The 56,239-nt window shown below is 64.1% G+C and carries 54 protein-coding genes and 1 pseudogene (2 of these 55 cut by a window edge); 31 read left to right on the top strand and 24 right to left on the bottom strand.

Annotated elements, in window-relative coordinates; genetic code table 11:
• The 7 genes from ACYPXD_RS14725 to ACYPXD_RS14755 all read left to right on the top strand — a co-directional run.
• On the top strand, positions 1–109 hold the 3' end of the coding sequence (locus tag ACYPXD_RS14725) for a GntR family transcriptional regulator (RefSeq protein WP_459712447.1). Its footprint begins 611 nt before the window's first position; the window shows 109 of its 720 coding nt (coding positions 612–720); its start codon lies beyond the left edge, outside the window; it ends in the stop codon at positions 107–109.
• 316 nt (positions 110–425) lie between these two features.
• Positions 426–1,919 (top strand): NCS1 family nucleobase:cation symporter-1, encoded by a 1,494-nt coding sequence (locus ACYPXD_RS14730; RefSeq protein WP_459712451.1) that lies wholly within the window; start codon positions 426–428, stop codon positions 1,917–1,919.
• A gap of 75 nt (positions 1,920–1,994) precedes the next feature.
• Complete coding sequence (locus tag ACYPXD_RS14735) at positions 1,995–2,852, top strand: aspartate/glutamate racemase family protein (RefSeq protein ID WP_459712454.1); 858 nt, start codon at positions 1,995–1,997, stop codon at positions 2,850–2,852.
• A 169-nt stretch (positions 2,853–3,021) separates the two neighbouring features.
• Complete coding sequence (puuE, locus tag ACYPXD_RS14740) at positions 3,022–3,972, top strand: allantoinase PuuE (protein ID WP_459712456.1); 951 nt, start codon at positions 3,022–3,024, stop codon at positions 3,970–3,972.
• Entirely contained in the window at positions 3,969–4,490 is a 522-nt protein-coding gene (gene uraD / locus ACYPXD_RS14745; protein ID WP_459713326.1) for a 2-oxo-4-hydroxy-4-carboxy-5-ureidoimidazoline decarboxylase, read from the top strand. Before puuE ends, uraD begins: the two co-directional genes overlap by 4 nt.
• A 65-nt stretch (positions 4,491–4,555) precedes the next feature.
• Positions 4,556–5,566, top strand: coding sequence for an allantoicase (alc, locus tag ACYPXD_RS14750; protein ID WP_459712458.1), 1,011 nt, complete (start codon positions 4,556–4,558; stop codon positions 5,564–5,566).
• Positions 5,567–5,628: 62 nt separating this feature from the next.
• Complete coding sequence (locus tag ACYPXD_RS14755) at positions 5,629–6,141, top strand: ureidoglycolate lyase (RefSeq protein ID WP_459712461.1); 513 nt, start codon at positions 5,629–5,631, stop codon at positions 6,139–6,141.
• Positions 6,142–6,192: 51 nt separating this feature from the next.
• Here ACYPXD_RS14755 and ACYPXD_RS14760 read toward each other — a convergent pair whose 3' ends face one another.
• The 4 genes from ACYPXD_RS14760 to uraH all read right to left on the bottom strand — a co-directional run bounded on the left by ACYPXD_RS14760 (position 6,193) and on the right by uraH (position 8,449).
• On the bottom strand, positions 6,193–6,438 hold the full coding sequence (locus tag ACYPXD_RS14760) for a hypothetical protein (RefSeq protein WP_459712463.1): 246 nt from the start codon (positions 6,436–6,438) through the stop codon (positions 6,193–6,195).
• Positions 6,411–6,575 (bottom strand): HipA N-terminal domain-containing protein, encoded by a 165-nt coding sequence (locus tag ACYPXD_RS14765; protein ID WP_459712465.1) that lies wholly within the window; start codon positions 6,573–6,575, stop codon positions 6,411–6,413. Before ACYPXD_RS14765 ends, ACYPXD_RS14760 begins: the two co-directional genes overlap by 28 nt.
• 236 nt (positions 6,576–6,811) lie before the next feature.
• Positions 6,812–8,005, bottom strand: coding sequence for a urate hydroxylase PuuD (locus tag ACYPXD_RS14770; RefSeq protein ID WP_459712468.1), 1,194 nt, complete (start codon positions 8,003–8,005; stop codon positions 6,812–6,814).
• 90 nt (positions 8,006–8,095) lie between these two features.
• Positions 8,096–8,449, bottom strand: a complete 354-nt coding sequence (gene uraH / locus ACYPXD_RS14775; protein WP_459712471.1) for a hydroxyisourate hydrolase — start codon at positions 8,447–8,449, stop codon at positions 8,096–8,098.
• 378 nt (positions 8,450–8,827) lie between these two features.
• Between uraH and ACYPXD_RS14780 the strand changes: the two are divergent.
• Positions 8,828–10,213: pseudogene (locus ACYPXD_RS14780) on the top strand (8-oxoguanine deaminase).
• A gap of 56 nt (positions 10,214–10,269) precedes the next feature.
• Here ACYPXD_RS14780 and ACYPXD_RS14785 read toward each other — a convergent pair.
• Together ACYPXD_RS14785 and ACYPXD_RS14790 are read right to left on the bottom strand one after the other, a co-directional pair.
• The gene (locus tag ACYPXD_RS14785; protein WP_459712473.1) at positions 10,270–11,199 is read right to left on the bottom strand and encodes a LysR substrate-binding domain-containing protein; all 930 of its coding nucleotides are present in this window, start codon (positions 11,197–11,199) and stop codon (positions 10,270–10,272) included.
• 364 nt (positions 11,200–11,563) lie between these two features.
• Positions 11,564–11,773, bottom strand: coding sequence for a dodecin (locus ACYPXD_RS14790; protein WP_459712475.1), 210 nt, complete (start codon positions 11,771–11,773; stop codon positions 11,564–11,566).
• Between the two features lie 265 nt (positions 11,774–12,038).
• Here ACYPXD_RS14790 and ACYPXD_RS14795 point away from each other — a divergent pair, with 265 nt between their 5' ends.
• The 4 genes from ACYPXD_RS14795 to ACYPXD_RS14810 all read left to right on the top strand — a co-directional run bounded on the left by ACYPXD_RS14795 (position 12,039) and on the right by ACYPXD_RS14810 (position 17,438).
• Entirely contained in the window at positions 12,039–12,950 is a 912-nt protein-coding gene (locus ACYPXD_RS14795) for an NAD(P)-dependent oxidoreductase (protein WP_459712478.1), read from the top strand.
• Positions 12,951–13,159: 209 nt separating this feature from the next.
• Positions 13,160–14,752, top strand: a complete 1,593-nt coding sequence (locus ACYPXD_RS14800; protein WP_459712480.1) for an ABC-F family ATPase — start codon at positions 13,160–13,162, stop codon at positions 14,750–14,752.
• 391 nt (positions 14,753–15,143) lie between these two features.
• A complete protein-coding gene (locus ACYPXD_RS14805) occupies positions 15,144–16,580 on the top strand; it encodes an aldehyde dehydrogenase family protein (protein ID WP_459713328.1) in 1,437 nt (478 codons plus the stop codon).
• A gap of 147 nt (positions 16,581–16,727) precedes the next feature.
• Complete coding sequence (locus ACYPXD_RS14810; RefSeq protein ID WP_459712482.1) at positions 16,728–17,438, top strand: OmpW/AlkL family protein; 711 nt, start codon at positions 16,728–16,730, stop codon at positions 17,436–17,438.
• Positions 17,439–17,462: 24 nt separating this feature from the next.
• Here ACYPXD_RS14810 and ACYPXD_RS14815 read toward each other — a convergent pair whose 3' ends face one another.
• Positions 17,463–17,666, bottom strand: coding sequence for a DUF1289 domain-containing protein (locus ACYPXD_RS14815; RefSeq protein ID WP_459712485.1), 204 nt, complete (start codon positions 17,664–17,666; stop codon positions 17,463–17,465).
• Between the two features lie 136 nt (positions 17,667–17,802).
• Entirely contained in the window at positions 17,803–19,104 is a 1,302-nt protein-coding gene (locus ACYPXD_RS14820; RefSeq protein WP_459712486.1) for an Nramp family divalent metal transporter, read from the bottom strand.
• A gap of 395 nt (positions 19,105–19,499) precedes the next feature.
• Here ACYPXD_RS14820 and ACYPXD_RS14825 point away from each other — a divergent pair, with 395 nt between their 5' ends.
• From ACYPXD_RS14825 to ACYPXD_RS14850, 6 genes are all read left to right on the top strand, one after another.
• Entirely contained in the window at positions 19,500–20,603 is a 1,104-nt protein-coding gene (locus tag ACYPXD_RS14825) for a polyamine ABC transporter substrate-binding protein (RefSeq protein ID WP_459712488.1), read from the top strand.
• A gap of 105 nt (positions 20,604–20,708) precedes the next feature.
• On the top strand, positions 20,709–21,872 hold the full coding sequence (locus tag ACYPXD_RS14830) for an ABC transporter ATP-binding protein (protein WP_459712491.1): 1,164 nt from the start codon (positions 20,709–20,711) through the stop codon (positions 21,870–21,872).
• Positions 21,869–22,795: an ABC transporter permease subunit gene (locus ACYPXD_RS14835; protein ID WP_459712494.1), complete on the top strand. Its 927-nt coding sequence runs from the start codon at positions 21,869–21,871 to the stop codon at positions 22,793–22,795. The genes ACYPXD_RS14830 and ACYPXD_RS14835 overlap by 4 nt, the downstream gene beginning before the upstream one ends.
• Complete coding sequence (locus tag ACYPXD_RS14840; RefSeq protein ID WP_459712496.1) at positions 22,795–23,613, top strand: ABC transporter permease subunit; 819 nt, start codon at positions 22,795–22,797, stop codon at positions 23,611–23,613. Before ACYPXD_RS14835 ends, ACYPXD_RS14840 begins: the two co-directional genes overlap by 1 nt.
• A gap of 19 nt (positions 23,614–23,632) precedes the next feature.
• Positions 23,633–23,869, top strand: coding sequence for a hypothetical protein (locus tag ACYPXD_RS14845; protein WP_459712498.1), 237 nt, complete (start codon positions 23,633–23,635; stop codon positions 23,867–23,869).
• Positions 23,870–24,215: 346 nt separating this feature from the next.
• A complete protein-coding gene (locus tag ACYPXD_RS14850) occupies positions 24,216–24,992 on the top strand; it encodes a class I SAM-dependent methyltransferase (protein WP_459712500.1) in 777 nt (258 codons plus the stop codon).
• A 138-nt stretch (positions 24,993–25,130) separates the two neighbouring features.
• Here the strand turns inward: ACYPXD_RS14850 and ACYPXD_RS14855 are convergent, their stop codons facing one another.
• The 3 genes from ACYPXD_RS14855 to ACYPXD_RS14865 all read right to left on the bottom strand — a co-directional run bounded on the left by ACYPXD_RS14855 (position 25,131) and on the right by ACYPXD_RS14865 (position 28,317).
• Entirely contained in the window at positions 25,131–26,348 is a 1,218-nt protein-coding gene (locus ACYPXD_RS14855; RefSeq protein ID WP_459712502.1) for a tetratricopeptide repeat protein, read from the bottom strand.
• A 162-nt stretch (positions 26,349–26,510) separates the two neighbouring features.
• Entirely contained in the window at positions 26,511–27,191 is a 681-nt protein-coding gene (locus ACYPXD_RS14860; RefSeq protein ID WP_459712505.1) for a PspA/IM30 family protein, read from the bottom strand.
• 472 nt (positions 27,192–27,663) lie between these two features.
• Positions 27,664–28,317, bottom strand: coding sequence for a plasmid mobilization protein (locus ACYPXD_RS14865; RefSeq protein WP_459712507.1), 654 nt, complete (start codon positions 28,315–28,317; stop codon positions 27,664–27,666).
• Positions 28,318–28,903: 586 nt separating this feature from the next.
• On the opposite strand from ACYPXD_RS14865, the gene ACYPXD_RS14870 reads away from it, so the two are divergent.
• The 3 genes from ACYPXD_RS14870 to ACYPXD_RS14880 all read left to right on the top strand — a co-directional run bounded on the left by ACYPXD_RS14870 (position 28,904) and on the right by ACYPXD_RS14880 (position 33,048).
• A complete protein-coding gene (locus ACYPXD_RS14870; RefSeq protein WP_459712509.1) occupies positions 28,904–31,420 on the top strand; it encodes a penicillin-binding protein 1A in 2,517 nt (838 codons plus the stop codon).
• 397 nt (positions 31,421–31,817) lie between these two features.
• On the top strand, positions 31,818–32,375 hold the full coding sequence (locus ACYPXD_RS14875; protein ID WP_459712511.1) for a hypothetical protein: 558 nt from the start codon (positions 31,818–31,820) through the stop codon (positions 32,373–32,375).
• A 196-nt stretch (positions 32,376–32,571) separates the two neighbouring features.
• Complete coding sequence (locus ACYPXD_RS14880; RefSeq protein ID WP_459712513.1) at positions 32,572–33,048, top strand: hypothetical protein; 477 nt, start codon at positions 32,572–32,574, stop codon at positions 33,046–33,048.
• Positions 33,049–33,104: 56 nt separating this feature from the next.
• Here the strand turns inward: ACYPXD_RS14880 and ACYPXD_RS14885 are convergent, their stop codons facing one another.
• From ACYPXD_RS14885 to ACYPXD_RS14895, 3 genes are read right to left on the bottom strand one after another with little or no spacing between them, the layout of a single operon-like run.
• Complete coding sequence (locus ACYPXD_RS14885; protein ID WP_459712515.1) at positions 33,105–34,667, bottom strand: efflux transporter outer membrane subunit; 1,563 nt, start codon at positions 34,665–34,667, stop codon at positions 33,105–33,107.
• A 2-nt stretch (positions 34,668–34,669) separates the two neighbouring features.
• Entirely contained in the window at positions 34,670–37,795 is a 3,126-nt protein-coding gene (locus ACYPXD_RS14890; RefSeq protein ID WP_459712518.1) for an efflux RND transporter permease subunit, read from the bottom strand.
• On the bottom strand, positions 37,792–38,898 hold the full coding sequence (locus ACYPXD_RS14895; RefSeq protein ID WP_459713330.1) for an efflux RND transporter periplasmic adaptor subunit: 1,107 nt from the start codon (positions 38,896–38,898) through the stop codon (positions 37,792–37,794). Before ACYPXD_RS14895 ends, ACYPXD_RS14890 begins: the two co-directional genes overlap by 4 nt.
• 286 nt (positions 38,899–39,184) lie before the next feature.
• Here ACYPXD_RS14895 and ACYPXD_RS14900 point away from each other — a divergent pair, with 286 nt between their 5' ends.
• Positions 39,185–39,814, top strand: a complete 630-nt coding sequence (locus ACYPXD_RS14900; protein ID WP_459712520.1) for a TetR/AcrR family transcriptional regulator — start codon at positions 39,185–39,187, stop codon at positions 39,812–39,814.
• A 329-nt stretch (positions 39,815–40,143) separates the two neighbouring features.
• Entirely contained in the window at positions 40,144–40,677 is a 534-nt protein-coding gene (locus tag ACYPXD_RS14905; protein ID WP_459712522.1) for a hypothetical protein, read from the top strand.
• Between the two features lie 107 nt (positions 40,678–40,784).
• Here the strand turns inward: ACYPXD_RS14905 and ACYPXD_RS14910 are convergent, their stop codons facing one another.
• Complete coding sequence (locus tag ACYPXD_RS14910; protein ID WP_459712524.1) at positions 40,785–41,024, bottom strand: DUF2795 domain-containing protein; 240 nt, start codon at positions 41,022–41,024, stop codon at positions 40,785–40,787.
• Positions 41,025–41,104: 80 nt separating this feature from the next.
• Positions 41,105–41,356: a hypothetical protein gene (locus ACYPXD_RS14915; protein WP_459712526.1), complete on the bottom strand. Its 252-nt coding sequence runs from the start codon at positions 41,354–41,356 to the stop codon at positions 41,105–41,107.
• On the opposite strand from ACYPXD_RS14915, the gene ACYPXD_RS14920 reads away from it, so the two are divergent.
• Complete coding sequence (locus ACYPXD_RS14920; protein ID WP_459712530.1) at positions 41,331–41,672, top strand: hypothetical protein; 342 nt, start codon at positions 41,331–41,333, stop codon at positions 41,670–41,672. The two genes, ACYPXD_RS14915 and ACYPXD_RS14920, sit on opposite strands and share 26 nt — an antisense overlap.
• Positions 41,673–41,732: 60 nt before the next feature.
• Here ACYPXD_RS14920 and ACYPXD_RS14925 read toward each other — a convergent pair whose 3' ends face one another.
• From ACYPXD_RS14925 to ACYPXD_RS14940, 4 genes are all read right to left on the bottom strand, one after another.
• A complete protein-coding gene (locus tag ACYPXD_RS14925) occupies positions 41,733–43,070 on the bottom strand; it encodes a C45 family autoproteolytic acyltransferase/hydolase (RefSeq protein ID WP_459712532.1) in 1,338 nt (445 codons plus the stop codon).
• A gap of 244 nt (positions 43,071–43,314) precedes the next feature.
• Positions 43,315–45,048 (bottom strand): ClcB-like voltage-gated chloride channel protein, encoded by a 1,734-nt coding sequence (locus tag ACYPXD_RS14930; protein WP_459713332.1) that lies wholly within the window; start codon positions 45,046–45,048, stop codon positions 43,315–43,317.
• Positions 45,049–45,242: 194 nt separating this feature from the next.
• A complete protein-coding gene (locus tag ACYPXD_RS14935) occupies positions 45,243–45,980 on the bottom strand; it encodes a glutathione S-transferase (protein ID WP_459712534.1) in 738 nt (245 codons plus the stop codon).
• A 189-nt stretch (positions 45,981–46,169) separates the two neighbouring features.
• A complete protein-coding gene (locus tag ACYPXD_RS14940) occupies positions 46,170–47,306 on the bottom strand; it encodes a YeiH family protein (RefSeq protein WP_459712537.1) in 1,137 nt (378 codons plus the stop codon).
• A 129-nt stretch (positions 47,307–47,435) separates the two neighbouring features.
• Between ACYPXD_RS14940 and ACYPXD_RS14945 the strand changes: the two genes are divergently transcribed.
• From ACYPXD_RS14945 to ACYPXD_RS14960, 4 genes are all read left to right on the top strand, one after another.
• A complete protein-coding gene (locus tag ACYPXD_RS14945) occupies positions 47,436–48,320 on the top strand; it encodes a LysR family transcriptional regulator (RefSeq protein ID WP_459712539.1) in 885 nt (294 codons plus the stop codon).
• 114 nt (positions 48,321–48,434) lie between these two features.
• A complete protein-coding gene (locus ACYPXD_RS14950) occupies positions 48,435–49,403 on the top strand; it encodes a 2-hydroxyacid dehydrogenase (RefSeq protein WP_459712541.1) in 969 nt (322 codons plus the stop codon).
• Between the two features lie 252 nt (positions 49,404–49,655).
• Positions 49,656–50,516, top strand: a complete 861-nt coding sequence (locus ACYPXD_RS14955; protein ID WP_459712543.1) for a YhfC family intramembrane metalloprotease — start codon at positions 49,656–49,658, stop codon at positions 50,514–50,516.
• A 105-nt stretch (positions 50,517–50,621) separates the two neighbouring features.
• The gene (locus ACYPXD_RS14960) at positions 50,622–50,990 is read left to right on the top strand and encodes a DUF3022 domain-containing protein (protein WP_459712545.1); all 369 of its coding nucleotides are present in this window, start codon (positions 50,622–50,624) and stop codon (positions 50,988–50,990) included.
• Between the two features lie 72 nt (positions 50,991–51,062).
• On the opposite strand, the gene ACYPXD_RS14965 is transcribed toward ACYPXD_RS14960, so the two are convergent.
• From ACYPXD_RS14965 to ACYPXD_RS14975, 3 genes are all read right to left on the bottom strand, one after another.
• Positions 51,063–51,500: a PGDYG domain-containing protein gene (locus ACYPXD_RS14965; RefSeq protein ID WP_459712547.1), complete on the bottom strand. Its 438-nt coding sequence runs from the start codon at positions 51,498–51,500 to the stop codon at positions 51,063–51,065.
• 335 nt (positions 51,501–51,835) lie between these two features.
• The gene (locus ACYPXD_RS14970; RefSeq protein WP_459712551.1) at positions 51,836–52,342 is read right to left on the bottom strand and encodes a Spy/CpxP family protein refolding chaperone; all 507 of its coding nucleotides are present in this window, start codon (positions 52,340–52,342) and stop codon (positions 51,836–51,838) included.
• Between the two features lie 290 nt (positions 52,343–52,632).
• Entirely contained in the window at positions 52,633–53,976 is a 1,344-nt protein-coding gene (locus ACYPXD_RS14975) for a nucleobase:cation symporter-2 family protein (protein WP_459712553.1), read from the bottom strand.
• A 425-nt stretch (positions 53,977–54,401) separates the two neighbouring features.
• Here ACYPXD_RS14975 and ACYPXD_RS14980 point away from each other — a divergent pair, with 425 nt between their 5' ends.
• Positions 54,402–54,932, top strand: a complete 531-nt coding sequence (locus ACYPXD_RS14980) for an RNA polymerase sigma factor (RefSeq protein ID WP_459712556.1) — start codon at positions 54,402–54,404, stop codon at positions 54,930–54,932.
• 112 nt (positions 54,933–55,044) lie between these two features.
• A complete protein-coding gene (locus ACYPXD_RS14985) occupies positions 55,045–55,518 on the top strand; it encodes an Lrp/AsnC family transcriptional regulator (RefSeq protein ID WP_459712558.1) in 474 nt (157 codons plus the stop codon).
• Between the two features lie 32 nt (positions 55,519–55,550).
• On the opposite strand, the gene ACYPXD_RS14990 is transcribed toward ACYPXD_RS14985, so the two are convergent.
• Positions 55,551–55,808 carry a hypothetical protein gene (locus ACYPXD_RS14990; protein WP_459712560.1) on the bottom strand — a complete coding sequence of 86 codons (258 nt, stop codon included), beginning with the start codon at positions 55,806–55,808 and terminating at the stop codon, positions 55,551–55,553.
• Between ACYPXD_RS14990 and ACYPXD_RS14995 the strand changes: the two genes are divergently transcribed.
• On the top strand, positions 55,807–56,239 hold the beginning of the coding sequence (locus tag ACYPXD_RS14995; RefSeq protein WP_459712562.1) for a saccharopine dehydrogenase family protein. The gene runs 665 nt beyond the window's last position; only the first 433 of its 1,098 coding nucleotides appear in the window; the start codon lies at positions 55,807–55,809; the stop codon falls past the right edge of the window. The two genes, ACYPXD_RS14990 and ACYPXD_RS14995, sit on opposite strands and share 2 nt — an antisense overlap.

Genomic DNA, 56,239 nt, shown 5'->3' on the forward strand with positions numbered 1-56,239 from the left:
GCGCCATCTGCAGAACGTCGAACTGAAGATGCTGGACCGGCCGGCGACAGGTCCAGCCGATCTGCACGAAGTGTTCGGCACGCGCGCGAGCCAGCGCGCATCAGGATGACTTGAACGGCGCACGCACGCTCACAGGCGGTGCGCGCTGCACTGAATTCGAACCGAAAGATCGCGACATGCGTGCCCACGCGAAGCGGCATGCATCACGCGGCAACGTGACGGCAGATGTCCGCGGATTCTGCCGAAGCCAATAGAACAAGTACGTCAGTACGGAGACACCGCGGCAAAGCGTATGCGAATCACATCGGCCGTTATGCCCTCACCGGCGGCCGCATGACTGGCATGCACGATGCAGTGGCCAATCGGCTTTCGAGCCGGGTTTTGCCCGGCTTTCGACCGATGGTCCCAAATCCTTGGAGGAGTTCATGGCTCAGTTCAGCGCAGCACCGGGCAACCCGGGCATTCCCGCCTACGAAGACAGCAGCGCCGGTACGCAAGCGGCCGATTCGCCGCTACCCGCCGGTTATAGCGAACGTCTGTACAACGAAGATCTCGCGCCGCTGCACAAGCAGACCTGGGGCGCGTACAACATCTTCGCGTTCTGGATGTCCGACGTGCATAGCGTTGGCGGCTACGTGTTCGCGGGCAGCCTCTTTGCGCTCGGTTTGACAAGCTGGCAGGTGCTGATCGCGCTGCTGGTCGGCATTACGCTCGTCAATGTGCTGTGCAACCTGATCGCAAAGCCGAGCCAGCAGAATGGTGTGCCGTATCCTGTCGCGTGCCGCGCGACCTTCGGTGTGCTCGGTGCGAACGTGCCGGCCGTCATTCGCGGTTTGATCGCGGTCGCGTGGTACGGCATTCAGACGTATCTCGCGTCGAGCGCGCTCGTGATTGTCGTGCTGAAGTTTTTCCCGCAGTTCTTGCCTTATGCCGACGTGCATCATCACGGCTTCATGGGGCTCTCGACGGTGGGCTGGGCGGGCTTCATGCTGCTGTGGGTGCTGCAGGCGTTCGTGTTCTGGAACGGCATGGAGACGATCAAGAAGTTCATCGACTTCGCAGGACCGGCCGTCTATGTCGTGATGTTTATCCTCGCCGGCTACATGGTGTGGCGCGCGGGCTGGCAGAACATCGGCATCAACCTGGGCGGTGTGAAGTATCACGGCATGGAAGTGCTGCCGGTGATGATCACCGCGATCTCGCTTGTCGTGTCGTATTTCTCGGGCCCGATGCTGAACTTCGGCGACTTCTCGCGCTACGGCAGGAGCTTTCGCAGCGTGAAGCGCGGCAACTTCTGGGGCTTGCCGGTCAACTTCCTTGCGTTCTCGCTCGTGACCGTGATTACGACCGCCGCGACGCTGCCGGTGTTCGGTGAACTGATTACCGACCCGGTCGAAACGGTGGGCCGCATCGACTATCCGACAGCAGTGATTCTCGGCGCGCTGACGTTCACGATTGCCACGATCGGCATCAATATCGTCGCCAACTTCGTGTCGCCCGCGTTCGACTTTTCGAATGTCGCGCCTCGCTTGATCAGCTGGCGCGCGGGCGGCATGCTGGCCGCGGTCGCGTCGATTTTCATCACGCCGTGGAACCTGTTCAACAATCCGGCGGTGATTCATTACACGCTCGACGTGCTGGGCAGTTTCATCGGTCCGTTGTATGGCGTCCTGATCGTCGATTACTACTTTGTTAAGCGCCAGAAGATCGTGCTCGACGATCTGTACACCGTGTCGGACAAGGGTACGTACTGGTATCGCAATGGCGTCAACTATCGTGCGGTGGCCGCGCTGCTGCCGGCGGCGCTGATCGCGGTGCTTTGCGTGATGGTGCCGGCATTGAGCGGGCTGGCGAATTTTTCGTGGTTCGTCGGCGCGGCGTTGGGCGCGGTTTTCTACCGGATGATTGCGCACAAGTAAGCGCGCACAAAGAGGCGCGCGGGTAAGCGGAAGCATCAAGAGACAAAGCCCCTGCGCGCAGCAACAGGAGTCGAGATGCGTATCAAACTGATCAACCCGAACACGACGCAGCGGATGACCGACGCGATGGGTCGTTGCGCACGCAACATCGTCGCGCCGGGCACCGAAGTGGTTGCAGTCAGCCCGACGATGGGGCCGCCTTCGATCGAAGGCTATTACGACGAAGCATTCGCAACGCCCGGCCTGCTTGCCGAAGTGGCCGCGGGTGAGCGCGAAGGCTTCGACGGCTACGTGATTGCCTGCTTCGGCGATCCGGGGCTTTATGCGGCGCGCGAGGTGGCGCGCGGCCCGGTGATCGGCATCGCCGAAGCGGCGATGCATGCGGCAAGCGTGCTCGCGCCGGGTTTTTCGGTCGTGACGACGCTGTCGCGCACGTGCGGCATGGCGTGGCATCTTGCCGAACGCTATGGCATGAAGCGTTTCTGCCGCAATGTGCGCGCAACGGACGTCGCGGTGCTCGATCTCGACCAGCCGGGCTCGGCCGCGCGCCGTCTCATCATCGACGAATGCCGGCGCGCGCTCGACGAAGACGGCTCGGACGCGATCGTGCTCGGCTGCGCGGGCATGGTCGAGCTGTGTGCGGAAATCGAGGATGCAGTCGGCGCGCCGGTGGTGGAGGGCGTGACATCGGCCGTTAAATGGGTCGAAGCGCTGATTGCGCTCCGGCTTGCGACGGCCAAGCGCGGCGACTACGCACGGCCGCTCGCGAAGCGCTACGACGGTGCGTTCGCGCGCTTCAGCCCGGCTGAATCCGACGCACACGGATCGATGCGGGTAAACGCGAGTGCTGCCACGAGCACGACCGCAAGCGACAAGGCGATCCCAGCTCCAGCCGCACACGACGATGCCGCGCCGCATATACATCCGGTCTGACCCGCACTATGGGGCGACGTGTATGCGCGCACCGAGGCGTTTTCGCTACACTGGCTCAACGCTGCCGCGCCCGCATGCGCCCGCATGCGAGCGCATGTGAGCCAGTGGCATCCAGGTCGCATCGCATCGCGCCGCGTACTCATCGTCAACTGCTGCTTTTCCTCAAATCATGTCACTCGATCCGAACTATCCACGCGACCTGATCGGCTACGGCCGTTATCCGGTGCAAGCGAACTGGCCCGGGCGCGCCCGCATCGCCGTGCAATTCGTGCTCAATTACGAAGAGGGCGGCGAGAACTGCGTGCTGCACGGCGATGCCGGATCGGAGCAGTTCCTGTCGGAAATCGTCGGCGCCGCGTCGTTTCCGGCGCGCCATATGAGCATGGAGTCGATCTACGAATACGGCTCGCGCGCGGGCGTGTGGCGCATTCTGCGCGAGTTCGAAAAGCGCGGCCTGCCGCTGACGATCTTCGGCGTGGGCATGGCGATCGAGCGCAATCCGGAAGCGGCGCGCGCATTCGTCGAACTCGGGCACGAAATCGCCTGCCATGGGTATCGCTGGATTCACTATCAGGACTTCACGCCCGAACGCGAAGCCGAGCATATGCGTCTCGGCATGGAAGCAATCGAGCGCGTGACCGGCGTGCGGCCGCTCGGCTGGTACACGGGCCGCGACAGTCCTAACACGCATCGGCTCGTTGCCGAGTACGGCGGCTTTCTGTACGACTCCGATAACTACGGCGACGACCTGCCGTTCTGGATGGACGTCGACGTGACAGGCGGCGCGAAAGTGCCGCAACTGATCGTCCCTTACACGCTGGACACGAACGACATGCGGTTTGCGACGCCGCAGGGCTACAACACCGCGGACCATTTCTTTACCTATCTGCGCGATGCCTTCGACGTGCTCTACGAAGAGGGCGACGAAGCGCCGAAGATGCTGTCGATCGGCATGCACTGCCGCCTGCTCGGACGCCCGGGCCGCTTTCGCGCATTGCAGCGCTTTCTCGACCACATCGAACAGCGCGACCGCGTGTGGGTCACGCGTCGTATCGACATCGCGCGGCACTGGCGCGAACATCATCCGTATCAGCAACCGGAACGCGGGGCCACCGCATAAATGCGATGCACTACACGCTCGATCAATTGAACCGTGTGTCGAAGGATGCATTCGTTGCCGCGCTGTCCGGCGTCTTCGAACATTCGCCGTGGGTAGCGGAAGCCGCTGCGGAACTGCGCCCGTTCGCAGACATCGACGAACTGCATCGCAAGATGTCGCGCATCGTCGAAACGGCAGGGGAGCAGAAGCAACTTGCACTGATCAACGCGCACCCGGAACTCGCGGGCAAGGCGGCGGTGCGCGGCGAACTGACCGTCGAGTCGACGCGCGAGCAGAGCGGCGCGGGCCTCGACCAATGCACGCGCGAAGAGTTCGACCATTTGCTGCAACTGAACGCGGCTTACCGGGAAAAGTTCGGATTCCCGTTCATTCTTGCCGTGCGCGGCTACGACCGGCACGGCATCATCGCGAACTTCGAGGCGCGCGTGAATAACAGCCGCGCGGATGAACTGCGCGCGAGCCTCGATCAGATTGACCGGATTGCGCGCTTCAGACTCGACGACCTGCTCGGCGGTTAAAGACGCGCACCCACGAAGCACGCGTACAGGCCGTACGCATCATCAGATATCAAAGGAAGACGACGATGGCACTCCCGATTCTCGATCCCAACGCACCGGACTTTACGCGCCGCTATGTGAATCTCGCGGACCCGCGGCTCGGCGCCCAGGCGCTCGAAGCAAGCGACGAATTCTTCGCGCCGAAAGACCGGATGCTGAATCCGGAGCCCGCTGTGTTCATTCCCGGCAAATACGACGAACACGGCAAATGGATGGACGGCTGGGAAACGCGCCGCAAGCGCACGACCGGTTACGACTGGTGCATCGTCAAGCTTGCGCGGCCGGGCCAGATCAAGGGCCTCGACCTCGATACGAGCCATTTCACCGGTAACTTTCCGCCTGCGGCATCGGTGCAAGCGGCGCGACTCGTGGACGGCACGCCGAACCAGTCGACGCAATGGACGCAAATCGTTCCATCGACAACGCTGCAAGGCAACAGCCATCACTATCTCGACGTGACCGACACCAATGCGTACACGCACGTGCGCGTGAACATCTATCCGGACGGCGGCATCGCGCGCCTGCGCATTTACGGGCAGCCGCAAGTCGACTGGGCGGGCGCGAGCCGCACCGAGCTGTTCGATCTGGCCGCGATGGAAAACGGCGCGTATCTCGTCGGCGCGAATAACCAGCACTTCGGCGCCGCGTCGACACTGCTGATGCCGGGCCGCGGCATCAATATGGGCGACGGCTGGGAGACGCGGCGGCGACGCGAGCCCGGCAACGACTGGGCGATCGTCGCGCTGGCGCAGCCGGGCGTGATCCGCAAGATTGAAGTCGACACGGCGCACTTCAAGGGCAACTATCCTGATCGTTGCTCGATTCAGGCTGCCCACGTGACCGGCGGCACCGACAGTTCGCTCGTCACGCAAGCGATGTTCTGGCCCGTGCTGCTCGGCGAGCAGAAGCTGCAGATGGACAATCAGCACTTCTTCGAAAGCGAGCTCGAGGCGCTCGGCCCCATTACGCATGTGCGCTTTAACATCATTCCGGATGGCGGCGTGTCGCGTCTGCGCCTGTGGGGTACCCTGGCGTGATGTGCACGACGAGGCGCGCGATGATGGAGGCGAATTTCGCGGTAATTCTGGATGACTACGCAATGAAAACACTGCCAATCGAACCGCTGACGCGCGAGGTCTTCGCGCCGTTCGGCGATGTGATCGAACTCGAGGGCGCGAAGCAGATTCCGATCAATCTCGGCACGACGATCCGCTATCACGATCTCGCGAATGTGGATGTCAGCGATGGCGGCGGCCGCACGCTTGTGAATCTGTTTCGCGGACAGCCGCGCACGCTGCCGTTCGAAGTGAAGATGCTCGAGCGGCATCCGCTCGGCAGCCAGGCGTTTATTCCGTTCGATGAAAAGCCGTATCTGGTGGTCGTTGCGCCGGCCGGCGTGCTCGACCCGCAAGCGATCCGCGCGTTCGTCACGAGCGGCTGGCAGGGCGTGAACTATGCGAAGGGCGTGTGGCACCATCCGCTGATCGCGCTCGGTGAGGTCAGCGACTTCATCGTCGTCGATCGCGGCGGCGAAGGGTGCAATCTGAACGAGCAGGATCTTGCCGAATCGCTGTGGCTGACCGACGATGCGCTGAGCGTCGTAAGTGATTGATGTTGCCGGGCGGCTGCTGGAATACGGGCCGCCTGTCCGCTCGCGTTGTGTCTAATTGCGCTTTGCAAGCAGCGGCGAATGGCCTATCACTTCGCGGGCGGGAGCCGGCGGCTGCGCGGCAGAAAATCCCGCTGCCTCGATCGCTCTACTGAGGCTTTTGAGTTTCACGTTTTTCCTGGGGCTCCTCAGGGACTCCATCCCATCGTTCCACGCGTGCAACATCTGCTTTGCCACGCTGCGCCATTGCGGTTCGTTGCGTGCGGCCTCGATCACCTGGTAGCCGACGGCCAGCGCCATGGCGCTTCGCGAACCGGCATGGTCAGACTGACGAAGTCTCCGGGCGAGGCACTGCTGCTGTATTGCAGTACGTATTCGTCCCGCTCGCGAAAGAGCGACGCAACCTTGCGCCCCATGACATGGACGTCGAGCCTCATCGGTTCGACTCCGTGGGTGAGCGCTGCTCGGCGAGAATGTCGTCGAGCGTGCGGCTCAAACCCGTGAGCGACGATCTTCAAATCGAATCCCGCGGCTTCCAGCAACCTGAAGATGGTGGCCATGTTGTAGCCCAAGGGACGCAACGGACGCGTAAGTTTTTGTAGCCTTTAAGCGACATTTATTGGATAACCCATCGCAAATGAAGCCTTGGAGCGACAGGGCAACGAGACTACGCCTACTGCAACGCGCCTCCCTGAAACCACGCAGCGAGCTTTTGCCGCTCGTCATCGGTCATATGCGTGACATTGCCGAGCGGCATCGCCTTCAACGTGACGGCCTGCTGATAAATGCGCTGCGCGTTCTGCGAAATCTCGGCGGGCGTGTCGAACATCACGCCGGCGGGCGCGCTGCCCATCAGTGTCGGATGCGCGGAATGGCACGCGGCGCAGCGCTGCTGCAGGATCGGCGCGATATCGGCCACGACGATCTTCGGCGCGTTAGCGGCTTCGGCCTGCGGCACGACCGGCTTCGGCATGGTCCAGACGAGCGCCGCAACCATCAGCGCGACGCCGCCGAGCGGCAGATACCAGAGCACCTGGCCGCGATGGCGCATCACGAAGAACTGCCGGATCAGCGCGCCGGCCGCCATGATGACCGCGAGCACCGCCCAGTTGTACGGATGCGTGTACGTCATCGCGTAGTGATTCGACAGCATCGCAAACACGACGGGCAGCGTGAAATACGTGTTGTGCACCGAGCGTTGCTTGCCGCGCTTGCCGTAGATCGGGTTCGGCGTATCGCCCTTGAGCATCGCGTCGACCATCTTGCGCTGGCCCGGAATGATCACGAAAAACACGTTCGCCGACATGATCGTCGCGAGCGTCGCGCCCATGATCAGATACGCGGCGCGGCCCGCGAAGATGTGGCACGCAAGCCATGCGCCGACGAGTACGACCAGCGCCACGCAGATGCCGAGCACGCGATCGTTCTTGCCAAGCAGCCGGCACAGCGAGTCGTAAATGATCCATCCGCCCGCGAGAAAGCCGAGCGCCGAGAAGATCGCGACCACCGGTCCCATGTCGAGCACGTTCCTGTCGATCAGATATGTGTTCGGCGCCCACAGGTAAAGCACCGTGAAGAGTCCGAAGCCGGAGAGCCAGGTCGTATACGACGGCCATTTCGACCAGTGCAGGTCGTCGGGCATTTCGGGCGGCGCGACCGTGTACTTCTGCATGTTGTAGAAGCCGCCGCCGTGCACATGCCACAGCTCGCCGAATACACCGCGGCGGCGCTGATTCGGGTCCTGCGGCGGCTTCAGGCTATTGTCGAGTGCAACGAAATAAAACGATTCGCCGATCCACGCGATCGCGGCGATCACATGGAACCAGCGGATCGCGAGGTTCAGCCAGTCGGTGATAAAGCCTTCCATGAAACTCCTCCACTTCCTGTTCGTCGTAGGCGCGGCGCTCATCTGCCGCGCTTAACTGCCGCGCTTAGCTGCCACGCTTAACTGCCACGCTTAACTGCCGCGATACGTGCTATACGACCACGGCGAAACGAGCAGCGGCACGTGGTAGTGCGCATCCGCATCCGCGACGCCGAAGCGCAGCACGACGCGATCGACGAAGCGCGGCTGCGGCAGTTGCGTGCCGGCCGCCGCAAAATAGTCGCCCGCGTGAAACACGAGCTCGTATTCGCCGGCGACGAACGCGCTGCCGTCGAGCAGCGGCTCGCTGCAGCGGCCGTCGCTGTCGGTGGTGGTGGTTTTCAGCGCGCGGCGCGTGTCGCCTGCAAGCGCAAAGAGTTCGACCTTGACGCCGGCGCCAGGACGGCCGTTTGCGGTGTCGAGCACGTGGGTAGTGAGCTTGCCCATTCGCGATTTTCCTTATGTCAATGCGAGGTTTCGGCGGCGGCCCGATCCAGGGGCTAAGCGGCGGATCGAGGCTCCACGTCAGTGGCTACCTACCCGTCGGCGGATTCAAGCGAGCGCCGTGACATGCATTGTAGAAACATTGACGATACCCGCGCGGCCGCGATAGGAAAGATAATGATTCACGCATGAGGGGCGCTCGCTGCGCGCCGCAAGCAGCCGGTCGGCAAGCACCAGGCACGAAGCGCTGACCGGCGTGCGCCACGCCCAACCCACGCGCAGTTGCCACTATATCGCCGCACCGAACCCCACTATCGCTGCGGCGCGCATTGCCAAGCCGATTTTGACCGCCGAAGGTAACACCGATCAAGGAGGAAACGAATGACGGCGACGCAGCGCAACACCCGCGGCAAGACGATGCTGGTCAAACACGCGGAACGACTGGTCACGATGGACGACGCGCGGCGCGAACTGCGCGACGCGGGTCTTTATATCGAAGATGGCCGGATCGTCGCGGTCGGCGCAACGGCCGATCTGCCGCCGACGGCCGACGACGTGCTCGATCTGCGCGGCCATCTCGTGATACCGGGGCTCGTCAACACGCATCACCACATGTATCAGAGCCTCACGCGCGCGCTGCCCGCTGCGCAGAACGCCGAGCTGTTCGGCTGGCTGACGAGCCTCTACAAGGTCTGGGCGCATCTGACGCCCGAGATGATCGAGGTGTCGACGCTGACCGCGATGGCGGAACTGCTGCTGTCGGGCTGCACGACGTCGAGCGACCATCTGTATGTGTTTCCGAACGGCTGCCGGCTCGACGACAGCATCGAAGCCGCGCGGCGCATCGGCATGCGCTTTCATGCGAGCCGCGGCAGCATGAGCGTTGGGCAGCGCGATGGCGGCCTGCCGCCCGACGAGGTTGTCGAAGACGAAGCGCATATCCTCAAAGACACGCAGCGCGTGATCGAGACATATCAAGATGCCGGGCGCTACGCGATGCTGCGCGTCGCTGTCGCGCCGTGCTCGCCGTTTTCGGTGAGTCGCGATCTGATGCGCGAATCGGCGACGCTCGCGCGCAGCTACGGCGTGTCGTTGCATACGCATCTGGCCGAAAACGTCAACGATGTCGCGTATAGCCGCGAGAAGTTCGGCATGACGCCGGCCCAGTACGCGCAGGACCTGGGCTGGGTCGGCCGCGACGTCTGGCATGCACACTGCGTCCAGCTCGACGATGCGGGCATCGCGCTTTTCGCGCGGACGGGCACGGGCGTCGCGCACTGTCCGTGTTCGAACATGCGGCTCGCGTCGGGCATTGCGCCGGTCAAACGGATGCGGCTCGCGGGCGTGCCGGTGGGCCTCGGTGTCGATGGTTCGGCGTCGAACGACGGCGCGCAGATGGTGGCCGAGGTGCGGTAGGCGCTGCTGTTGCAGCGCGTCGGCTTCGGCCCCGATGCGATGAGCGCGCGCGAAGCGCTCGAGATCGCGACGCTCGGCGGCGCGGCGGTGCTGGGCCGCGACGATATCGGCGCGCTCGCGCCGGGCATGGCGGCGGACTTCGTGTCGTTCGATTTGCGACAGCCGCTTTTCGCGGGCGCACTGGCGGACCCGGTCGCGGCGCTCGTGTTTTGCGCGCCCTCGCAAGTGGCGCATAGCGTGATCGGCGGCAGACAGGTCGTGCAAGACGGCGTGCTGGCCACGGTCGAACTGGCGCCGGTGATCGAGCGGCATAACCGTCTCGCGCAGCAGTTGTACGAAGCAGCGCGGTAGGGCGCGGCGGCCGCCGTTCGAACCGAATGCCCGCCGGATGCTCCCGGAGCGCCGGGTTACTTGTCCACCAGCGCGCGTGTTGCCTCCGCAACGAGCCCGCGCAGCCACCGCACTTCGTCCGAGTAATGCACGCGCTCGTGCCATAGCTGGTAATACTGCATCGGCGGGAAATCGAGCGGCGCGGGCATCACCGTCAAAGGCAAGAACTTCGCGTAGTAGTCGGCGAACAGCCGCGTCGTCGTGAAGATCAGATCGGATTTGATCAGCACATATGGCGCGAGATTGAAGTAAGGCAGCGTGACGACCACGTGGCGCTTCAACCGTTCGCGCGCGAGATGCACGTCGATCGCGCCGCGCTGGCCCACCGAATACGGCGTCGGCGCGAGATGCGGCGCGTTCAGATACTGGTCGAGCGTGATCGAGCCGCGCTTCGCGAACGGATGCGTACTACCCATCAGGCAAACGATCTGATCGACGAACAGATTCGACAGATGCAGCTGTTCGGGCGGCTCGGGCCAGTTGCCGATGACGGTGTCGAGCTTGCCGTCCTCGAGCGCGAGCTCATAGTCGAACGCGGGGCCGAGCGAATGAAACTCGAGCTGCGCGTTCGGCGCCGCCTGCCGGAAGCGCTCGACCACCGTCGGCACGAACAGTACGTTCAGATAATCGGGGCAGCCGATCCGGTAACAGCGAATCGACGTCGCGGGGTCGAAGCTGTGCTGCTGGAACTTGATGCGCTCGATTTCACGCAGCGCGTTCTGCGTCGGCTCGAGCAGGCGCAGCCCGTATTCGGTCGGGACCATGCCTGACTTGCCGCGCACGAGCAGCGGATCGCCGGTGATGTCGCGCAGGCGCCGCAGCGCGGCGCTGATCGCCGGCTGCGACTGGTTGAGCTTGACGGCCGCGCGCGTGACGCTGCGTTCCATCAGTAACGTATGCAAAACGCGCAGAAGATAGGTGTCGATCGCCTCGCGTTGCTGACTCATGACGTCTCCGGAATATATGTCGAGGCTGATCGATGTGTGGTGGGGGCATATCGTTTTTAATATAGGGACGAGAGACCGTCAAGGGAGGCTTTCCCGCAGCAGGAATAACGTAATGACATAAAGCGATAACGGGCGGGCGGCGTGGCGTTTTTAATGCGACGAGACGCGGGCAGGCGCGGCGATGGCGGCCCGAGGAAAAAAGCGGGGCGCGTGAGGGGGAAAGAACACCGGAAGAAGCGCGGCAACCGATCGTAGGGCGAATCGCAGAAACGAGCGGCGGCAGACCTGTTTCGTCGGACAAGACAGACCGCGGCTGCCCCCGCGCGCCGGGCGCAGCCATTCAGCGGCCGACAGGCGTGATGCGTCAGTCTTCGAGCCGCAGACCGACCTTGATGGTCACTTGCCAATGCGCGATCTGACTGTTGTCGATGTGTCCGCGCGTTTCGAGCACCTGGAACCAGCACAGATTACGCAAGGTCTTCGACGCTTTGTCGATTGCGCTGCGGATCGCATCGTCACTCGATTTCTGCGAAGAGCCGGTGATTTCGATCGTCTTGTAGACGTGCTCGCTCATGATGATCCTCCAGGTTGGGTCGAAAAAAGTATAGGTAACGCGCCTCTTGCGCATGCCCCGGGTTTGCACGCAGTCGACGTGCCCGAGCGCACACGCCCGCGCCGCCCGCGAACACGGTGGATGGCCGCGCCGTCACGCATGCCGATGCGCGGCGCTATGATGGGCGCCGGAATGCACGAATGGGCATAAGCGGAAACGGCGCAACGGGCAGCATCGGCGCGATGCGACGTTCACCCCATCAACACGTCGAAGAGGAATCGAAATAATGGAAGTGGGTTTTTGCGGCCCGGGCCTGATGGGCGCACCGATGATCCGCCATCTGCTGCGCGCGGGGCATACGGTTCATGTGTGGAACCGCACGCGCGACAAGGCGGAGGCGCTGGCGAAGGACGGCGCGCAGGTCGCATCGACACCGGGCGCGCTGGCCGAGCGGGCCGAACTGATCTTCCTGTGCGTATCGGATGCGGCAGCCGTCGAGCAGGTCGTGTTCGACCCGCAGCACGGTATCGCAACAGCGGCGACCGCGGCGACGGCCGCGCAACGTGCAACCGGCCACGCGCGTGTGCGCCGCATTGTCGATCATTCGAGCATTGCGCCGTCGGCCACGCGCGGCTTTGCGCAACGGGCGGGCGCGGTGGGCATCGGCTGGGTCGATGCGCCGGTGTCGGGCGGGGTGGCCGGCGCGACGGCGGGCACGCTGGCCGTCATGGCGGGCGGCGCCGCAGCCGATGTCGACGCGGCGACGCACGTGATCCGCGCCTACGCGGCGCGCGTGACGCATATGGGCGAGGTCGGCGCGGGTCAGACGGCGAAACTCTGCAATCAGTCGATCGTCACCGCGACGGTCGCCGCGATCGCCGAAGCGGTGAGCCTCGCGCAACGCAGCGGCATCGACGCCGCGCGCCTGACCGAGGCGCTGGCGGGCGGCTGGGCGGACTCGGTGCTGCTGCAAATCTTCGTGCCGCGCATGACGACTAGCGGCGATGTGCCGATCGGCGCCATGCGCACGTTCCAGAAGGACGTCGATACGATTGCCGCGACGGCTTACGAAACGGGCACGCCGATGCCGGTCGCGGGCACCGTGCAGCAGGTGTTGCGGCTGGCCGCGGCGATGGGTCTCGCCGATGCCGATTTCTCCGCTTTCGTCGACGTATTGCAGCCGGGCAAGCGCCGCTGAAAACGGTGCGAATGTGTCGCTGCGGGGCCGTGAGCGCAAGCGCGAATGCCGCGTTTTTGTCGTCGCGTTTGCTGCGGGTTCGCTGCCGGGTTTGCCACGGGTTTGCCTCCATCAAGCACGCGCCACGCGGCCCGAGCGACACGATATGCTGCTAAAATGTTCGGTTTTTCAGCGATCCAGGTCGGATCACTATCTCAAAGGTACGCGCCGTGCTGTCTACTGCCAATATCACGATGCAATTCGGGCCGAAGCCTCTCTTCGAAAACATCTCGGTCAAGTTCGGGGAAGGGAACCGGTATGGACTGATCGGGGCGAACGGCTGCGGCAAGTCGACGTTCATGAAAATTCTGGGCGGCGACCTGGAGCCGACTTCGGGCAACGTCATGCTCGAACCGAACATCCGCCTGGGCAAGCTGCGCCAGGACCAGTTCGCGTATGAAGACGTGCGCGTGCTCGACGTCGTGATGATGGGCCACACGGAAATGTGGGCCGCGATGACCGAGCGCGACGCGATCTACGCGAACCCCGAAGCGACCGACGACGATTACATGCACGCCGCCGAGCTCGAAGCGAAGTTCGCCGAGTACGACGGCTATACGGCCGAGGCGCGCGCGGGCGAACTGCTGCTCGGCATCGGCATCGCACTGGACTTGCATAACGGGACGATGAGCAATGTCGCGCCGGGCTGGAAGCTGCGCGTGCTGCTCGCGCAGGCGCTGTTCTCGAAGCCGGACGTGCTGCTGCTCGACGAGCCGACCAACAACCTCGATATCAACTCGATTCGCTGGCTCGAAGATGTTCTGAACGAGTACAACTCGACGATGATCATCATCTCGCACGACCGCCACTTCCTGAACCAGGTCTGCACGCATATGGCGGACATGGACTACGGCACGCTGAAGGTCTACCCGGGCAACTACGACGACTACATGCTGGCGAGCACGCAGGCGCGCGAGCGCCAGCAGGCGGCGAACGCCAAGGCGAAGGAACGCATTGCCGACTTGCAGGACTTCGTGCGGCGCTTCTCGGCGAACAAGTCGAAGGCACGCCAGGCCACCAGCCGTCTCAAGCAGATCGACAAGATCAAGATCGAGGAATTCAAACCGTCGTCGCGGCAGAATCCGTTTATCCGCTTCGAGTACGAGAAAAAGCTGCACAACATCGCGGTGGTCGGCGAGGACATGACGAAGAAGTACGACCGCACGATCTTCAACCGTTTCAGCATCAGCGTGCAGCCGGGCGAGCGCATCGCGATCATCGGCGAGAACGGCGCGGGCAAGACCACGCTGCTGCGTTCGCTGCTCGGTACGTTGCCGCTCGAACACGGCAAGGTGAAGTGGGCGGAAAACGCGAATATCGGCTATATGCCGCAAGATACCTACGAAGAGTTTCCCGACGACGTCACGCTGATGGACTGGATCGACCAGTACCGCAAGGAAGGCGACGACGAGCAGTCGGTGCGCGGCACGCTCGGCCGGCTGCTGTTCAACGCGGACGATATCCGCAAGTCGGTGAAGGTGCTGTCGGGCGGCGAAAAGGGCCGCATGATCTGGGGCAAGCTGATGCTCGGCCGCCACAATGTGCTGCTGATGGACGAGCCGACGAACCATATGGACATGGAGTCGATCGAGTCGCTGCAGATCGCCCTCGAGAAATACGACGGCACGCTGATTTTCGTGTCGCACGATCGCGAGTTCGTGAGCGGCCTCGCCAACCGGATTATCGAAGTGAAGACCGATGGGACGTTGAACGACTTCGGTGGAAACTACGAGGATTTCCTCGCGGGGCAGGGCGTGCAGTAACAGTCGCTGTGCCCCGCTACCGGCGCGATCGGGCGCCGGGTAGCGAGTGCATGGCCGCGAGGCGCCGCTTGCGTTACCTGGCCGGCGCCTCCGTTTGCCATCCCCGTTGCCATCTCCGTCGCCAGCCATGCCGCGCGAGGAATCTGGTTCATTGTGGCGTCTCGATGCCGGTTCGCACCGGCGTTTTTTTGCGGTGTCGAATTGTAAGGCGGCACCGCGAGAGTGGCTATCCGGTCGCTTCCAGCCGTCGTCGTAGACCTTGGGCCCGCTGTTATAAAGCGGGCCTTTCTCTTGCTCGCCCGAGCTTGGACGCGGCGCCCCGGTATGCATCAGTCGCGCGAGTAAAATGTTTCGACCCGAAGCGCCGCACGCAGACATGGACCGCACCGACATGAAGACCTACGACCAGTTCTACATCGACGGCAAATGGCTCAAGCCGTGCGGCACCGGCACGATCGACGTGATCGACTCCGGGACCGAGCAGGTGATGGGCAGCATTCCCGAAGGTATCGAAGCGGACGCCGAAGCGGCGATCGTCGCGGCGCGCGCCGCATTCGACGCCTGGGCCGCGACGTCGCCGTCACAGCGCGGCGCGTACCTGCAAAAAATCGCCGACAACCTGAAGGCCCGCACCGATGAGCTCGCGCAACTGATCTGCGGCGAAGTCGGCATGCCGATCAAGCTGTCGCGCGCGATACAGGTCGGCAGCGCGGTGCAAAACTGGAACGCCTACGCGAGGCTCGCCAGCGAATTCGCGTTCGAAGAGAAGCTCGGCAATTCGCTCGTCGTGCGCGAGCCGGTCGGCGTCGTGGCGGCGATCACACCGTGGAACTATCCGCTCAACCAGATCACGCTGAAGGTCGCCGCGGCGCTCGCGGCGGGCTGCACGGTCGTGTTGAAGCCATCGGAAATCGCTCCGCTCAATGCGTTTGTGCTCGCCGAGGCGATTCACGAAGCGGGGCTGCCGGCCGGCGTCTTCAATCTCGTGTGCGGCTATGGGCCGGTGGTCGGCGAGGTGCTGGCGTCGCATCCGTCGGTCGATATGGTCTCGTTCACGGGCTCCACGCGCGCGGGCAAGCGCGTGTCCGAGCTCGCCGCGGCGAGCGTCAAGCGCGTCGCGCTCGAACTCGGCGGCAAGTCGGCCTCGGTGATTCTCGACGACGCGGACCTGCCGGCCGCCGTGAAGGCGACCGTCGGCGCATGCTTCCTGAACTCGGGGCAGACGTGCTCCGCGCATACGCGCATGCTCGTGCCCGAAAGCCGTTACGACGAAGTGCGCGCGCTCGCCAAAAGCGCGGCCGAATCCTACGTGCCCGGCGACCCGCGCCATGAACGAACGCGCCTCGGTCCGCTCGCATCGGCCGCGCAGCAGCAACGCGTGCAGCAGTACATTGCGCGCGGCATCGAAGAAGGCGCGGAACTCGTGACCGGCGGTCCCGGCATGCCCGATGGCATACAGCAGGGCTTCTTCGCGAAGCCGACCGTATTCGGCCGCGTGCACCCGAAAGCGACGATCGCGCAGGAAGAAATCTTCGGCCCCGTGCTGACGATTCTCACGTTCAAGGACGAGGACGAAGCCGTCCGTATCGCCAACGATTCGGTGTACGGTCTCGCCGGCGCCGTATGGGCGGGCAGCGACGAACGCGCGCTGGGCATCGCGCGCCGGATGCGTACCGGCCAGGTCAATATCAACGGCGGCGGATGGAACGCGGCCGCGCCGTTCGGCGGCTACAAGCAGTCGGGCTATGGCCGCGAGAACGGCACATATGGCCTCGACGAATATCTCGAGTACAAGGCGATGCAGCTCGCCGTCAACAAGCCGGCGTAAGTCGGCGCCCTGGGCGTTCGATGTGGCGTTCGGCCGCAGGCCCGCGCGTGGGCTTGTCACACTTGACAACGATCAATAATTCAATCGCCGCGCCGCCCGACAATCGTTTCGAGCATCAACGAATCGAAACGACAACGGGGCAAGGCAATGAAAAACAGAACAGGAACGGCGCTCGCGACAGCGTGCGTTGCGCTGGCGGGCGCTTTCGCTGCGCCATCCACCTACGCCGACGACACAGCCAGCGGCGCAGCGGCGGGCGAGAGCCAGCTTGAAAGCCAGGTGGCGCGTCCGGTGGACAGCCCGGTCGAAGGCGGCATTCACGCGCGCGATGTGCTCGTCCGGTTGCGCGGCATCAGCATCATGCCGCAGGTCGGCACGAGCAGCACGTTGTCCACGCTCAATGTGGACGTCAACAACGCGATCGTGCCCGAGATCGACTTCACGTACATGATTCGCGACAACATCGGCGTCGAGCTGATACTCGCGACCTCGCGCCATCAGGTGAGTTCGAACCTGGGCGCGCTTGGCGGCGTGAACGTGTTGCCGCCCACGCTGCTGCTGCAGTATCACTTCAATCACCAGGGGAAGATTCGCCCGTACGTCGGCGCGGGTCTCAACTACACGTACTTCTATAACGACGGCCTCAAAGCCGGGGGCCAGTCGATCGCGGTGAGCCACAGCAGTTTCGGGCCGGCGCTGCAGGCGGGCGTCGACGTGCAGATCACGAAGACGCTGTTCGTCAACGCGGACATCAAGAAAATCTGGATGAGAACCGATGCGACGCTAGGCGGCACGTCGATCGGCACCCTGCGTATCGACCCGCTCGTGGTCGGTCTCGGCGTCGGGATGAAATTCTGAAGAAGCGGCGGCGCTCGGCGCGCGTCAGATCTTGTCGTACTTGAAGCGCATCGCGGTGCCTTCGCGTTCGATCCGCTCCCACACCGTGCGCTTCTCGTCGTCGGTCATAAAGACCCAGTTCGCGACCTCGGTCGCTGTGCGGCCGCAGCCTTTGCAGACTTCGTCGAAAAGCGTGGAGCATACGCCGATACACGGGCTGTCGGGAAGGTCGTGAAGATTTGAAGCCATCGGCAAAGAGGTGAAAAGCGCGGGCGGTCCGTTATGGTAAACGAAAAGCTGCGGCGTTCATTCTCGCCACCCATCGGCTGCCGGCAAGCACGGATGGGCGGCTGAAAAGCCCGCAGTGCGGCGGTCGCGGTCAACCTCAACGTCCAATCACGACCTGCCATACGAGCGCGGCATTGAGCGCGACGATCGCCGCCGCGGCCAGCCACGCGAGCACGAGCGGCGCGCGCTTCACGCGCCAGCCGCGCATCAGCTCCGGGTCGGACCCAAACCGCACGAGCGGCACCACCGCGAGCGGCAATTGCAGGCTCAGCACCACCTGACTTGCGACGAGCAGATCGTTCGAGCCATGCGGGCCGAACAGCGCAACCGCGACCAGCGCGGGCCCGATCGCCAGCCCGCGCGTGAGCAGCGCGCGCTGCCAGCGCGGCATCTTCAGATAGAGAAAGCCTTCCATCACGACCTGTCCGGCGAGCGTGCCCGTCACCGTCGCATTCATCCCGCATGCGAGCAGCGCCGCCGCGAACAGAATGCCCGCCCAATTGGACCCGACGAGCGGCGCGATCAGCGCCTGCGCCTCGGCGAGATCGGTGACGTCGCGATGGCCGTGCGCATGAAATACGGCGGCAGAGACGATCAGCAGCGCGGCGTTGATCAGAAACGCGGCCGATAACGCGCCGAAGGTGCCGACGCTCACGTGCTTGAGCACCCGGGCGATGCCGGCGTCGTCGCCGCCGGGCACGGATTCCTTGACGAGCGCCGAATGCAGATAGAGGTTGTGCGGCATCACGGTGGCGCCGAGTATGCCGGCCGCGAGCCACAGCATGCCGGCGTCGCGCACGATGCGCGGATCCGGCACGGTGCCCGCGAGCGCCGCGTGCCAGTCGGGTTGGGCCAGCGCGAGCTCCACCACGAAGCACATCCCGACGAACAGAATCAGCACGACGACGAATGCTTCGAGCGTGCGCTGGCCGTGCCGCTGCAAGGCCAGCATCGCGAACGTGCCGACCGCGGACATCAGCACGCCGACGGTCAGCGAGACGCCCAGCAGCATCTGTAGCGCGACCGCGCTGCCGACCACTTCCGCGACGTCGCACGCGATGATCGCGATCTCGCTCGCGATCCACAGCGCAAACGCGGTGCGGCGGCGGTAGCGTTCGCGGCACAGTCGCGCGAGATCGCGCCCGGTGACGACGCCCACGCGCGCGGAGACCCACTGCAGCAGCATCGCGGTCAGGCTCGACAGCAGCACGACACTGAGCAGCTGGTAGCCGTAGCTCGCCCCGCCGGATAGCGCGGTGGCCCAATTGCCGGGATCCATATAGCCGACCGCGACAAGCGCGCCCGCGCCGATGAACGACAGCCGGCGCGCAGGCCGCGGCGGCATGCCGTCGGACGGACGGCGGCGCGTCGGGTGCAGCGCGAACGGATTCGTGTTCATCGAAGGCCCTCGTCGACTTGAGCCAGATATCGGGCAAGCGCCATGCCTATGCCGGCTTGCGCGCGTCGCCTTTTTGACAGTCTATAGTGCGGGACGACCGATATCAGGTGTGATTCGAGGTAGACACGGGCCCATAACCCGCTAAAATTGCGCCCATTTTGTCGGTCGCCGCAGCGCTTGTGCCCATTGCGCGCACGCACCGCCGGCTGTACCGTTTGCGCGACATCGGGGCATTTTTTTTGTGGCGCACAACGTTTAGTGGTAGTTTTCGGGGTTTTCAGGGAAGTCGCGGGCGCGCCCCGCCTGAGCGGGACGAGCAGGTACAGGCAAGCGCACCGGCCGCGGCATAAGCGGGGTAGACGGCCGGCGTCGGCTGGCCAGGATCGGAGAACGGAATGAACAAACGGGTGTTGGGCCGGTTGGTTGCGGCGTTTGTGCTATGTGCCGCGCCCTGGTTGCCGGCCGCGGCAAAAGATACGCAATTGAATGTGTACAACTGGTCGGACTACATCGCCAAGGACACTATTCCGAACTTCCAGAAGCAGACCGGCATCCAGGTCAAGTACGACAACTACGACAGCGACGACACGCTGCAGGCCAAGCTCCTCACCGGCAACTCCGGTTACGACATCGTCGTGCCGACCAGCAACTATGCGGGCAAGCAGATCGCCGCCGGCATCTTCGCGCCGCTCGATAAATCGAAGATCCCGAACCTCAAATATCTCGACCCGTCGCTGATGGCGCTCGTCGCCGGCGCCGACCCCGGCAACCAGTTCACGGTGCCGTGGGCGTACGGCACGACCGGCCTCGGCTACAACGTGACGAAGGCCCAGCAGATTCTCGGCAAGAACGTCGCGCTCGATAGCTGGGACATCCTTTTCAAGCCCGAGAACATGTCGAAGCTGAAGGCGTGCGGCGTCTCGGTGCTCGATGCGCCGGACCAGATGTTCGCGGCCGCGCTGCACTATATGGGCAAGGACCCGATGAGCACGAACCCGGCCGACTACCGGGCCGCGCTCGAGATGCTGAAGAAAATCCGCCCGTACATTACGCAGTTCAACTCGTCGGGCTATATCAACGACCTCGTCGGCGGCGATATCTGCTTCGCGTATGGCTGGTCGGGCGACGTCGTGATCGCGAAGCATCGCGCGCTCGAAGCGAAGAAGCCGTACAAGATCGAGTATTACATTCCGAAGGGTGGCGCGCCGGTCTGGTTCGACGTGATGGCGATCCCGAAGGATGCGAAGAACAAGGAAGCCGCGCTCGCGTGGATCAACTACATCGAGACGCCGCAGGTGCACGCGGCGATCACGAATGCCGTTTATTATCCGAGCGCGAACGCCGAAGCGCGCAAGTACGTCGACAAGGACGTCGCGAACGATCCGGCTGTCTATCCGCCGCCCGACGTGGTGAAGACGTTGTTCCTGCTGAAGCCGCTGCCGCCTGAAATCCAGCGTCTGCAGACGCGGCTGTGGACGGAGTTCAAGTCCGGCCGGTAAGCGTTCATCGACCAGGCGGCCCATCGTGCGGGTCCGCATCATTCTTAAGCCCTCGGCGTCCACCGGGGGCTTTGTTCGTCAAATGCAGCAGGAAAGCAGCACATCATGAGCGATCAGTCTGGCGCGCCGGCGGGGGCCGGCACGCTGCCTTCGGGCAATTCTGCCGCTGCCGGTCAAGCAGCGGAAAACTTCGTGCAGATCGTCGACGTCGTGAAGAAGTTCGGCGAGACGGTGGCCGTCAAGGGCGTGAACCTGTCCGTGAAAAAGGGCGAACTGTTCGCGCTGCTCGGTAGTTCGGGCTGCGGTAAGTCGACGCTGTTGCGCATGCTCGCCGGCCTCGAAACCGTGACGTCGGGCAAGATCCTGATCGACGGCGAGGACCTCGCGCACCTGCCGCCGTACCGGCGGCCGACCAACATGATGTTCCAGTCGTATGCGCTGTTCCCGCATATGACGGTCGAATCGAACGTCGCGTTTGGCCTGAAGCAGGAGGGCGTGCCGAAGGCCGAACTGCGCGAGCGTGTGCATGCCGTGCTCGAGCTTGTGCAGATGGGCCGCTTCGCGCAGCGCAAGCCGCATCAGCTATCGGGCGGCCAGCAGCAGCGCGTCGCGCTGGCGCGCAGCCTCGTCAAGCGGCCGAAGCTGCTGCTGCTCGACGAGCCGATGTCGGCGCTCGACAAGCAGATCCGCCAGCGCACGCAGATCGAACTCGTCAACATCCTCGATCAGGTCGGCGTGACCTGCATCATGGTCACGCACGACCAGGAAGAGGCGATGACGATGGCGGGGCGCCTCGCGGTGATGAGCGAAGGGGAGATCGTGCAGATCGGCACCCCGAACGAGGTCTACGAATACCCGAATAGCCGCTTCTCCGCGGAATTCATCGGCTCGACGAATCTGTTCGACGGCAACGTGGTCGAGGACGAACCCGACCACGTCTATATCGAAACGGCCGAGCTGCCGGTGCGCCTGTATGTGAGCCACGGCATCACGGGGCCGCTCGGCATGCCGGTGACGATCTCGGTGCGGCCCGAGCGCATCGCGCTCACGCGCAAGCCGCCCGAGGGCGCGTTCAACTGGGGCAAGGGCGTCGTGATGAACATCGCGTATATGGGCGGTTACTCGCTGTATCACGTGAAGCTCGAGAGCGGCAAGACAGTGGTGGCGAACGTATCGAGCCTCGCGCTGAGCGAGATCGAGACGCCGACGTGGGGCGACGAAGTGTACGTGCGCTGGAGCGCATCGGCCGGCGTGGTGCTGACGTCATGAGCACGCTGCACGCTATTGCGAGCTGGCCGGCGCGGCGCTTTCGCCTGACCGGGAAAACGGCGGTCGTGGCGGGCCCGTTTATCTGGCTGCTGCTGTTTTTCCTCGTGCCGTTTCTGCTGGTCGTGAAGATCAGCTTTGCCGATCAGCAACTCGGCATTCCGCCCTATACGCAGTTGCTGGCGTTCAAGGAGGGCGTGCTCAACATTGCCCTCGATTTCTCGCACTACGCGTTTCTGTTTCAGGACAGCCTGTATTTCGCGACCTATCTGAATTCGCTGCTGGTCGCGGCGGTGACGACGCTGATCTGTCTGCTGATCGGCTATCCGATGGCGTATTACATCGCGCGCTCGAATCCGGCCACGCGCAACATCCTGATGATGATGGTGATGCTGCCGTTCTGGACGTCGTTCCTGATTCGCGTGTACGCGTGGATCGGCATCCTGAAGAACAACGGCTTGCTGAACAATTTCCTGATAACGATCGGGCTGATTCATACGCCCATCGAGTTGTATCGCACGAATATCGGCGTCTATATCGGCATGGTCTATTCGTACCTGCCGTTTCTCGTGATGCCGCTTTACGCGCACCTTGTGAAGATGGACCTGACGCTGCTCGAAGCGGCCTACGACCTTGGCGCGAAGCCGTGGAAGGCGTTCTGGCAGATCACGCTGCCGCTGTCGAAGAACGGCATTATCGCGGGCTGCATGCTGGTGTTTATTCCGGCAGTCGGCGAGTACGTGATTCCGGAACTGCTCGGCGGCGCGAATACGCTGATGATCGGCCGCGTGATGTGGAATGAGTTCTTCGACAACGCGGACTGGCCGATGGCGTCGGCGGTGACCTGCGCGATGGTGTTGCTGTTGCTCGTGCCGATGGCCTTGTTCCAGCATTCGCAGGCGAAAGCGTTGGAGGACAAGCGCTGATGAAGCCGAATCGTTGGTTGCAGATTCTCGCGCTGGGGCTCGGGTTTTTGTTTTTGTATATCCCGATTGTTAGCCTCGTTGTTTACTCGTTTAACGAGTCGCAACTGGTCACGGTGTGGACGCGGTTTTCTACGCGCTGGTATGCAGCGTTGCTGCAGGACGATGAGTTGATTGCTGCTGCGTGGCTGTCATTGCGCGTCGCGTTGCTCACGGCGTTTGCGTCGGTGTTTATCGGCACATGGGCTGGGTTTGTGCTGGCGCGGATGGGACGGTTTCGTGGGTTTACGCTTTATACGGGGATGATTAATGCGCCTTTGGTGATTCCCGAAGTCATTCAAGGCATCTCGTTGCTGCTGCTGTTCGTTGAAATGGGACAGTGGCTGGGGTGGCCCGCCGGGCGCGGGATTCTCACGATCTGGATCGGGCATGTGATGCTTTGTATGTCGTATGTCGCGATTATTGTTCAATCGCGGGTTCGGGATTTGCATCCTTCACTTGAAGAAGCGGCGTTGGATCTTGGGGCTACGCCGTTGAGGGTTTTTTTTAGCGTGACGCTGCCGTTGATTTCGCAAGCTCTCGTTGCTGGGTGGCTTTTGTCTTTTACCCTGTCTATCGATGATCTCGTGCTGTCCGCGTTTTTGTCGGGGCCTGGGTCGACGACTTTGCCACTTGTTGTTTTTTCGCGTGTGCGGCTTGGGTTGAACCCGGAAATGAATGCGTTGGCGACGTTGTTTATCGCTGTCGTGTCTGTTGGTGTCGTTGCCGCGAATGTGTTTATGCAACGGGCTGAAAAACGCAGGCTGGAGATGGCCGCTTAGTGAGCGCGCGGCGTGCTGTGTGTCTTTTTTCCTGGCAGCGGTTGCGACGCGCTGTCGCTGGCATCCGCAATCTCGCCTCGCGGCGCAGGTGTTTGCAAGACGGCTTATCCTGCTCAACCGTGTCAACGCCGCGGCGATGGCGAACGCCGAGCGCTTCAGCGATGAAGCCGCGAATTTCTGCGACTGCGAGCCGGATCAGTGGGACCACATCGAGCATCAACTGAACAGCACATCCGATCCGGTGACAAAACACTAGCGCATCGTCGAACGGGGGAACGCACAGCAATGGGCGGGCAGGCCGGCAACAACTGCTCCGCTTGTCGGAAGTGATCGTGCCGGCCGGCCCATTCCTGTAGCAGTTGTCCCCAGTCTGGTAATGTTCGTGCGACCAGCGATTCACGAACAACGGGGTGACGATGGAAGTTTCGGGCTGGGAGCAACTGGTCCGCTTGTGGGAATTGATCGTGCTGGTCTGCAAATTCCTCTGGAACCTGCTTCGCCTGTTAGGCGGCGGATGAAAGCACTGCGTCATGCAGCGCTCACCGAACTCGCGTAACGTGAAGGTTCCCGGCTAAAGCACACGCTACGAACGGAGACATCCCATGCCGACGTTTGCCAATTCCACCCAGCGCTTCTCCGACCGCGTCGCCGACTACGTCAAGTTTCGCCCCACGTATCCGCGCGAAATCGTCACGTTCCTGCATGACACCTGCGGGCTCGCGCCTCGCGTGCGCGTCGCCGATATCGGAGCCGGCACCGGCATTTCGGCCAAGCTCTTTCTCGACGCCGGCCATCCGGTCGTCGCGGTCGAGCCCAACGATGCAATGCGCGCATCAGCCGACGCATGGCTTGCGTCGTATGACGGCTTTTCGAGCGTAGCGGGCACCGCCGAGGTGACCACGCTCGATCATGCAAGCGTCGAACTTGTCATTGCGGCACAGGCGTTTCACTGGTTCGATCCAGACGCCGCGCGCCGCGAATTCGCACGTATCCTGAAGCCGCACGGCCTCATCGTGCTGATGTGGAATAGCCGGCTGCTCGACGGTTCACCGTTTCTCGCCGGCTACGAGGCGCTGCTGCAGAACTACAGCACCGACTATCAGTCGGTCGCGGAACGTTACGGCGACGACGAATCGATGGCCGCGTGGTTTGGCTCCGCGTTCGCTCACAAAGGATGCTTCGCGAATGCGCAATTGCTCGATTTCGATGGGCTCAAAGGCCGGCTGATGTCGTCATCGTACGCGCCCAAGCAAGGGCATCCGAATCATGAGCCGATGCTCGCCGCGTTGCGTGAACTGTTCGATCGCACGCAGCATGACGGTAGCGTGGAGATTGCGTACGAGACGCGCGTGTACGTCGGATACGCGGCCGCCGCGTAACGACGGGATCAACGAAAAGAAAAAGCCCCATCGGTTTTCGATGGGGCTTCGTTTTGCGTTTCGCACGGCTCACTGTTGTCATGCTGTGCGCCGCGTGCCGCGACGCGATGCATGCGCTGCCGCCCAAGTAACGTTCGTTCAGGTATCGTTCCATCCGCCCGAATCGTCGCTGCCCATATCGACATCGCCGCCCCCGCCGCCGTTGCCGTCATCCCAATCGTTCGACCCCTGACCGAAGTCGACCGACGAGTTGTCGCCGCCCCCGCCGCGACGGCGTTGCTCGTCGTCGACGATCACGTCGCGTTCGATCACGCGGTCACGCCCCGAGTTCAGCGCCTCGCCGAGCAGTACGCCGGTCAGCAGTCCGCCCATGCCGCCACCAAATCCGCCGCCGCCTTGCTGGATGATCACAGGCGGCTGCTGTTGCTGCGGCGGGTAAGGGTAGGGCTGCTGCCCCGGTGGCACTTGCCGGCCGAAATTCGCATCCGCTTCGCGTGCATAAGACGAGTCGCCCGAATAGCTTTGCGCCGACGCCGCTGCCGCATTCGGATCGGGACGCCCTTCGGCACGTGCCTTCAAACTCGCGACCTGCCGTTCGAGTTCGTCGACCTGATAAGGCGGCACCGGATTCTTGCGATCGGACAACCCCTGGACCACGTCGCGCAACTGCGCTTCCATGCCTTCGACTTCTTTTTCGAGCTGCTCGTGGCCCGGTGCCGTCGACAGCCGCACGTCGAGCTTCAGCGAACGCACCGCGTTCAGCAGATCGGTTGCGCGCTTCAGTTGCTCGCGCCGTTCGTCATCGGCATTCGAATCGCTTTGCGAACGCGCGCGGCGCAGCGTCCAGCGCAGGACCAGCGCGATCGCGGCAATGACCACGATGATGCCGATCCACATGCCCATTGAAGGCCCATGATGCTGCGGCGCTTCCGGTGCGAGCACCGCTTGCTGCTCGCCACCGGTCGACGGTTGCGCGAACGGATTGTGCGTCGTGTTGGTCTGCGTCGCGCCTGCGCGCGCGGCATCGCTACGGATGCGCGCTTCGGTTTGCGCGAAGCGGCCGGGGTCGGTGAAGCGCACTTGCGGATCGAGCGTCTTCGCCTGTTCCACCTGTTTGAGCGCGTCCGCATACCGGCCTTGCTGGTCGAGCACCTGCGCATACAGGTAGTGCGCGCGCGCATTGTCGGGATGCGCGTTGAGCACTTCCTGCAGTTCCGTGCCGGCCTTCTGCCAGTTTTGCTGCTGGATCGCCGTTTCGACCTGCGTCGCGGTCGGCACAGCGGCATAGGCGCCGCCCGACACCAGGGCCAGCGACACACACGCGGCAGTGATAAAGGCGATAAAGGGTTTTCTCATGATGCAGGCCGGGCGCCTTGACGCCCGTCTCCATATCGATCGGTTCCGCTACTGGGCGCTGCTGTGGGACACTGCTGTGGGACCCATCACGCCGCGCAAGAATCATGCATCGATGCCTCGCGCGGCGCGTGCGGCCCGCCGTGACCGCAGTCACGCCTCGCGTCACTCAGCAGGCGTGTTCAACTGCTTCTTCAATGCAGCAAGACGATCATCGACCGACGGACCGCGGTTCAGGTCCGCAAGCTTGTCGTCGAGCGCCTTGCCGCTTTTCGTGTCGGCGGAATTCAGGCGCGCGTCGGAGCGTGCATTCGACAACGCCACCTTGTCTTCGAGCTTCTGAAAATCTTCGGACAGGTTCTTGCCGCCGATGCCGCCCAACGCCGTCGCCGCCGTATCCTTCGCCTGTGCGATCTGCTGCTTGGCTTGCAGGATGTTCGACCGCGCGGACAGATCGTTGCGGCGCTGACGCATGTCGTCGATCTGCTGCTTCAACTGATCGACCGACGGCTCGAGCGTGGCCAATTCGCGCGCGAGCGCATCGCGTTCGGTTTCGGCATTGGCCTGCGCGGCCAGCGCCTCGCGCGCGAGCGATTCGTCACCACCTTGCAGCGCGCGTTTGGCGCCGTCTTCGTACTTCTTCGCCTTGTCCGCCGCGACGTCGCGCTTGCTCTGCTGCGTCGCGACCTGAGCCTGAATCTCGATCAGCGAGTTCTCGGCTTTCGCGATGCTCTCGTCGAGTTCGCGCACGATCTGCCGCGCATCTCGCGACGGGTCCTGCACGGAATCGGCTGCATCGTTCAGCAGACCTTTGAGCGTTCGCGAGATGCTGTCGAAAAGCGACATGAAATACCTCCATTGATTGAAATCGGCGCTGAATTCCCGGCGCGCTGACCCGTTCATCCGTTAGTTTATGCCGCCGCGCGGCACGCTGCGCATTTGGCGCGGTTCTACATCGGGGCGGGCGTGTGCATTGCAAGCGTGCTCAACAAAAAACGACGTTTCGATCGCACGATGCAGTGCCGGCGTACCCGCGCAAATGCCACTGCGCAGCAGGCTTCTGCTGGTGCCCGCTGGCATCGCATGGGCTCGGGGATATTACATCACGTGCTCTCTTAAAAAGGGCTTAAACACGATGGCATCGACGCGCGCGTCGAGATCGCGCTGATGTGGTGCGTACGCGCGTTGCAACGCCGGCAACATGGGGCCGAAGGCGTGCCGAACGTACGCCGGACGCGCAGCACCAGATCGACGCTTTCGGAAGCCTGACGCATCGGCGATCGATGCGTCGCATCACGCGAGGTGCGTTACAGGACATTCACGCGAAACGCCCCGTGCCTTCGGTGGGATCGATGAAAGGACTGTCGTCGCGTGAGGAAGTGCCCGCGGCACGCTTCGATTTCGACGGCGATTTCGCGGCCTTCAGCGTCGCGGCTTTCGCGGCCGCGACGCGCGCCGCGGCTTCGGCGGCCGCTTGTGCTTCCGCTGCGCGCAGTGCTTCGTCCACATGCGTATCGACATCGGCTGCTTCAGCGGCCATTGCCGCCAACGCTTGCAGCGGGGTGAGCGGAGCGGGCGTCGGCACGGGCGCGATACTCGCGGGCGCGGCTAAAGCTTGCGGCTGCGGCACGCTGCCGCGATGCGTGTTCAGTGCGCCATCGCTGATCTTTTCGCTGGTCGTTTGCGCCGTTGAGCTTACGCTTCTGAGTGCCGGGGGAAGGGCTTCCCGGTCCGCCTTCGCCGAACCGGCGACGCGCTGCAGCGCTGCGTTCAATGCATCGGGTTCGCGCGGCGCGCGCAGCCAGTCGACAATGCTGGCCGCTTTGACCTGTTCGCTGGTCGCGCCGAAATTGAGTACGGCGCGCCGCATCAGTTCGCTGACGCTGATGCCGAGTTCTTCGGCCGTTGCGGCGATCGCGCGCTTCTGGGCGGGCGACACGAAGACGACGATGCGTTCGCTAGGCTTGTTCATGAGGCGGCTCGCGTATTTTGTTGGCATCGAACAGCGGGTTGTCCCGAGCGGGCATGTGCCGGCATGGCGCATGCGGGCCATCATAAAACGACTGGCCCGGATGCGAAACCGGGCGCGCCGTGAATCTGTTGTGACATCAACGGGTTGTGTACATTTGACGGGCATTGTCCACAGGTCTTTCAACAACTTCTGTTGATAACCGCACTTCCGCACGCGAACGGCCCTTCGCGTTTGCGCCGGTCCGAGCGGGATCGATGCCAGTTAAATCGCACTTGAACCCGGCTTGAGCCCTATTACTGTGCTGTTTTTTCGTTGTTTCGCGTTGTTAGCTTGCACGTTCGAGGAAATTCTTACAAAAAAATCGACTAGCATCACGCTGGTATTCTTTAAAATGCGCTGTTACGTTGCGCACGACGCGCCCGCGACCAAACCGCGACCCCCGCAACCACACCTGCAACCACCCGCAACCACCGTTACCACGCTACGATCACGCTACATTCACGAACGGCGTGCATTCAGACACGCGCACATGCGTACGAACGCACGAAAATAGACGGCGTGGAGCGATGCGCCGACATTCCAAGTCATGCCTATCATCAAACGACCGCCTTCCTCGAACTCATCGGATCATCCTGGCGACCGGGGCCGCGATCCGGATCGATCCGACAATCCGTATCACCGTTATGACGAAGAACCGCCTCGCCGCCGTATGTCACTGCTGACGCGCCTCGTGATGGGTTTTTTCGGGCTGATCGCCGCGCTCGGCGTGGTCGGCGCGCTGATCGTCGGCTATGCGCTCGTGGTGATGAATCCGCAATTGCCGTCGCTCGAAGCGCTGACCGATTACCGGCCGAAGGTGCCACTGCGCGTCTACACGGCGGACCACGTGCTGATCGGCGAATTCGGCGAGGAGCGCCGCAGCCTCGTGCGCTTCCAGGATATCCCCGACCAGATGAAAAAGGCGGTGCTTGCAATCGAGGACTATCGCTTTTACGAGCATGGCGGCGTCGACTTCGTCGGCATCCTGCGCGCGGGTTTCGCCGATCTCGCGCATGGTGGCGCATCGCAGGGCGCAAGCACGATCACGATGCAGGTCGCGCGCAACTTCTTTCTGTCGAGTGAAAAGACCTATACGCGCAAGGTCTACGAGATGCTGCTCGCGTACAAGATCGAACGCGCGCTGTCGAAAGACCAGATTCTCGAGCTGTATATGAATCAGATCTATCTCGGCGAGCGCGCCTACGGTTTCGCCGCCGCGGCGCGCGTGTACTTCGGCCGCGACCTGAAGGACATTTCGCTTGCGCAGGCGGCGATGCTCGCGGGTCTGCCGAAGGCGCCGTCGGCGTACAACCCGGTCGTCAATCCGAAGCGCGCGAAGATTCGCCAGGAATACATCCTCAAGCGCATGCTCGATCTGCGCTATATCACGCAGGATCAATACGATCAGGCGGTGAAGGAAGACATTCACGCGAAGGTGGCGGGCAACGAATACAGCGTGCATGCGGAGTACATCGCCGAAATGGTCCGGCAGATGATGTACGCGCAATACAAGGACGAAACCTATACGCGCGGCCTGAACGTCGTCACCACGATCGATTCGGCCGATCAGGACGCCGCTTACCAGGCGGTGCGCAAGGGCATCATGGACTACGAGCGCCGGCACGGCTATCGCGGTCCCGAAGGTTTTATCGAATTGCCCGCGAATGCCGACGATCGCGAGGAAACGATCGAAGACACGCTGTCCGAGCATCCGGACAACGGCGAGATCGTCTCGGCCGTCGTCACGGCGGCGAGCCCGAAGGAAGTGACCGCGCAGATGCAGGACGGCACGACCGCCACGGTGAAAGCGGACGGTCTGCGTTTCGTGGCCGCGGCGTTGTCGCCGCGCGCCTCGCAGGCACAACGCATCCGGCCCGGCTCGATCATCCGCCTTGTGGAGGATGCGAACGGCAACTGGCAGATCACGCAGCTGCCGCAAGTCGAAGGCGCGCTCGTCTCGCTGACGCCGCAAGACGGCGCGATCCGCGCGCTGATCGGCGGCTTCGATTTCAACAAGAACAAGTTCAACCACGTCACGCAGGCGTGGCGGCAGCCGGGTTCGAGCTTCAAGCCGTTTATCTATTCGGCGGCGCTCGACAAGGGCCTTGGCCCCGCGACGATCATCAACGATGCGCCGCTGTACTTCCCGCCGTCGACGCCGGGCGGCGACCCGTGGGAACCGAAGGACGACGACCAGCCGGACGGTCCGATGTCGATGCGCGTCGCTCTGGAAAAGTCGAAGAACCTCGTGTCGATCCGCATCCTGTCGTATATCGGCACGAAGTACGCGCAAGACTACGTGACGCAGCGCTTCGGCTTCGATGCGGACAAGACGCCGCCTTATCTGCCGATGGCGCTCGGCGCGGGCCTCGTCACGCCGCTGCAATCGGCGAGTGCGTATTCGGTGTTCGCGAACGGCGGCTACCGCGTCAATCCGTATCTGATCGCGGAAGTGACGGACGCGCGTGGCGTCGCGATTTCGCGTGCGCAGCCGCTCGTCGCGGGCCGCGATGCGCCGCGCACGGTCGATCCGCGCAACGCGTACATCATGAACAGCCTGCTGCATTCGGTCGCCACGGCGGGCACCGGCGCGGCGTCGAATGCGCTGCATCGTAACGACCTGCAGGGCAAGACCGGCACCACCAACGATGCGAAGGACGGCTGGTTTGCCGGCTATCAGCAATCGCTCGTCGCCGTCGCGTGGATGGGCTACGACCAGCCGAAGAGCCTCGGCAGCCGCGAATTCGGCGCGCAGCTCGCGCTGCCGATCTGGATGGACTACATGGGCCGCGCGCTGCGCGGCGTGCCGCAAGCCGAGCCCGAGATGCCCGCGGGCGTCGCGAGCGTCGATGGCGAGCTGTTCTATGCGGACCGCGAACCGGGCAGCGGCTTTGTTGCGAGCATCGGCATGGACGGTGCGAACCCGCTTGCCGCCGCCAGCGACGTGCAGGGCGGCGTGGGCCCGGCGTCGATGTCGCCGCAGCAGCAGGCGCAGCCGCAGCCCACCGTTTCATCGACGGAGAAGAAACAGATTCTCGATCTGTTCGAATCGAACAAGCCGTGATAGCCGGTTAGGGTTCCGAGCTGGAACCGGAAAGCGCGTCCATGCAATTGCCGGACGCGCTTTTTTGTTGGCGTGCAGTGAGTCACCGGTGCGATCAGCCGGGCCGTGCAAACGAAGGCCACGACTCGAATCAACCGGCCCTGATCGGGTCCGGCCGGCAACGATCACGCGTGGTTCCCGCGTAGCACATCGAGATCTGATTCGCTGATGTAATGCATCGGACTGTGCACCCAACCTGGCCTTCAGGAGGACTCCACCTATGCCCATCACGCACATCCCCGAATCGTATCGGCGCCCGCTGTACGAAACCGCACCGCCGGCGTTGCCGCCCGTTTCCGCCGTTCGAACGCATGCGGCGGCCCCGACCGCCGGCTCGATGAACACGCGCGAAGCTGCTGTGCACGATGCGGCGAACGCGGCGCATTTCGTCGGCATCCGGGAGTCGTCTGTTCCGGTTAGCGCGCGAACCGGGCTGCAAGCGGACGCAGAAGCCGTCCTGAGATTGCGCGGGGGCGGTGGCGCGCAAAGCCGATCAGGCACGGGCGCAGACGACGATCCGCTCCTGCCGGAGAGCGCCGGCAGCCGCTATCGCGCGTACCACGGCGGAGCCAGCGGGTCGGGCGAGTCGCGGATCAGGAACATCGCAAAGCGTCACGAGCTGGAGGCAAAAGTCAGCCTCGCGAAGGGCGAACTGGCGATCGCGAAACAGAAATTCCAGGCGGCGCAGGATGCGATCGATGTCGCCCGCATGAAGCTCGCGCGTCTCGAAGACGAGCGGGCGGGATTTGCTGCTGACCCGGCGCGGCGCGACGAGATCGAAAGGCAGATAAGCGCAGCCAACGACGACTATCAGTCGAAGACTTTTGCCGCCTGGCCTTATCGTACGGCCGTGGAGCGATCCGAAAAAGATTATCGGCGTCTTCAGGAGAAGCTCGACAGGCTGCCTTGGGCGTGATGCGTCGCCGGCGCACGCGTTGCCGGCGCCGTGCGCAGAGCGACGCCTGAATGGACGCCAATCAATGTCCGCCGCGGCATCGACGATCTCCCGGTACCACATGCAGGCCGAGCCATGCTGATGTAATGGTTGCTCGCACAACAGACGGGCCCGTCAGGGCCCATGTGCCAACCCGGATTCGTGCAAAGGAGGTTGCATGCCCCGCACCAGCATTCATGGCGGTAACGTTTACGAAACCTATGTCGCTCCTGCAAGCGTCACCGGCACACATGGCGTCCCGGTGACGCGAGGCGACGAGAACCGGTACCGCGCGTCACGCGATGCGGCCCGCGGCATGTCGCGCGTCGTGCGGCACGAAGAGCCGGCAAAGCCAGGTATTCCTGTCGAACGAAATCCCAACGGCGGCTGGCGCATTCATCGTGATGTCGGGCCAGGCGCCGGCGGCGCGATGGACGCCGACAAGGCTCGGGCGCAGGCGTTCGTGGATGCGAAGAAGCGAGACCTCGAAACGAAAACGGCGGAAAGGGACACCAAGAGAGCCGAGCTCGAGAACGCGCGCCGGGTGAAGAGCCATGTCGCGCGCGACGTGTCGAGGCTGGAAGACGAGATTGCCTCGCTCGAAAGCGAGCGTCTGAGCCACGAGCGGCAACTGGCGGAACTCGAACGCCGGTAATCGAGCCTCGCGACAACGCCGTCGTCACTGCCGGCCGTTGCGGCTTGCGCTTCACTTCAATCGGCCGCTGCCGGCGCCTGCGCAGGGTTAGCCGCGTCGTGCGCTGCCTGGCCGGACGGCAGCGGATTGCCCATCGCCTGAAACAGTGCCGCCGTATCCGCGAGCCGCGCGCCCGTATAGCGGATCTCGTCGAGCCGCGCATTGCGGAACTGCTGTTCGCTCGCGCGTAGCGTCGCGATCGGCACTGCGCCGAGGCGGTATCTGGCCGACGTTTCATCGAATCCGCGCCGTGCGGCCAGCGACGCCGTGTTGGCCGCATCGAGCGACTGCGCATCGTGTTCGAGCGCCGCGAGCGTGTCGGCCACATTCCGGAATGCGCTCAGCACCGTCTGCTTGTACTGCGAAGCGGTTGCGTCGTAGGTATCGAGCGCGGCGCGCCGTTGTGCGGCGAGCGCGCCGCCATGAAAGATGGGCTGCGACAACGATCCGGCGATGCTCCACAGCGCGCCCGCGCCCGATACGGCGGCCGGCCAGTCGAATCCGCCTTGTCCCATCGACGCACTGAGCGTGAGGCTCGGGTACATCTGCGCGGTCGCGACGCCGACGTCCGCCGCCGCGGCCTTCAGCGCGGCAGCGGCGGCCTGAATGTCGGGCCGCGCGCGCAGCAGGTCGGACGGCACCACCACGGGCACCTGTTCGGGCACCTGCAGATGCGCGAGATCGAGCGCGGGCGGCGCATCGTCCGGCGTACGGCCGAGCAGCACGGCAAGCGCATGGCGTGTCGCGAGCGCCTGCTGGCGTAACGCAGGCAGACCGGCCGCAAGACTCGCCGCCGATTGTTGCGCGTTCAACGAGTCGCCGTGCGCAACCGCGCCGAGCGCATAACGCCGTTGCGTATCGGTGGCCTGTTCGTTGGCGAGCGTGACGAGCCGCTCGGTGGTGGCCACCTGCGCATCGAGCGCGGCGGCGCTGATTGCCGCCGACACGATATTGGCGGCGAGCGCGCGGCGCGCCGCATCGAACTGGTACGTCTGCAAATCGACGCGCTTCGCGAGCGCCGCATTCGCGTAACGTACCGCGCCGAACAGATCGAACGTGTACTGCGCCTGCAACTGGCCGACGAACACGTTGTAGAGAAACGTGTTCGGTCCGATTTCGGGAATCGCGAGCGCGCGCTGCCGCGATACCTGGCCGCCCGCATCGATCGACGGCAGCAGCGAGCTGCCGATCTGCGCGCGCAGCTGTTCGCGGGCGGCGGCGAGGCTTTTGTCCGCGGCCGCGAGCGTCGGGCTGTTGCGTAGGCCTTCGTCGACGAGCGCGTCGAGCGCGTCCGAGCGATAGAGGCGCCACCATTCGGGCACCGGCTGTGCGCCGACCGCAAATCGCTGCGCGACGCCTTGCGCGGCTACCGTCTGCGCGGGCTGCGCTTGTGCGCCGTAATGCGCGGGTTCGGGCAACGCGGGCGGCGTGCCGGTCGGGCCGAACGAACAGGCCGCGAGCACAGAGGCGAGCAGGGAGACGAGCAGGGAGACGCGCAGCGCGGCGAGAAGCGCGCCCGCAGCCGTACCGCTGCGAAGCCACGCTGCTGTCTGCAGATAACCCAACGGGCGAATACGCATGATCAATTCCCCGTGTGCCGCGCGGCATCCGGCTGCGGGTCGCGCTCGTTCGCGCGTACCTTGAACCAGATCGAATACAGCGCGGGCACATAAAACAGCGTGAGCACCGTCGCGCTCGTAATGCCGCCCATCAGCGCGGTCGCCATCGGCCCGAAAAAGTTCGAGCGCAGCAGCGGAATCAGCGCGAGCACCGCGGCCGCGGCCGTCAGCGTAATCGGCCTGAAACGCCGCACCGTCGCGCCGACGATCGCATCGAAACGCTTGTGCCCCGCGCCAATGTCCTGTTCGATCTGATCGACGAGGATCACCGAGTTGCGCATGATGATGCCGAACATCGCGATCACGCCGAGCATCGCGACGAAGCCGAACGGCTTGCCGAACATCAGCAGCGCCGCGACGACGCCGATCAGTCCGAGCGGCGCCGTCAGCACGACGAGCAGCACGCGCGCGAAGCTTTGCAGCTGGATCATCAGCAGCGTGAGCACGGCGATCGCCATCACCGGCATCTGCGCGTTGATTGACGTTTGTCCTTTCGCGCTTTCCTCGACCGAGCCGCCGATCTCGATCCGATAACCGACCGGCAGCGCCGCGCGCACATTCGCAAGCGCGCGGTCGACGCTCTTTGTCACGTCGATGCCTTGTGCGTTCGCGCGCACGTCCGATTGCACGGTGATGGTCGGTTGCCGGTCGCGTTCCCAGATCACGCCGTACTCGAGGTCGTTGCGCATGCGTCCGAGCGTGCCGAGCGGCACCGGGCCATTCGGCGTCGGCATCGCGAGCGCGATCAGGCGTGCGGGGTCGATGCGTTCGTCTTGCGGCGCGCGCAGGTCGACGCTGATCAGCTTGTCGCGCTCGCGATACTGCGTGACCGTGTAGCCGGACAACGTCATCGCGAGAAAGCCCGAGATGTCGGCCGACGACACGCCGAGTTCGCGCGCCTTCTTCTGGTCGACTTCGAAACGCATCGAGCGCTCGGCCGGCTCGTCCCAGTCGAAGTGCACATTCGCTGTGCGAGCGTCGGCGCGCATCGTCGCGGCGACGCGCTCGGCGATCGAACGCACGGTTTTGATATCGTCGCCGCTCACGCGGAACTGCACGGGGTAGCCGACCGGCGGCCCGTTTTCAAGCCGCGACAGCCGCGTGCGGATGGCGGGGAAATGGTCGCGCAGCATCGGCTCGAGCCACTGCGCGAGCTGTTCGCGTTGCTTCACGCTTTTCGCGGTAATCACGAACTGCGCGAAATTCGGCTGCTGCAATTGCTGATCGAGCGGCAGATAAAAGCGCGGCGCGCCGGTGCCGACGAAGTCGATCAGGTGGTCGATTTCCGGCCGGCCCTCGAGCGCTTTTTCGAGTTGCTGCGCCTGCCGCAGCGTCGCGGCAAACGACGCGCCTTCGGGCAAGCGCACGTCGACGAGCAACTCGGGGCGATCGGAACTCGGGAAGAACTGCTGCGGCACGATCGCGAAACCCGCCAGCGACACGACGAACAGCGCGATCGTGATGGCCAGCACGACGAAGCGCCGCTCGATGCACCAGCCGACCCATCCGCGCAGACGCCGGTAGAAGCGCGTGTCGTAGATGTCGTGCTCGTGGTCGTCGGGCTCATGCGCGGCGCGCTTTCTTTCCGGCAGCAGGTGGTAGCCGAGCAGCGGAATCAGCACGACCGCGGCGAACCACGACGCGATCAGCGCGATTGCCGAAACCTCGAAGATCGAACGGGTGTATTCGCCGGTGCTCGACTTCGCGAGCGCGATCGGCAAAAAGCCGGACACCGTGACGAGCGTGCCGGTCAACATCGGAAAGGCGGTGCTCGTGTAAGCGAATGCGGCGGCACGCGTGCGGTTCCAGCCCTGTTCGAGCTTCACCGCCATCATTTCGACGGCGATGATCGCGTCGTCGACGAGCAGGCCCAATGCGAGCACGAGCGTGCCGAGCGACACCTTGTGCAGGCCGATACCGAACAGATACATGCAAAGCGCCGTCACGGCGAGCACGACCGGAATCGAAATGACGACCACCATGCCCGTGCGCAGGCCGAGCGAGACAAGGCTCACCACCAGCACGATCGCCACGGCTTCGGCGACCGCTTCCAGAAAGTCGTCGACGGAGAGCGCCACCGCATGCGGCATGCTCGACACTTCGACGAGCCGGAGGCCGGCCGGCAGATGGGCGCGCAATTCGGCGGTCTTCGCGTCGAGCGCCTTGCCGAGGCGGATTACGTCGCCGTCGGGCTGCATCGTGATGCCGATGCCGAGCACGGCCTTGCCGCCATAGCGCATCTGCGTGACGGGCGGGTCGTCGTAGCCGCGTTTGATGGTCGCGATGTCGCCGAGGCGAAACGAGCGGTTGTTCACGCGAATCAGCGTATCGGCAAGCGCGGCGAGATCGGCGAACTGGCCGCTCGGGCGCACGAAGACGCGGTCGTCGTAGGTGGTCAGTGTGCCCGACGACGATACGCTGTTCTGCGAATCGATCGCCTGCGCGATTTGCTGCGGCGAGATGTTCAGGCGCGTCAGTTGCGTGTTCGAGATCTCGACATAGATGTGCTGATCGGGGTCGCCGAAGTAATCGACCTTGCCGACGCCGGGCACGCGCAACAGCACCGCGCGCAATTCGTCCGCGTAGTCGTGCAGTTGCGCGGCGGAAAACCCATCGCCTTCGAGCGTATAGATGCTTGTGTAGACGTCGCCGAATTCGTCGTTGAAATACGGGCCCTGTATGCCGCGCGGCAACGTGCCTGCGATATCGCCGACTTTCTTGCGCACCTGGTACCACGTGTCCGGCACGCTCGACGCCGGCGCCGAATCTTTCATGTTGAAGAAGATCAGCGATTCGCCGGGCCGCGAATAGCTGCGCAGAAAGTCGATCGACGGCGTCTCCTGCAGCTTGCGGCCGATGCGGTCCGTCACTTCCTCCTGTACCTGACGCGCGGTCGCGCCGGGCCACATCGTGCGGATCACCATCACGCGGAACGTGAACGGCGGATCCTCCGATTGCGCGAGCCGCGTGTAGGCGAGCATGCCGAATAACGTTGCGAGCGCGATGATGAAGACGACCAGCGCCTGATGACGCAGTGCCCACGCGGAGAGGTTGAAGCGGCCTTCGTTTTCGTCGTGCGACCCGCTCATGAAGCGAAATCCTCGGGGTGCAGCGGTGCGACGGGACGCACGCGTTCGCCGGCTGTGACGGTGTGCACGCCTTGCAGCACGACGCGTTCGCCGTCGTTCAGGCCTTGCGAAATTTCGATCGTGCGTTCGTCGTAACGCGCGACCTGCACGCGGCGCAGCTCGAGCGTATCGCTGCCGTTCTTGACGACCCATACCGCCGGTGCGTTGCCTTCGTGGAAGAGGGCGGTGGCGGGCAGCGTGAACGAGGTGACCGGTGTGCTTGCATGCGTTGCGTTGGCCGCGTTCGTGCCGCCGTCGCGCGCGAACGAAACATCGGCGGTCATGCCGAGGCGCACGTCGGTGCCTGGATGGTCGAGTGTCAGCTTCGCGCGCCACGTGCGGCTTTGCGGATCCGCGGCCGGCGACAGCTCACGCAAGCGCGCCGTGAACGCGCGGCCGGCCAGCGCGGCGAGCTTCACATCGGCGGTTTGCCCGACCCGCAACGCGGCCAGCGTGTTCTCCGGCACATCGCAGACCACGTCGACATCGCCGCTCCAGGCGAGGCTGTAAACCGCCTGTCCGGCCGACACGTTTTGCCCCGTGTCCGCCTGCTCGGCGGTGATCACGCCGGCGTGGTCGGCGACGAGCGTGGCGTACTGCAACTGATCCCTGGCGAGCGCCGCCTGCTGGGCCGCCTGCTCGCGCTGCGCGGCCGCGGACGCATACGCGTCTTCGGTCTGCTCGAGCTGCGTCTGCGCGATCAGGTTTTCGCGCGCTTGCGCACGGTCGCGGTCGAGCTGCTGTTTGGCGTAGACGAGCCGGTGTTGCGCGGCGTCGAGCTGGGCGGCGGCGCTCGCCGCGTTCTTCTGCGCGTCGGCCGGATCGAGGCGCGCGACGATCTGGCCGGTTTGCACGGTATCGCCGAGGCGCACGCGGCGCTCGATGATCTTGCCGCCGATGCGAAACGACAGCGGCGTTGCATAGCGCGCCTGAACCTCGCCGGGCAAGGTCGCGGCGAGCGGCCGACCGTCTGCGTGCACCGCACGCGTGACGACGGGCCTGGGCGCGGGCGCGGCGGCTTCCTGCCTGTGACAGCCGGTGAGCGCAAGCACCCCGGCAAACATCAGCGCACGCGCCGCGCGCAGCGCGGGCACCTGCTTGCGCACCTCGAACGGCACGCGACAACCAGAACGATTCACGATGACCCCAGGCTCAAGAGTGCTGCAAGCGTGGCGGGTGGCGCCGGCGGAACACGGTCGGAACACAATCAAAGCGCGGGGTAAAACAGTGCCCGGTGTCGCGAAAGCCAAAGCGCAAAGCCGTTGCTTGGGATGTTGGGTTGGATTCTAATACAGTACTGTATCTGAGTGCAAAGCTGGATCGTGAATGTTCGGTGCTAGACTCGCGGCCATGAAACGCAAACGCCTGACACGGGAACAGAGCAAGGACCAGACGCGCCAGCGCCTGCTGGACGCTGCGCAGGTCATTTTCATGAAGAAAGGATTCGTCGGCGCGAGCGTCGAGGACATCGCCGAAACGGCCGGCTACACGCGCGGCGCGTTCTATTCGAACTTCCGCAGCAAGCCCGAGCTGTTCCTCGAACTGCTCAGGCGCGACCACGAAGCCATGCAGGCCGACCTCGATAGCATCTTCAGCGTCGGCGCGACGCGCGACGAGATGGAAGCGAGCGTGCTGCAGTACTACAGCCGCCTGCCGTTTCGCAACGAGTGCTTCCTGCTATGGGTCGAGGCAAAGCTGCTCGCGGCGCGCGATGCGCGCTTCCGGGTGCGCTTCAATGCGTTCATGCAGGAAAAACGCGAAGAGCTGACCGCTTACATCAGCGAATTCTCTTCGCGCGTCGGCACGCCGTTGCCGCTGCCGGCCGCGACGCTCGCGATGGGTTTTATCGGGCTTGTGGACGGCGTGCAGTTCCTCTACACGATCGATCCGCAGCATGTGAGCGCCGACGTGGCGGAGTCGGTGCTGGCCGGGTTCTTTGCGAGGGTGGTATTCGGCCGCGAGCCGGAAGAGAAGGCTTGAGTCTCGCCTGGGGCGTAAGCGCCGCCTGGCACGCAAGCTTGCGAGGCGCATGTGGACCTGAGCCGTTCAACCGCTTGAGAAGCGAAGGGATTGCAGCTGCTGCTACGCGCCGGGCCCCGGTCCGGAATCGCTGCCGATCAGCTGCGATTGAAGCTGCGATTGAAGCTGCGATTGAAGCTGCGATTGAAAGATGATGCGACTCGCGCGTCCGATCGTTGCGCATAGTCGAGCATCACATGGCGTCGTCATGCAGGTGCAATGATGAGGTCGCGTGTCTTGCGGATGATCCCCGCACCCGTACACCCGTCCGTTTCTCACCGGAGCAAAGCATGCCCGAATTCTTCAGTGTTGATCGATTTGGCTCGTCCCACAGCACGGAATATCACGGCTCGCCCGCAGGATCTGCGCACGTCGGCGGTTCGTCGACGCCGCCACACGGGCCGACGCCAACCTTGTACGAACCGCCGGCGAGTGGAGCGGGTCATCTCATCGGTGTCTCGACACCCGCCTCGGGCGGCTTCAGCGACCCTTTGCGATTGCGCGGCGGCGGTGGAGGCTGGCAGACGAAAGGCAGCGATCTGCAAGCGAGAATCGACGGGCAAAAGCGCGAATTGGACTATGCCAACGACAGGCTCAGAAGTGCGACCGACGCGGTCAATACCGCGCGTGCAACGATGCGTGACCTGGAAGCGCGATATGACGCTGCGCGGCGGTCCACACCCGATTCACCGGAGGTGGCGCAACTGTCGTCGCAATTAGCTCAGCTGAATCACGAGATACACGCTCAAATGCGCGAAGCGGAGCGCCACGGTCTTGCAGCCACTGCCGCGAAACAGACGCTCGAATACCTCGAGCGGCAATAGTCGTCTGAATACCGGAAAGCGCCGGGCGGCCATCGTAGACGCCGGGTGCGCGCGCACCTGACGGCCGAAGTCGCGGAGTCGGTGCTGGCCGGGCACGATGCCGATACTTACATGCTGAGGCCGGGCCCGAAATTGCTGCCGATCAGCTTCGTCACTGAAGCGATATCCGCGTAGTCCTGCTCGGGCAGGCCATCGAGCATCGCCAGCACTTCGTTGCTCGCGCCCGCGTCGCGCGCGGCGTCGACGAGCGCATCCTTGTTGGCCGGGTACGTCGCCGCGCGCAGCACGTCGGCGATTTGCAGGTCGATCGATTCACGCGGCACATCGTGAGATGCCGGTCGGGTCATGAGCTGATTCCTCGAGATGAAACGTGGCACAACCAAGGCACGAGCGGCGGCCTGAGCACCGCAAGCCGCCCGCCGTCACGTCACGTCTGCAGATGCTCGTCGCGCGCCGCGAAACCGCGTTCGAGATGCCGCGATTTGGGTAGCGTGATGTGCTGCCAGCGCTCAGGCCGGATGTCCGTCTGCGCCGCAACCTCGGGGGCGGGCGGCGCGACCGGCGCGGCATTCGTGCGTTGTGCGGCGATGTCGGGCAGGGCATCTTGCGCGGTGTGAACTGGCGCGGCAAAACACGAGGCGGACAACGTTACCATGGTCAACAGTGTCGAGGTTTTCATCGCCCGACCTCCTTTCCAGAGCCAGCGCAGCAACTTACGCAAGCGCTATGCCATTTCAGCGCCGACGAGGCGTCTTGCCTGGCATGGTCGCGCGCCTCAGCGCAACGCCGTTATGCTTATCTTAGATGGTAAATTTTTCAAGCGCCTTGGCGTGGCGCAAACCCGCGTCGGCATTCGGTTAGCCGCAAGACGACCTGACGAGTGCGAAAACGTAAGCGAGGCGAAACAACGTGGCGCGGGCGAGAAGCGCGACGGCGGCCACAGCAGGCGTTTCTGGCGATTGTTGTGGCGCAGCAAGACCGGCTTGGAGGGATGAGAGGACGCGCTGGACGGAAGCATCGGGAGCAAACGCTGCGCGGACTTGCCGCAGCCGCCGCTACCGCAGCATGTCGAAGCGCGTCCACGGCCACGACGGCCGGTCGCGCATATAACCGTTCAGCCAGTTCCATTGCGGGTGACGCTTCATGAACGCCTGCGCGTCGAACGGCCGCCCGCACGGATGGCCCCAGCGCGCGTAAAACGCCATGTCGCGCGCCAGTTCGCTGTCGACGACCTTGCCGTCGTTTGCGCCCCACGGGTTGAACGGCCCATGATCGGAGCCGCCGAAGCGCGCGTCGTCGAGTTCGAGGTGTCCGCAGATCGTGCGCGAGCAGGGGTTGTCGGCCCGGTCGAGATAGACGTCGTGGTGATCGGCAATCATCTGCTTGGCGAGTTCGAGATCGATCTGGCCGTGGTGCATTTCCGCGAGCTGCATGAAGCGCAGCCGTCGCGCGCCGTTCTTGCGCACGTCCGTATAGTCTTCGCCTTCGCCGACGCATTCCTGGTTGCGAATCTTCAGATCCGACGCGGTGTTGTAGCCGCTATAGAAGCCGTTCTTCGTGCTCTCGAAGCCCGAGTGGCGCAGCCCGAGTTCGTAGCGCGCGATCTCGCCGGTCTTCACGTCGCCGAGCAGCCAGCTGTTCGCATAGCCGCCGTTGTTCGCGACGGCGAACATATCGCACCACTCGCGAATGCTGTTTGCGTACTGCGTGGCGTGTCGCGAGCGGTAGAACTCCGGTGCGCCGGCCGCGTTGTAGCCGGCGAAGTTCGAGATCGTCGTTTCGGTCACCATGAGGCCCGCGGACGTGATCCAGAAATCGGTGAGGCTCGAGATGCAGCCGGGCAGCCCCTGCATCAGAATTCGATGCCCGGAGTCCGGCACGATATCGAATACGACATTGAACGCGTCGCCGGCCGCGTAGCGGTCCCACGAGTTGTGCGCCATCACGATGCGGCCGTCGCGCGTCGCGTCGCCGGTCGCGATAAATGCGCTGCAGTGATGGCCGCGCCGCCCGCGCCACGGCTTCAGGCCGGCGCGCGGATGCTGCGCCGCGGCGAAGCTCGGCCACCAGCTTTGCAGCAGGTCCATATAGCCGTTCCACGCAAGGACTTCGGCGAACGGCAGCTTCGCGCCATCGGCAATGCCCTGGATTTCGTCGGCGAATTCGTTGTCGAGGCGCGGCGCGAACTGGGCGACGGCCGCGTTGACGAAGGTGTCGAAGTCCTCGCCGGTGTCCCATCTGGCGAGATAGCGCGCGGTGTGGATGGCGTTGCGGATTTCCGCTGCGAGCAATTGCCCATGCTGTTCGCCGCGGTCGTACGGCTCGCCTTCGATATGCACGAAGATCCAGCCCGCGTGATCGCGGCGCACGGCATCGATGGACGGTTCGCTCATAGGGGTTCGCTCCCGGTCGAAGGGTGCCGCGTCTTTCCGAAGGCGAAGCATGGCGCACTGCGCGCGCCGGCACGTGGTCCTGGCGTGCCGGTAACGCGCCGCGCGCGGCTTGCAGCGGGCAGCCGGCGGGTCGCTTTCTGGTCAATTTATTTTAGAGAAATTGCCGCGCTTTGCACGCGGCAGGTTGTGACGTTTGGTATCAGCGGTAGTTGCTGTAGTTGCTGTAGTTGCGGCAGGGCGCGCGTTAGCGCGTCGGATTCATCCGGAAGTACGCATCGAGCAGCGACGATTTGTAGACCACACCGGTCAGCTTCGGCCGCGCGATGCTCTCGATGACGGGTAGCCGCTCGCCCTGATGCGCGAGGAAGTGCTGCAGTGCGACGCCAAGCGGCATATCGGGCGTGAGCACGTCGAAGTGCGGCTGCAGATAATCGGCGGCCGTGCGCGCCGACGTGTCGCGCCGCTCGATCAGATCCGACGTGATGTCCTTTAACGCGACCACGCCGAGAAAGCAGCCGGCTTCATCGGTCACGTACAGATACTTGACCGGATATTCGAGGAACACGCGCGTCATGTCCTGCACGGTGGCCGTGGGCGGCACGACGGTTTGCGGCGGGCGGATCAGTTCGCGCATCTGGGTGGAGCGCAGGCGCATCCGTTCCTGTTCCTCGCGATTGCGATGCAGCGTGATGTCGTACATCGACGCATTGCCGATCGCGCGCGCGACGAAGTAGGCGACCACGCAGGACAGCATCAGCGGCAGCACGACCTGGTAGCTCAAGGTCATTTCGAAGATCAGCATGATCGCCATCAGCGGCGCCTGCGTCGCGCCGGCGAGGAACGCACCCATGCCGACCATCGCGTAGGCGAAATACGGCGACGTGTAGTTCGGCAGGATCGCATGCATGCCGAGGCCGAACAGCGCGCCGAGCACCGCGCCGACGAACAGCGTCGGCGTGAAGACGCCGCCGATCGCGCCGGAGCCGACCGTCGCCGCGGTGGCGATGATCTTGAAGACGAGCACCATCACCAGCGCGGTCCACGTCCACGGCGAATGCAGGATCGAGTTCACGACGCTATAGCCGTTGCCCCATACTTCCGGTGTCCAGACCGAAATGACGCCGACTGCGAGGCCGCCGATCGCCAGCCGGATCGGCAGCGGCACCTTGATGCGCCCGAACATCGATTTCGACGCATCGATGAGCCGCAGGAATTGCGGCGCGGCGGCGCCGCACAGCAGGCCGAGCCCGACGAAGAGCAGCACCTCGGGGCCGGTGATGGCCGGAAACGCGGGCATTTCGTACGGCGCGTGGTAGCCGGCGAACTCGCGCATCGTGATGTTCGCGACCACCGACGAGACGACGACCGGTCCGAAACTTTCCATCGCGATCGAGCCGAGCACGATCTCGGTGACGAAAAACGCGCCGGCGATCGGCGCGCTATACGCGGACGTGATACCGGCCGCCGCACCGCACGCGACGAGCAGCCGCAGGCGCGGCGGATCGAAATGCACGACGCGGCCGATCAGCGATGCGCACAGCGCGGCGAGTTGCACCATCGGACCTTCGCGGCCGATCGAGCCGCCGCTCGAAATCGAGAACAGCGACGACACGGTGCGCCACAGGCTCGCCTGCACGGGCACCACGCCGTCGCCGATCACGACCGCTTCCATGTAGTCGGTGCTCGCCTTCTTGTCCTGACCGCGCCGCGCGAGTACCAGCATCACGCCCGCAATCAATCCGCCCGCGGCCGGCAGCCAGATACGCGTGGTCCACGGCAGGCCGCGCGCCATCTCGACAAAGCTGCCCTCGGTGCCCGAAAAGAGCCGCTGCAACAGCGAGATGCCTTCGCGAAACGCGGCCGTCGCGAGCGCGCCGGCGACGCCGATGATGACCGACCAGACGAGCATCGTATGCGCGTCCGAAAGCCGGAACAGTCGCGCGGCGCGTGTGCGAAGCCTCAGCAGGAACGAGAGCACGGAATAGGCGGCGGGTTCGTGGGTGTCGCGCGCAAGGATAGCATCGTGCGGCGCCGACGCGGTCTCTGCGTCGGACGGTTCGCGCGCGGCCGGCGCGCCGCTTCCGTCCGCCGTGCCGGCCGGTGTGTCTCGGTTTGTCTCGTGCGTCGTGTTGTTGTGTGAGGCTCGGGTCATCTGCCGTTCTGCAGTAAAGGTTAACGGGTGTCCTTGTCGAGCTCCGGGTAGTGCCGGAAGATGCACGACTCGTTATGCTCGATGCGGCGGTCCGACTCGAGGTACGCGGCGATGCGCGGCCGTTCGAGCACGGCGTCGTGCAGGGCCGCGAGACGCGGGTAGTGCTTCGGAAACGTCTTCATCGCGCGCGGGAACGCGTAATAGAGGCCGTCGATCAGCTGGAACATCGACAGGTCGACGTACGTGAGCGCGTCGCCGACAAGGTATTGATCGCCGGCCGGGTTCTGCTTCAGCACGCGCTCGAAGTAACCCATGAACTTCGGAATCCGCTCGTCGATAAAGTCGTGCGCGCGGACCTTTGCCGCATCTTTCTGCTCTTCGTAGTACAGGTTGGTCGACAGCGGATGATGCGTGTCGTGCGCTTCGGCGACCATGTCGGCAATGGTCAGCTGCAGGCCGTTGACCACGTAGCGCAGGCTGTCGACGGCGGGCGCGAGGCCGTGCCGCGGGCCGAGATAGAACAGGATGTTCGCGGTCTGCGAGATCAGCAGATCGCCGTCCTTGAGGAACGGCGGCGCAAACGGCGGATACGGCTCGGATTTGCTGCCCATCACCGCCATCATCGCGCCCGTGCCGAGTCCGTCGTGTTCGCTGCCGCGCGCCACTTCGACATACTCGGCGCCGGCTTCCTCGAGGGCGAGCCGCACGAATTCGCCGCGCCCTTGCAAACCGTCCCAGTAAAAGAGTTCGTAAGTCATCGATCGGTCCTCATTCGGTGGTGTCCCGGGTTGCGCGTCGCGGATGCGGCGCGCACGCATCGAGTATGCCGCCACGGGACACGCATGTTGCGGACCCGAGTGCTGACGCGCGGAGCGCCGCGCGTTGCGCCACGAACGCCGAAAGCCTCGCGCGCGGCGAGGCTTCCTGACGTAACCGGGGCGGCGTGTTCAACTGAACAGACGTTCCACGGCCCATGTAATGCCGAGACCCCCAACCAATAACCACACATAAAGAATGAGCCCTGTCATCAGCGCGCGCGGACCGGCTTCGCGAATCTGCGCAATGCGCGTTTCCATGCCGAGCGCGGTCATCGCCATCGTCAGCGCGAAGGTGTCGAGCAGGTTCAGCGTATGCGTCGCCGGGTCCGGCAGCACGTGCACGGAGTTCAGCACGACGCACAGCAGGAAGCCGAGCGCGAACCACGGCACCGCGAGCTTGCGCGGCGCGTGATGGTGGTGCGCGCTGCCGTGCGCGTGAGCGGTTCCTTGATGGGCAGACCCGTGTGCGGACTCATGAGCCGACCCATGAGCCGACCCGCGCGCAGACCGATTGACCCACACGCCGACCGCGAGCAGCACCGGCACGAGCAGCATGACGCGCGTCATCTTGACGATGGTCGCGATATGGGTCGCTTCGGGGCTCACGTTGCTCGCCGCGCCGACGACCTGCGCGACCTCGTGAATCGTGCCGCCGAAAAAGAGGCCCGCGCCGACCGTATCGAGATGGAGCCAGCCGGCGCGCATCAGCGCCGGGTAGAGGAACATCGAGAGCGTGCCGAACAGCACGACGCTGCCGACCGCCATCGCACTTTTGTGAGGCTTCGACTGCAGCGTCGATTCGAACGCGAGCACCGCCGCCGCGCCGCAGATCGCGCTGCCGGCCGCCGTGAGCAGCGCGGTGTCGCGATCGAGCTTCATGAGCTTCATGCCGGCCCACGTGCCGACCGCGAGCGTACTGACGACGATCAGCACCGATTCGGCGAGTCCGGGCAAGCCGACTTGCGCGATCTCCTGCAGGCTGACGCGCAGCCCGAAAAACGCCACCGCGATGCGCAACAGTTTGCGCGCCGAAAAATTGACGCCGGCCGCCCAGCTTGCGGGCATGCCATCGCGCAAGACGTTGCCGTAAATGGCCCCGGCGACGATGCCGACAATCAACGGACTCAGGCCCAGCCCGGCGATGGCCGGCAGCGACGCGACGCTCGTGACGGCGGCGGCGAAAAGGGCGACGAACAGGATGCCGTTCAACTGTCCGCGCGTAGAGGGCGCGGCGGCCTGGGTGGCGTGAAGATTGACCGTGGACATGTGGATCAGGCTCGGTGAGTGGAGGCCGAGAGGTGTCTCAGCGATGGCCTAATCCTAATTTGAATATATCGATATGAGAAATCGTGATTGATGACGTAATATATAGGTCAAACCGATATTTCAGTCCCCATGACCGCTGACCAGCTTATAACGTTTGCCGTTGTCGCCGAGCACCGTAACATCAGTCGCGCATCGGTCGCGCTGCATCTGTCGCAGCCGGCGGTGTCGGGCCAGCTGCGCCAGTTGCAGGACGAATTTGGCGAGCCGCTGTACCTGCGCGATGGGCGCGGCATCCGTCTGACGCCCGCCGGCGAGCAGCTCGCGAGCTACGCCGCGCGTTTGCGCGACACCTGGCGCCAGGCGCATGCATACCGCGACGCGCTGCGCGGCATGGAGCGCGGCACGCTGCGCATCGGCGCGAGCACCACGCCAGCAAGCTACCTGCTGCCTTATCTGATCGCCGCGTTCCAGCGGCGCTATCCGGACGTGACGCTGCATACCGCGGGCGGCAATACGTCGGATATCGTCGGCGGCTTGGGCTCGCTCGATATTGCGTTGATCGAAGGCGTGGTGGGGCCGGATCTGCCGCCCGATACGGCGGTTCATCCGTGGCGTGAGGACGAGATCGTCGCGATCATGCCGCGCACGCATCCGCTCGCGGCGAATCAGCACGGGCAGGGCGTATCGCTGGCGCAATTGAGCGCGGAACCGCTGGTGTTACGCGAGGCGGGCTCCGGCGTGCGGCAACTGGTCGAGCGCGCCTTCGCCGATGCGGGGTTAGCGGTGCGGGTGGTGCTCGAAATCGCGAGCGTCGAAGGCGTGAAGGAAGCCGTGCGCGCGGAGATGGGCATCGGCTTCGTGTCGGCGATGTCGATGCGCCATGAGGACGACGCGCTGTGCCGCTGTTCGTTTGCGCCGCAGCTCACGCGCCGTCTGTCGATTCTCGTGCCGCACGCGAGTGCGCCGTCGCGGCTCGTCGGCCGGTTTCTGGAGATGTGTCTTGCGGAAGGCTGACTGTTGCCGACCCATACCGACAGAGTCTGAACCAGGGCTGAGCCAAGGCTGAATGGCGCGCCGGGCTCGTCTGCGGCATGCTACGTGTTCATTCCATCGCCAGGAAATATATCGATGAAAAGCAGGATCGTCGTCTACAAGCCGTTGCCCGAAGATGTGCTCGCCTGGCTGCGCAAGCAGGCCGATGTGATCGAAGTCGATGCCTCGCAGCACGATGCGTTCGTCGCCGCGCTCAGGGACGCGGATGGCGCCATCGGCTCGACGGTGAAGATCACGCCCGCGATGATCGATGGTGCGCCGCGCCTGAAGGCGTTGTCGACGGTTTCGGTCGGCTACGACGCGTTCGATGTCGCCGATCTCACGCGGCGCGGCATCGTGCTCACGCATACACCGGACGTGCTGACCGAATCGACGGCCGACACCGTGTTCGCGCTGATACTCGCCACCGCGCGGCGCGTCGTCGAACTCGCCGACTGGGTCGGCGCCGGGAAATGGTCGCATAGCGTCGGGCCCGAGCAGTTCGGGGTCGACGTGCAGGGCAAGACGCTCGGCATCGTCGGGCTCGGGCGCATCGGCGGCGCGGTCGCGCGTCGCGCGGCGCTCGGCTTCAATATGAACGTGCTGTACTCGAATCGTTCGGCGAACCCCGAGGCGGAGCGGCAATATGGCGCGCGACGTGTCGAACTCGGCACCCTGCTCGAACAGGCGGACTTCGTATGCCTGCAAGTGCCGCTGTCGGACGAGACCCGCCATATGATCGGCGCGCCGCAATTGCGGGCAATGAAGAAGACCGCGATCCTGATCAACGCGGCGCGCGGTCCGGTCGTCGACGAAACGGCGCTGATCGATGCGTTGCAAGCGGGCACGATTCTCGCGGCCGGCCTCGACGTGTTCGAGCAGGAGCCGATTGCCGCCGATTCGCCGCTGCTCGCGATGCGCAACGTGGTCGCGCTGCCGCACATCGGCTCGGCGACGCACGAAACGCGGCATGCGATGGCGCGCTGCGCGGCCGAGAATCTGATCGGTGCGCTCGCCGGCACGTTGGCGCGCAACATCGTCAACCGCGAGGTGCTTCGCCGGTGAGCTTGCTGCCCGGCTCATGCCTGCAGCTTCGTGCCTGCTTTGTGCCTGCTTTGTGCACGCCGCGAGGGGAATTGACCGAACGCGCGTCGACTTCGCGATGATCTGCGATCATTCGGGCTGCGGCACGCGACCTCAGGTCACGCGAAGCACCCCGAAGGCAACCCAAGCGCTGCGCCTGGCGCCATGGCCGGGCCTCGCCACATGTTCGCGCAGCCGCCCCACTCCGATTCCCCGATTTTCGTAAGGAAGCTCATGCCCGCTGCACCGTCCGTCGCACCGCCCGTCGCACCCTTTACGCTCGCTTGCCTGATCGCCGCGACGCTTTTCATGGCCGCGTTGCCGATCGTCCTCTATATGCGGCTGCGCAAGCCGCTCGAACTCGACCGGCGGGCCGCGATCCTCGGTATCGGCGTGTTCGCGCTGTTTGCGATGCTGGTCGAGCGCGGCGTCAACGATCTGATGCTGAGGGCGAACCCGACCGTCGCCGGCTGGCTCCAGAACCCGACGGTCTTTGTGATTGTCGGCGTGCTGTCGATCGGCATTTGCCAGGAGCTCGGGCGTTACATCGGGATGCGCTGGCTTTTCAGGCGCGCGTCGAGAAAGGAGAGCGCCGCGGCGGCGGCCTCGCCGTCGCGCGAGCCGAATGCGCTTGCGTACGGCCTCGGTCACGGCGGCGCCGAATTGTGGTTCACCGGTGTGATCGTGCAGATTCAATGGATCGTGTTTGCGTGGCTCGAAGATACGGGGCGGCTCGGCAGTGCGCTGTCGGGCCTGCCGCTCGATACGTTGATGCGCATTCACCTGCTTGTGGTGAGCCTGACGCCGGCCGCGGCGGGCGTGTTCATGATCGAGCGCGGCGCGGCGCTCGTGTTTCAACTCGGCCTGTCGGTACTGATGTGGCGTGGCGTGCGCGCCGGTTCGGTCGCCGTGCTGCCGCTTGCGATCGCGGTGCATGCATTGCTCGAAGTGCCGGCCGCGTTGTCGCAGACGCAGGCGCTGCCGCTCGTGGTCGTCGATACGATTTACGTGCTGCTCGCGGTGCCGGTTGCGATCGGCCTCGTGCGGCTGTTTCGCCGCGACGCAGCCGCGCTGCAAGCGGCGCGCAAGGGCTGAGCGCCGCGCGCGGTGAAAGGTGAGCCGCGCGCGGTGAAGGGGTAAGCGCCGCGCACGGCGCAATGACAGACAGCGCGACCGGTCACTCAATCATTAAGACACGATATGGAAGCCTATCAATACGAGTGCGCGAGCGCCGATATCGAAGAACTCGCGCGCGTGATCAGCGATCTGTTTCCCGAACAGACGCGTTTCGCCGAACGGCCCGCGGATGAGGGCGGCACGCCGGTGCTGACCGTGCAGTGGGTTGCCATGCGCTTTGGCGCGACTGCGCGCCGGATCACGATGAGCATCGTCGTCGCGCCGCCCGCGCTCGCACGTTATCGCGCCATGCCGGCGCGGGCGCGGGCACGCAGCTTTGCGGTGCTGCGCGCGTATGTCGAAGCGTCGCTGGGTTCGCTCGAAGAGCAGTACGCCAATGGGGAAGCGGTGCCCCGCGAAGTGGCCGTTGAACTCGGCGACGAGTTCGCTTGACGCATAGCAAGCGAAGGCAGGGCGCGGTAAGAACCCGTGGAGTCGTGCGAGGGCCGCACGGCCAGCGCGAGGTTACGACACGCGGCGATACACCTTCGCAAAGCGCGCGGCCTGCACGACGCCGTAATCGCCGGGCGCATATTGCATCACCCAGTCGCCGGCAGTGCCGTGCAGCACATCGCCGCCCGCGGCCGTGCGGGCGAGCGAAAAGGCTTCGTTCATCTGCTTTGCGAGCACGACGGCCGGTCGATTGCGATAAGCGCCTGCCGTGCCGTGCAGCGTCGCTCGATCGGCGGGCGTGTATTTCGCGTCGAAGCGGTCGCGCGACACGACCCAGCGCTCGCCGGTCGATCCGCTGATCAGCGCATCGCCGGCCTGATAACGGTTCGGTCCTTCGAGACTCATCAGTTCGCCCACGCCGGCGGCAAATTCGACAGTCACCGTTTCATCCTTCACGACACGTTGTGCGAGCGGATCGGTGCGCAAATCGAGGTTCGTCAGTTCGATCATGACGGGCTTGTCAAGGATGGAGGAAAAAGAGCCGCTGATACCGGCCGGGACTCGCATGATGCCAGATTGCGCAGCGCGAGCGGCCTGGAACGAAAATGTCGATGAAGCCGCAGGGCGCACGCGTGGCCGCAAGCGCCGAGGAATCACGCCAAAAGACGCCAATGAGACGCCAATGAGACGCCAATGAGACGCCAACAAAAACGCCTGCCGTTCGAGGCAGGCGTTCCGATTGCCGCAGTAGCCGGCTAATGCGCGGCAATCGCGCCACGCGTGTCGATTCACCTATCGGCGCGTATTGCCGCGACTAACGTATAGCCGCTAAGGATATCTGTGAATTACGACTTGTCCGTTGCGTCGCCCGACGGTGCGGCCTTCTTGCCGCTGCGGCGCGGATGGCGGCCACCTTGCGGCGGCGACTCGCGGAATGTCGTATCGGCGAGCTTCTTCTGATCGGCCGACATGCTGTCGTAAAGCGGCTGGAATGCGTCGACCAGCTTCTTCGTGCCGTCCGCATGCGCTTGCGTGATCTCCGCATACTGCTTCATATCGTCGAGCGCGGAGATGTTCCGGTCGGCGCGGCGCTCTTCAAAGAGCTTCGCCATTGTGTCGCCATTGCTGCGCATTACGTCGGCGAATGCGCTCCACTGCGTTTCCTGTTGCGGCGTGATTTTCAGCTGCTGGTGCAGATACGCGATGCGATCTTCGACATGCTGTTCGCGGCGCGCGGACTTGTCCGCATTCGAAGCCGGTGTCATGGCTGGCGCGGCGGACGACGCCGGGGTCTGGGCGAAGGCGCCGCTGATCGAGAGCGCTGATACGAGCAAAACGAGCGTTTTTTTCATCGAGACTCCTGATGTCTGTTGGTATCGAGGTACGGGACACGGGTACGGACAGGGCATTATTAATACCACGATATCGCCGCAATGCGACGCCAATGCGACAACTGCTTACAACCGAAACGATCGGTAAATGACCGTGCATCGGGAACTCGGCGCGCCTCAATTCGCCTGAAGCTTCTGTTGCGGGCTCATCGAGCACATGAAGCCTGCAACAAGCGAATTGTCAGCTTGCAGTCGTCGTATCGGCGAGCAGGACGCACGTAAGCGCACATTAGCGCGCGCAAGCGCACGCGTCATTGGCTCATGCGCTGAACGTCGTGCAGCGCCGCGCTTTCGCCGCGCAGGCCGTTGAAAATCAGATTGAGCACGACCGCAGCCACCGCGGCGAGCAGGATCCCGCTGTGCAGAAGCGGCGACAGCGAAGGCGGCAACTTTGCAAAGAATTGTGGCGACACCACCGGCACGAGTCCGAGCCCGATGCTGACCGCCACAATGAACAGGTTGTGATGGTTCTTCGCGAAGTCGACTTCGGAGAGCACCTTGATGCCGTTCGCCGCCACCATGCCGAACATCACGATGCCGGCGCCGCCGAGCACGAACGCCGGAATCGACGCGACGATCTGCGCGAGCTTCGGCACGAGTCCGAGCACGATCAGGATCGCGCCGCTCGTCGCGCAGACGAAGCGGCTCCTGATGCCGGTCACGCCCACGAGTCCGACGTTCTGCGAAAACGACGTGTACGGAAATGCGTTGAACACGCCGCCGATCAGCGTGCCGAGTCCATCGACGCGCAAGCCGCGCACGAGCGCCTTCTGATCGACGGGGCGGCCGACCATGTCGCCGACCGCGAGGAACATGCCGGTCGATTCGATGAACGTCACGAACATCACGATGGTCATGGTCGCGATCGACACGAGGTCGAAGTGCGGCACGCCGAAACGGAACGGCAAGACCGCGCCGAGCCACGGCGCGGCGGCCACGCCGTCGAGATTCACGCGGCCGATCAGCGCCGCGACCGCAAAGCCGGCGACGATGCCGACCAGCACCGAGATGCTGGCGAAGAATCCGCGGCCGAAGCGGTTGATCAATAGAATCAGCAGCAGCACGGCGAGCGCGAGGCCGAGATACACGGGGTTTCCATAGTCGGGATTGCCGACGCCGCCCGCTGCCCAGTTGATGCCGACTTCCATCAGCGAAAGCCCGATCACCGCGATCACGCTGCCGACGACGACCGGTGGAAACAGCCGTAACAGCTTGCCGATCGCAGGCGCGAGCAGCATGCCGATCACACCGGAGGCGATCGTCGCGCCGAAAATATCGAGCAGCCCCAGGCGCGGATCGGAGCCGATCGCGATCATCGGGCCGACCGCCGTGAACGTGCAACCCATGATGATCGGCAGACGGATGCCGAACATGCCGATGCCGAGCGTCTGAATCAGCGTTGCGATTCCGCATGCGAACAGATCGGCGCTGATGAGAAACGCGATCTGTTCCTTCGGCAATTTCAATGCGCTGCCGACGATCAGCGGCACCGCGACTGCGCCGGCATACATGACGAGAACGTGCTGAAAACCGAGCGTGAGCAGCCGGGCCGCGGGCAGGCGTTCATCGCACGGGTGGACCGTGGTCGCGTGCATTTCTTCTCCTTGTCGATGACTGTGGGCGGCGCGCTTTTATCCAGTGCGCGTCGGAGGCGCATCGGATGCGCGGCGGTGCCGATACAACACCTGTTGCAGCCGGATATTCCGCGGGCCGTCCGGACGCCGGCCGCATGCGATAGAAGCGTGCGATAGAAGATTACGCTCATCTATTTCGCGCGGGCGCGCCTCGCTGAAACCGTTGTGCCATTGCGTCGGACACCGATACTTCTTTACCGTGCGAATCGCTTTAATGACTGAGGGCGGCGGAATGCAGGTTTAATGTGAAAGTCCACCCATCGCCGGGGAAGTTTAATGAAAATGGGCCACGGACAGTCGTTTTGCCAATGCACATGACTCATGCCGGGCGCGGCTCTCGCGTCGCGCTGCAACTTACCTGAGCGCAACTCCACTGAGGAATCAAGTTGGCGACTACGACGGAACTGGCCGGATTGCTTCCGGACCTGCTGCCGAAGCTGTGGACGTTCGCATGGCGAATGACCGGCGATCGGCTCGATGCGGAAGAACTCACGCAGAAGACCTGCTTGCGCGCACGGCAGCGCGCCGGGCCGCTGCCGGATGGCATAAAGCCGCTGTACAGGCTCTACGCAATCGCCTACCGCGTCTGGGTCGACGAACTGCGCCCGCGGCGCCCGCGCAAGCGGATCGACGGCCTGCTGTCGCCGCAGCGCGAAGAGGACGGCGCGCAACGGCGACCCTTCGATTCCGCGGGTGACACCTTCAGTCGAATCGTGGCCGCCGTCGATCAGCTTCCGCATGCGCAGCGCATGGCGATGCTGCTCGTCGCGGTCGAAGCGCTCAGTTACGCGGAGGCCGCGCAGGTGCTCGGAGTGCCGGTCAATACGGTGGTGAGCCGCGTCGTGCGCGCGCGCGAGGCGATCGGCCGCCAATTCGCGGCGTTGCCGGAGCAATATCGCCAGGCGGCGACACGTTAGTCGCCCGCCAGCCGCTTCGGCTGCGGCGCGCGGGCAGGGCGAACGCGGGCATAATCAGCGAAGCCCGCTGCACCCTGATCAACCGACCGGACAACACGACAAGCCGCCTTCAATGAGACCACCGCGCCTCGATCAACTCGACGAACTCGACCGCAACCTCGTTGCGATGCTGCAGAACAATGCGCGCGAAAGCGTGGCGAATCTCGCGCGACAATTGGGCGTCGCGCGCACGACGGTGATCGCGCGCATCGCGCGGCTCGAAAAGACGAACGTCATTGCAGGCTACGGCGTGCGTCTGGGCCAGGACGTGCTCGACGCCAGCATTTACGCCTATGTGGGCATCATCATCGCGCCGAAGTACGGGCCCGACGTGCAAAAGCGCCTGTCGAAAATGCCCGAGGTCCAGTTGCTGTGCGCCGTGAGCGGCGAATTCGATTATGTGGCGTGGCTGCGGGCCGATTCGCCGGAGCGGCTCAACGAACTGCTCGATCAGATCGGCGGCCTCGCGGGCGTCGAACGCACGACCACGTCGATCATTCTGGCGCGCAAGATCGACCGCGGGTTGATCGGCGGCGCGCGCGGTTAATGCGGCTTTCGGGCGAGCGCCGCGCCGCCGGGTCATGCACCGCTTGCATCGTCGTCTGCCTCGCCATGTGCACCGTCGTTTACGCCGTTTTTACGGTTTTTCGTCTTAACGACTGTTTTATTCGTCGAAACGACGAAAATCATGGTCATTGCGCAGCATTCTGTGCGTTGGAACCGGCCGTCCTTCTCCTTAAACTTTTCGTAGGGCTTGCCCGCCGGGCGCCGCGCGAAAAGCAAGCCGCGTGGCGCGCGATTCCGCTCACGACACTCACAAAAAAAGGAGAAGCCCATGAAAGTTGCCATCGTTGGTGCAGGTCTGATCGGCCACACGATCGCTCACATGCTGCGCGAAACCGGCGACTACGACGTGGTCACGCTCGACCGCGATCAGCACGCCCTCGACACGCTCGCCGCCCAGGGCATTCCGACCCGCCGCGTCGATTGCGCCGATGCCGCCGCGCTGCGTGCCGCCGTGCAGGGCTTCGATGCGCTTATCAATGCATTGCCGTATTACCTCGCCGTCAATGTCGCGTCGGCGGCGAAGGGCGCGGGCGTGCATTACTTCGATCTGACCGAGGACGTGCGCGCTACCCACGCGATCCGGGCGATCGCCGACGAAGCGGAGCACGCGTTCATGCCGCAATGCGGGCTCGCGCCGGGCTTTATCGGCATTGCCGCTCACGAACTCGCGAACCGCTTCAGCGAAATCCGCGACGTGAAGA

The organism is Paraburkholderia sp. 2C, assembly GCF_054589215.1.

Bases quoted from the DNA above. Each gene is read 5' to 3' on its own strand.
- ACYPXD_RS14885 (WP_459712515.1), bottom strand. From the start codon at position 34,667: ATGCGTATTCGCCCGTTGGGTTATCTGCAGACAGCAGCGTGGCTTCGC.
- uraH (WP_459712471.1), bottom strand. From the start codon at position 8,449: ATGGGCAAGCTCACTACCCACGTGCTCGACACCGCAAACGGCCGTCCT.
- ACYPXD_RS14990 (WP_459712560.1), bottom strand. From the start codon at position 55,808: ATGGGCTTCTCCTTTTTTTGTGAGTGTCGTGAGCGGAATCGCGCGCCA.
- ACYPXD_RS14960 (WP_459712545.1), top strand. From the start codon at position 50,622: ATGGAAGCCTATCAATACGAGTGCGCGAGCGCCGATATCGAAGAACTC.
- ACYPXD_RS14915 (WP_459712526.1), bottom strand. From the start codon at position 41,356: ATGAAAACCTCGACACTGTTGACCATGGTAACGTTGTCCGCCTCGTGT.
- ACYPXD_RS14830 (WP_459712491.1), top strand. From the start codon at position 20,709: ATGAGCGATCAGTCTGGCGCGCCGGCGGGGGCCGGCACGCTGCCTTCG.
- ACYPXD_RS14820 (WP_459712486.1), bottom strand. From the start codon at position 19,104: ATGAACACGAATCCGTTCGCGCTGCACCCGACGCGCCGCCGTCCGTCC.
- ACYPXD_RS14925 (WP_459712532.1), bottom strand. From the start codon at position 43,070: ATGAGCGAACCGTCCATCGATGCCGTGCGCCGCGATCACGCGGGCTGG.
- ACYPXD_RS14880 (WP_459712513.1), top strand. From the start codon at position 32,572: ATGCCCCGCACCAGCATTCATGGCGGTAACGTTTACGAAACCTATGTC.
- ACYPXD_RS14825 (WP_459712488.1), top strand. From the start codon at position 19,500: ATGAACAAACGGGTGTTGGGCCGGTTGGTTGCGGCGTTTGTGCTATGT.
- ACYPXD_RS14855 (WP_459712502.1), bottom strand. From the start codon at position 26,348: ATGAGAAAACCCTTTATCGCCTTTATCACTGCCGCGTGTGTGTCGCTG.
- ACYPXD_RS14945 (WP_459712539.1), top strand. From the start codon at position 47,436: ATGACCGCTGACCAGCTTATAACGTTTGCCGTTGTCGCCGAGCACCGT.
- ACYPXD_RS14920 (WP_459712530.1), top strand. From the start codon at position 41,331: ATGGTCAACAGTGTCGAGGTTTTCATCGCCCGACCTCCTTTCCAGAGC.
- ACYPXD_RS14810 (WP_459712482.1), top strand. From the start codon at position 16,728: ATGAAAAACAGAACAGGAACGGCGCTCGCGACAGCGTGCGTTGCGCTG.
- puuE (WP_459712456.1), top strand. From the start codon at position 3,022: ATGTCACTCGATCCGAACTATCCACGCGACCTGATCGGCTACGGCCGT.
- ACYPXD_RS14935 (WP_459712534.1), bottom strand. From the start codon at position 45,980: ATGACTTACGAACTCTTTTACTGGGACGGTTTGCAAGGGCGCGGCGAA.
- ACYPXD_RS14860 (WP_459712505.1), bottom strand. From the start codon at position 27,191: ATGTCGCTTTTCGACAGCATCTCGCGAACGCTCAAAGGTCTGCTGAAC.
- ACYPXD_RS14770 (WP_459712468.1), bottom strand. From the start codon at position 8,005: ATGGAAGGCTTTATCACCGACTGGCTGAACCTCGCGATCCGCTGGTTC.
- ACYPXD_RS14895 (WP_459713330.1), bottom strand. From the start codon at position 38,898: ATGTTTGCCGGGGTGCTTGCGCTCACCGGCTGTCACAGGCAGGAAGCC.
- ACYPXD_RS14965 (WP_459712547.1), bottom strand. From the start codon at position 51,500: ATGATCGAACTGACGAACCTCGATTTGCGCACCGATCCGCTCGCACAA.
- ACYPXD_RS14865 (WP_459712507.1), bottom strand. From the start codon at position 28,317: ATGAACAAGCCTAGCGAACGCATCGTCGTCTTCGTGTCGCCCGCCCAG.
- ACYPXD_RS14985 (WP_459712558.1), top strand. From the start codon at position 55,045: ATGAGACCACCGCGCCTCGATCAACTCGACGAACTCGACCGCAACCTC.
- ACYPXD_RS14970 (WP_459712551.1), bottom strand. From the start codon at position 52,342: ATGAAAAAAACGCTCGTTTTGCTCGTATCAGCGCTCTCGATCAGCGGC.
- ACYPXD_RS14785 (WP_459712473.1), bottom strand. From the start codon at position 11,199: ATGAGTCAGCAACGCGAGGCGATCGACACCTATCTTCTGCGCGTTTTG.
- ACYPXD_RS14850 (WP_459712500.1), top strand. From the start codon at position 24,216: ATGCCGACGTTTGCCAATTCCACCCAGCGCTTCTCCGACCGCGTCGCC.
- ACYPXD_RS14815 (WP_459712485.1), bottom strand. From the start codon at position 17,666: ATGGCTTCAAATCTTCACGACCTTCCCGACAGCCCGTGTATCGGCGTA.
- ACYPXD_RS14940 (WP_459712537.1), bottom strand. From the start codon at position 47,306: ATGTCCACGGTCAATCTTCACGCCACCCAGGCCGCCGCGCCCTCTACG.
- ACYPXD_RS14805 (WP_459713328.1), top strand. From the start codon at position 15,144: ATGAAGACCTACGACCAGTTCTACATCGACGGCAAATGGCTCAAGCCG.
- ACYPXD_RS14905 (WP_459712522.1), top strand. From the start codon at position 40,144: ATGCCCGAATTCTTCAGTGTTGATCGATTTGGCTCGTCCCACAGCACG.
- ACYPXD_RS14870 (WP_459712509.1), top strand. From the start codon at position 28,904: ATGCCTATCATCAAACGACCGCCTTCCTCGAACTCATCGGATCATCCT.
- ACYPXD_RS14760 (WP_459712463.1), bottom strand. From the start codon at position 6,438: ATGGCGCTGGCCGTCGGCTACCAGGTGATCGAGGCCGCACGCAACGAA.
- ACYPXD_RS14840 (WP_459712496.1), top strand. From the start codon at position 22,795: ATGAAGCCGAATCGTTGGTTGCAGATTCTCGCGCTGGGGCTCGGGTTT.
- ACYPXD_RS14900 (WP_459712520.1), top strand. From the start codon at position 39,185: ATGAAACGCAAACGCCTGACACGGGAACAGAGCAAGGACCAGACGCGC.
- ACYPXD_RS14735 (WP_459712454.1), top strand. From the start codon at position 1,995: ATGCGTATCAAACTGATCAACCCGAACACGACGCAGCGGATGACCGAC.
- ACYPXD_RS14890 (WP_459712518.1), bottom strand. From the start codon at position 37,795: ATGAGCGGGTCGCACGACGAAAACGAAGGCCGCTTCAACCTCTCCGCG.
- ACYPXD_RS14835 (WP_459712494.1), top strand. From the start codon at position 21,869: ATGAGCACGCTGCACGCTATTGCGAGCTGGCCGGCGCGGCGCTTTCGC.
- ACYPXD_RS14755 (WP_459712461.1), top strand. From the start codon at position 5,629: ATGAAAACACTGCCAATCGAACCGCTGACGCGCGAGGTCTTCGCGCCG.
- ACYPXD_RS14955 (WP_459712543.1), top strand. From the start codon at position 49,656: ATGCCCGCTGCACCGTCCGTCGCACCGCCCGTCGCACCCTTTACGCTC.
- ACYPXD_RS14795 (WP_459712478.1), top strand. From the start codon at position 12,039: ATGGAAGTGGGTTTTTGCGGCCCGGGCCTGATGGGCGCACCGATGATC.
- ACYPXD_RS14950 (WP_459712541.1), top strand. From the start codon at position 48,435: ATGAAAAGCAGGATCGTCGTCTACAAGCCGTTGCCCGAAGATGTGCTC.
- alc (WP_459712458.1), top strand. From the start codon at position 4,556: ATGGCACTCCCGATTCTCGATCCCAACGCACCGGACTTTACGCGCCGC.
- ACYPXD_RS14730 (WP_459712451.1), top strand. From the start codon at position 426: ATGGCTCAGTTCAGCGCAGCACCGGGCAACCCGGGCATTCCCGCCTAC.
- ACYPXD_RS14790 (WP_459712475.1), bottom strand. From the start codon at position 11,773: ATGAGCGAGCACGTCTACAAGACGATCGAAATCACCGGCTCTTCGCAG.
- ACYPXD_RS14910 (WP_459712524.1), bottom strand. From the start codon at position 41,024: ATGACCCGACCGGCATCTCACGATGTGCCGCGTGAATCGATCGACCTG.
- ACYPXD_RS14765 (WP_459712465.1), bottom strand. From the start codon at position 6,575: ATGAGGCTCGACGTCCATGTCATGGGGCGCAAGGTTGCGTCGCTCTTT.
- ACYPXD_RS14975 (WP_459712553.1), bottom strand. From the start codon at position 53,976: ATGCACGCGACCACGGTCCACCCGTGCGATGAACGCCTGCCCGCGGCC.